The following is a 55,767-nucleotide window of genomic DNA, read 5'->3' on the forward strand; positions in this document are numbered from 1 at the left end:
CCTGGCTACATGAGCCAGAAGATTCAAGTAGTGCTGGCTACCGACCTCTACGAAGAGCGTCTGGAAGGCGACGAGCCAGAGCCGATGCGGGTGGACAAGGTCAATCTGCGTGAGCTCTCGGCGCTTGCACAAAACCCACAATTTACCGAAGGCCGTGCCTTGGCGGCGCTGTACCTGGCCCGAGACCTTTTGACTCAGCGCGGAGCGTTCCAGCAATGAATTTCCCACATCCGATGATGGCATCGGTGATTGAACTGGCCTTGCAGGCCGGTGATGCGATCCTGCCGTTCTGGCGCACAGGCACCGCCGTCACGGCAAAGGCTGATGATTCGCCGGTGACCGCTGCCGACCTGGCCGCTCACCACGTGATTCTGGCCGGGCTGACGGCGCTCGATCCGAGCATCCCGGTGCTCTCCGAGGAAGACGCCAACATTCCCCAGGACGTGCGTGCCGGATGGCAGCGCTGGTGGCTGGTCGATCCGCTGGATGGCACCAAGGAATTCATCAGCGGCAGCGAGGAGTTCACCGTCAACATCGCTCTGATCGAAAACGGTCAGGTGGTGTTCGGTGTGGTGTCGATGCCGACCAACGGGCGTTTTTACGTCGGTGGTACGGGGCTCGGCGCATGGCGTGGTGATAAAGGTGGCTCGCCCGTGGCGATCAAGGTGCGTGAGGCGTTAGCGCCCGGCGAGTCGTTCACCGTGGTGGCCAGTCGTCGCCATTCGAGCCCTGAGCAAGAGCGATTGCTGGCCGGGTTGAGCGCCAGCCTTGGCGAGCTGCAACTGACCAGTATTGGCAGTTCGTTGAAGTTTTGCCTGGTGGCCGAAGGGGCGGCGGATTGCTATCCGCGCCTGGCACTGACTTCCCAGTGGGACACGGCGGCAGCGCAAGGTGTGCTGGAAGGCGCGGGCGGTGAAGTGCTGGAGTTGAGCGGCGAGCCGTTCAGCTATCCGGCGCGGGAGTCGTTGTTGAATACGTTCTTCCTGGCGTTGCCGGCGAAGGCGGCCTGGCGGGAGAAGCTGTTGGAGCTGGCCCGCGCATAAGATCGTTCCCGCGCGCTGATGCAAATCCTTGTGGGAGCGAGCTTGCTCCCACAGGTTTTGCGGTCGTCCTGGTTCAGCGGTGCAACACGTACTGCCCGACAAACCTCACCGCATCCTCGTCACGGCCTTCATTGACGACCCGTGTATGCAGCGTCAACCGCGCTCGGCTATATCGCTGGAAGGTGGTCAGGAATTTCTTCCAGATCACCGGGTCCGGTGCCTGGCAAATGGCGTTGGCATCCCCCGTCACCGGTAGCGGATAGCTGATCTGCCCTTCCTGAATCACGATGTGCCCGTCGGTAATGCCTTCTTCCTTGAGGCGCAGATGCAGCCAGCCCCAACCGGCCAGGACTGCGCCGCAATACAGGCTGCCGCCGAACATGGTGCTCTTGTGGTTGACGTTGGCTTCCAGCGGCAAGTGCAGGCGCAGTTGCTGGTCATGCCAGTCGAGCACTTTGAGGCCCATGTCCCGGGTGAGGGGAATGTCGTGATGGAGAACGGATTCCAGTTGTCGACTGTCGCGGCTCATTCAGGGGCCTCTGGCGTGAAGTGGATGATTGGACGGTAACTCAGTCGAGATCGTCAGGGTGGGCCGGGGCACCACTGTCGGCGAAACTCAGACCGTGCTTGCGCAGTTTGTCGTGCAGGGTCTTGCGCGGAATGCCGAGGGCTTCGGCGACGCTGCGCACGGAGCTGTGCGAGCGTGCCAGTTCGGCGGCGATAAGTGTTTTTTCGAAGTTCTCCACTTGTTCACTCAAACCGCCGCTGACGACCTCGACCCTGTTGCCGGCGTCGCCTTCCGTTGTGCTGTTGTCGAGGGCCAGTTCGAGCCCGAGGGCAAAACGCTCGGCGGCATTTTGCAGCTCGCGCACGTTGCCGGGCCAGGCGTGGCGCAGCAGCAAGGCACGTTGCCCCGGTTGCAGTTCATGGGGCGGCAAGCCATGGCGAGCACTGGCTTCATCGGCAAAATGCTGGAACAGCATCAGCGCATCTTCGCCCCGTTCGCGCAGCGGTGGAATCCGCAGCGGCGCGACGTTCAGGCGGTAATACAGGTCGGCACGGAAGCGCCCTTGATCCGCCGCCTGGCGCAGGTCTTCCTTGGTGGCGGCGATGATGCGGATGTCGAGCGGGATCAGCTGATTGCCGCCCAGGCGTTCGACCACCCGCTCTTGCAGCAAACGCAGCAATTTGACCTGCACATCCAGGCTCATGCTTTCGATTTCATCGAGGAACAGCGTGCCGCCATTGGCGAATTCGAACTTGCCGATGCGGCGTTTCTGCGCGCCGGTGAAGGCGCCTGGCTCGTGGCCGAACAGCTCGCTTTCGACCACTGATTCGGCCAGGGCGCCAGCGTTGATGGCTACGAACGGTCCATTACGGCGACTCGATAAATCGTGCAGCGCCCGGGCCACGACTTCTTTGCCCGCGCCGGTTTCGCCGAGGATCAGCACATCGGCCTTGGTCGCCGCCAGGGCACCGATCTGCTCGCGCAGGCGCAGCATCGAAGGTGAGTGGCCAACCAGGCGGGTGCTTAATTCATTGCGGTCGCTCAAGGCCAGCCGCAGGCTGCGGTTGTCCAGTACCAGCCGACGCAGGGCCAGCGCTCGGCGCACACTGTCGAGCAGGGCGTCGCTGGCGAAGGGCTTTTCCAGAAAATCATAGGCCCCGGCGCGCATGGCCTGCACCGCCAGCGGCACATCTCCGTGGCCGGTGATCAGCAGCACCGGCAGCTCAGGGTCCTGGGCATGCAGTTCGCTCAACAGTTCGAGACCGTCCATGCCGGGCATGCGGATGTCGCTGACCACCACCCCCGGCCAATCACGTTCAAGTTGCGCGGCCAGGCCCTTGGCTTCAGCCAGCGGCAGGATTTTCAGGCCCGCCAGATCCAGCGTCTGGCTCAAGGCCTGGCGCAAGTGGGGATCGTCGTCGATCAACACGACCTGAATGCGGTTGTCGATGGTCATGCACTTCGGTCCTCGGACGGTTGCAGGCTCACGCCCGGTGCGCCTGCGCGCAGCTTCAGGGTAATCAGGGCGCCGCCCTCCTTGTGGTTGGCGAACGACAGTTCACCGCCGAAGGCGCGCATCAGGGTTTCGCAAATTGCCAGCCCCAAGCCAAGGCCCTGGGTACGGGTCTTGGTGGTGTAGAACGGCTCGCTGGCGCGCCCAAGGGCTTCCATGCAAAAGCCGGGACCGTTGTCGCGAATGTACAGGTTGACGCCATCGGCCGTGGATTGGGCACTGAGCCAGAGTTTACGTGGCGGGCCTTTTTCGGTCAGGGCATCCAGGGCGTTTGCCAGCAGATTGCCGAGAACCTGGCGCAGGCGGGTTTCCCCGGCCTCGACCCACAGGGTGGCGGCGGGCAAGTCGCGGATCAGCTCGACTTCCATGCTGCGTCGACGTTTGGCCAGCAAGGCCAGGGCATCGTCCAGCGCCGGTTGCAGGGCGACGCTTTCCGGGGCATGCCGGTCGCGGCGGGCAAAGGCGCGCAGGTGGGCGATGATCGAGGCCATGCGCCCGGTCAATTCGCTGATCAGCTTGAGGTTGCCGCGGGCATCGTCGGTGCGCTGGTGGTCGAGCAACACTTCGGCGTTTTCCGCGTAGCTGCGAATCGCTGCCAGCGGTTGATTGAGTTCGTGGCTGATGCTCGCCGACATGGTGCCCAGTGCCGACAATTTGCCGGCCTGCACCAGATCATCCTGGGCGCGGACCAGCTCTTGTTGGGCCTGTTCGCGTTCCAGCACTTCCTGTTTCAGGCGCCGGTTCAGGCCCTCGAGATCGCTGGTGCGCTCGGCGACCCGGCCTTCCAGCTCGCGACGGGCCTTGGCTTCGAAAGCGATGCGCTCGAGATAATGGCGGCGGCGCTGCATCATCAGGCCAAGCAGCAGCATCAACACCAGCAACGCTGCACCACCGATGGCCACCACCGTGCGCACCGGGCGGTCGATCAAGGTGCGCGGGGCGAGGATGCTGACGTCCCAGCCGGTTTCGGCGATCTGTTGGGTTTGGGTCAGCCAGGCATTGGGATTGAGCTTCAGCGGTTTTGGATCGCGGGTTGGATAGGGCTGGATCGCCGTGATGGCTTTGCTTTCGTCCTCGCTCAACGGGCGGGTCGAGCGGAATCGCCACTCCGGTCGCGAGGTGAGAATGACCACGCCGTTGTGGTCGGTCAGCAGCAGTTGTTCCGGGGTTTTGCCCCACAGGCTTTCGGTGTGGTCGAGGTCGACCTTGACCACCAGCACACCGACGATTTTTTCGCCGTTACGCACGCCGGCGGCGAAGAAGTAACCGCGCTTGGCGGAGGTCGTGCCCAGGCCGAAAAAGCGCCCGAGCCGCCCGGCCATGGCTTCGCTGAAATACGGCCGGAAGGAAAAATTGCGCCCGACGAAACTGTCGTGTTTGTCCCAGTTGGAGGCGGCCAGGGTCTTGCCCGTGGCGTCCATCAGGTACATGACTTCGGCACCGGTCTGGGTGGCGATGTTTTTCAGCAGGCGGTTGGCGTTGCCTTGGGTGACGCCATCGTCCGGTGCGCCGAGCACGGCGCGCAGGGCCGGCAGGTCGCCGAGGATCTGCGGCAACACTTCATAGCGGTGCAGGGTACCCAGCAGGTTGGCGACGTAGAGGTCGAGGGTCTGACGATTCTGACTGGCCAGCTCGCTGCGGTAGTAACGCTCGGCGAGATGCTCCAGCGGCCACAGCAACGGCGCCAGGCACAGTGCCAGCAGGGCCAGGCTGCGCCAACGGGGTCTGGGAGGGAGAGTCGGTTTCATGAGCAGCATGCGCCTGTGGGTACAGGCGCATTATGCCTAGGCTTGCGGGCGCAGTCTGCGGACTGTGGGCCAGGCGTGTTTTTGCGCTGAAACGTGCGCCGGGTTTTCAGGCGAAGACTTCGGCGTCCTTGAGGAATGCAGCGGCCTGGTCCTTTGCCGACAGCTGCGGCGGGCCTTCCAGTTGCCAATCGATAGCCAGGTCCGGGTCGTCCCAGCGAATGCTGCGCTCGGCGGACGGGGTGTAGTAATCGGTGGTTTTGTAGAGGAACTCGGCAAAATCGCTCAGCACCACGAAACCGTGGGCAAAGCCTTCCGGAATCCAGATCTGGCGGTGGTTCTCGGCGGACAGGACCACCGCCACCGATTTGCCGAAATGTGGCGAACTGCGGCGGATGTCCACGGCAACGTCGAGTACTTCACCGGCCGTGACGCGAACCAGTTTGCCTTGAGTGTTCGTCAGTTGGTAATGCAAGCCACGCAACACGCCTTTTTGCGAGCGGGAATGGTTGTCCTGAACGAACTGAGTGTCCAGGCCGGTGGCTTCTTCGAAAGCCCTGGCGTTGAAGCTCTCATAAAAGAAACCACGTTCGTCGCCAAAGACCTTGGGTTCAAGGATCAGAACACCGGGCAGGTCGGTGGTCACTACATTCATGGTGGCTCTCCAGAGTGTGCGTTTGATGGTCGCCATTCTTGCGCAAAGCGCTGGTCGGGGCGAGTACCAAAACAAAACCTGTGGGAGCAAGCCCGCCCCCACAAATGCCTTCATACCGGCCCGGGGGGTTGCGTATCGCCCGAACCAGTGGCGATATAGGCGCCTAATAAAATTTCAGGGGTCGTTGTATGCCGCTCGCCACGTTGATTCATCGCGCCAGTTTGCCCAGCCCGCAGGTGTCTGCGGAGCAAGCGCTAGAGCTGCTGGAAGAACATTACGGGTTCAGCGGCAAACTGCACGCCCTTGGCAGCCAGCAAGACCTGAACTACCGCGTCGACAGCGAACGCGGACGTTTCGTCCTGAAAATCTGCCGTGGCGACTACTCGGTACTGGAACTTCAGGCACAACATGCCGGGCTCAAGCATCTGGGAGAGCACCCGGATGTTCAGGTGCCGCGTGTTATCGCGGCGAAAAACGGTGCAGACCTGCTGTCTCTGGACCTGGGGGGCCAGGCAGTGCACGTTCGCCTGCTCGACTACATCGAAGGCCAGCCCCTGACGAGCCTCGGTCATTTCAACCCGACGGTGGTGTCCGGTTTCGGTCGCCTGTGCGGTGAAATGGACCTGGCCCTGGCGGATTTCGACCATCCGGGTCTGGTGCGAACCCTGCAGTGGGATGCCCGTCATGCTCACGCCCTGATCGCGCACTTGCTGCCGGTGATCAAGGATGAGGCCCGGCGCAAACTGATCATTGACGCGTCCGGGCAAGCCGAGCGGCATTTGCAGCCACTGCGGGACAAACTGCCGGTGCAGGCCATTCACATGGACATCACCGACGACAACGTGGTGTGGCAGCGCGACGCGCAGCGCCATTGGCAGCTGCAAGGCGTGATCGATTTCGGCGACCTGGTGCGCACCTGGCGCATTACCGATCTGTCGGTGACCTGCGCCGCGCTGCTGCATCATGGCGAGGGCGATCCGTTCTGCATTTTGCCGGCCATCCAGGCGTATCACGCAGTTAATCCGTTGCAGCACGAAGAACTGCTGGCGCTGTGGCCGCTGATCGTCGCCCGCGCGGCGGTGTTGGTGCTCAGCGGCGAACAGCAGGTCAGCATCGATCCGGGCAATGCCTACAGCCGCGACAACCTGGTCCATGAATGGGAAATCTTCCGTGTGGCCACGTCGGTGCCGTTGGCGCTGATGGAAGCGGCGATCCTCACCGCCGTCGGCCAGAATCTGCCCACCATCGGCAGTGAAGGGTTCGCGCCGCTGTTGCCGAGCCTGGTGGGGCGTGAGTTCGCGCTGATCGACCTGGGCGTGCTCAGTCCGCATTTCGAGGCCGGTAACTGGGAGCAAGAAGGCGTCGATCAACGCCTGCTGGATGAAGCGGCCGCGGCACATGGCCTGGCAGCCAGTCGTTACGGGCAATACCGGCTGTCCCACACCCGCCCGGACAGCGCCGCCGAACCGGACACTTGCCCGTTGCATGTCGAGTTGCGTGTGCCTCAGGGCACGGCGGTCGAAGCACCGTTTGCCGGAGTGGTGCATCACCCATCGGCGGACGTGCTGCAACTGGACGGCCCGCAACTGAGTGTGCGGCTTTGGGGCGTCACGCCGTCGCTGCACAGCGGCGCGGCACTGGTCAAAGGCCAGGTACTGGGTTCGGTCAGCGGGCCATTGATCGTGCAGTTGTGCCGTGGCGCGTCGATCAATGCGCCGTTGTTCTGCACGCCATCGCGCGCGGCGGCCTGGCAAGCGTTGTGCCCATCGCCGGCAGCGTTGCTGGGGCTGGCCTGTGACGCCGAAGCCGAGCTCGACGGACCGACCTTGCTGGCTCGGCGCGATGCCAGCTTCGCCCGCACGCAAAAACACTATTACGTTGATCCGCCGCGCATCGAGCGCGGCTGGCGCAACCATTTGATCGACATGCAGGGCCGCTCTTACCTCGACATGCTCAACAACGTCGCGGTGCTGGGTCACGGCCATCCGCGCATGGCGGCAGTTGCCAGCCGCCAGTGGTCGTTGCTCAACACCAACTCGCGTTTCAACTACGCGGCCGTGGCCGAGTTTTCCGAACGTTTGCTGAAGCTGTCACCGGATGGCATGGACCGGGTGTTCCTGGTCAACAGCGGCAGCGAGGCCAACGACCTGGCGATTCGCCTGGCGTGGGCCTACAGCGGCGGCCGCGACATGCTCAGTGTGCTGGAGGCCTATCACGGCTGGACGGTGGGCGCGGACTCGGTGTCGACCTCGATCGCCGACAACCCCAAGGCGCTGAGCAGCCGCCCGGACTGGGTGCACCCGGTGACCGCGCCAAACACCTATCGCGGTGAATTCCGTGGCCCCGACAGTGCGCCGGATTATGTGCGCAGCGTCGAGCACAACCTGGCGAAAATCGCCGAGCAGAAACGCCAACTGGCCGGTTTCATCTGCGAGCCGGTGTATGGCAATGCCGGTGGAATCTCGCTGCCCCCAGGTTATTTGAAACAAGTCTATGCCATGGTCCGGGCCAGAGGCGGCGTGTGCATCGCCGATGAAGTGCAGGTGGGCTACGGGCGCATGGGCGATTTCTTCTGGGGCTTCGAAGAGCAGGGCGTGGTGCCGGATATCATCACCATGGCCAAGGGCATGGGCAACGGCCAGCCACTGGGCGCGGTCATCACCCGTCGGGAAATCGCCGAGGCGCTGGAGGCCGAGGGCTACTTCTTCTCCTCCGCCGGCGGTAGCCCCGTCAGCTGCCAGGTCGGCATGGCCGTGCTGGATGTGATGCAAGAGGAAAAACTCTGGGAGAACGCCCAGATCGTAGGCGGGCACTTCAAGACGCGCCTCGAAGCGTTGATCGATATTCATCCGTTAGTGGGCGCGGTGCACGGTTCCGGTTTCTACCTGGGCGTCGAGTTGATTCGCAACCGCGAAACCCTGGAGCCGGCCACCGAAGAAACCACCGCTCTGTGCGATCGCTTGCGTGAGTTGGGGATTTTCATGCAGCCGACCGGCGATTACCTGAACATCCTCAAGATCAAGCCGCCGATGGTCACTTCGCGCCAGAGCGTGGATTTCTTCGTGGACATGCTGTCGAAGGTGCTCGCGGAAGGGTTGTAAACACATCCCCTGCAGGAGCGAGCCTGCTCGCGATAGCGGTCTTTCAGTCGAAAAAACTGTGACTGACATGGCCCCATCGCGAGCAGGCTCGCTCCCACATGGATCGCGGTATTAGTTCGATTGATATCGGCTTTTTATCGATTGTTTTTGTAACGCTGGATGTAAGGTGCTTTAAAAGCCGATATTTATCGGATATAAAGTGGCCAGTCCACGGCGTGTACCAATGCGCTTCCATTTCTGTCAGGCATCAATGCCACTCCGGAGTCCTGAGCCATGACCACGTTGAACAGCACCCCTCGCGCCGACGGCTTCTACATGCCAGCCGAATGGGCACCGCAAACCCAGACCTGGATGATCTGGCCCGAGCGCCCGGACAACTGGCGCCTGGGGGGCAAACCGGCACAAGCCGCCCACGTGGCAGTGGCCAAGGCCATCGCCCGTTTCGAGCCAGTGACCGTGGCGGTTTCCGCCGGCCAGTACGAAAACGCCCGTGCCCGTCTGGACGTGCCGAATATTCGCGTGGTTGAAATGTCCAGTGACGACGCCTGGGTTCGCGACACCGGCCCGACTTTCGTCATCAACAACAGTGGCGAAGTTCGTGGCGTGAACTGGGACTTCAACGCCTGGGGCGGTTTTGACGGCGGTTTATATTCGCCATGGAACCGCGACTCGCAGGTCGGCGGCAAGATCCTCGAGATCGAGCGCAGCCCACGCTACCGCACCGAAGGCTTTGTGCTGGAAGGCGGTTCGATCCACGTCGACGGCGAAGGCACCCTGATCACCACCGAAGAATGCCTGCTCAACCGCAATCGCAACCCGCACATGAACCGCGCAGAAATCGAAGCGCTGCTGAGCGCGAACCTGGCTGTGGATAAAATCATCTGGTTGCCGGATGGCTTGTTCAACGATGAAACCGATGGCCATGTGGATAACTTCTGCTGCTACGTGCGCCCGGGCGAAGTGCTGCTGGCCTGGACCGATGACCCCCAGGACCCGAACTACCCGCGCTGCCAGGCGGCGATGAAAGTGCTGCAAAGCAGCACCGATGCCAAGGGCCGCCCATTCACGGTGCACAAGATGCCGATCCCGGGTCCGCTGTTTGCGACCGAGGAAGAATGCGCCGGTGTCGATCCGGTGGATGGTACGCAGGAGCGTAATCCGACTGTTCGTCTGGCCGGTTCCTACGTGAACTTCCTGATCGTCAACGGCGGCATCATCGCACCGTGCTTTGACGACCCGCAGGATGGCCCGGCGAAAGAGATCTTGCAGAACCTGTTTCCACAGCATGAAGTGGTGATGGTGCCTGGTCGTGAACTGTTACTGGGGGGCGGCAATATTCACTGCCTTACCCAGCAACAACCCGCGCCGCACAAGGAGTGAGTTAGGTCGTAACAGCTTGAGTTGATTGCGAAATCCCTCAAGCTGTCAATCTGCCTCCAGGATTGCACGGAGCCCGCGGCCCTACAGGCCTGCGGGCTTTTTTGTAACTATAAGGACACACTTCAGACACCTTGGCACAGCTCTTGTATCTCTGCTGGTGTAACTCGGGGGAGGGAGGACTTCTATGTTCTGTCATAAACCTTGGATAAGTTAGCCGCTCACAAACCGGGAGAGAGCGCTGAAATGAACGCCGAAGTGAACGTAGTGAGCGACAAGGCGTTGCATCCCCTGGCAGTAAATAGCGAATCGCTCCAGATCCTGGCGCACTGGTTCAAGTCCAATGGAATGCGTCAGATCAGCGATACTGATCCGCGCCGGACGATGATCGAGCGTTACCCTGCTGGTTTATTCAGCGAAGCGGAACTGGATGCGTTGTGGGATGTAATGGAAGGATAAGAAGAACTACAACGGATTGAACAAAAAAGAGCGCTGCCGGGATGGCAGCGCTTTTTTTTGCGCAGATTCATGTAATCACCGCGATCCCTTGTGGGAGCGAGCCTGCTCGCGATGGCGTCCGACCAGTCAGCATCTATATCGACTGACCCACCCCTATTGCAGGGTTTTGTGGCACAACCATTCGACCGATTCAAGCAACAGACTGAAAGCCAATCCGGCGTTTTTCCGGGGCCGCCGCCGCACTAACCTGCCGACATCGAATTTTCCTGAATTTCTGTCGGAGCTTTCCCATGATCCTGCATTACATTTACGACCCCTTGTGCGGTTGGTGCTACGGCGCCAAACCGCTGGTGCAGGCCGCCCAGGCTGTGCTGCCGGTGATTGCCCACGGCGGCGGCATGATGACGGGGGCCAATCGGCAAAAGGTTTCACCACAATTGCGCAATTACGTCATGCCCCACGATCGGCGCATTGCGGAATACAGCGGGCAGCCGTTCGGCGAAGCCTATTTCGAAGGTTTGCTGCGTGATCACAGCGCCGTGTTCGACTCGGCGCCACCTATCGCTGCGGTGCTGGCTGGCGAGCAAATGGCCGGTCGCGGGCTGGAGTTGTTGGGGCGATTGCAAAGTGCTCACTACGTGGAGGGGCGCCGTATTGCCGATGAGTCGGTATTGTTTGAACTTGCCCACGGCATGGGGCTGGACCGCGAAGCCTTCGAAAGGGCCTTCAGGGCGGCCGACACCGAAGGCCATGTCAGGAACAGTCGGGCTCTTCTGGCCAAGGTCGGCGGGCAGGGCTTTCCGACCCTGGCGCTTGAGCACGATGACCAGTTCACCCTGATCGACATCGGGCCATGGCTGGGTAAACCCCAGGCATTTGCGCAGTGGCTGGGTCAGTCGCTGCCCGATCACGGATCATCCGAATCCGTTGCAGCCTGTGGCCTCGATGGTTGCGCAGATTGAATATTCCTGCCGCGTAAAGCAATTTCTTAGACGATTTTCGCCTGTTTTTAGACGATTCATGAAATTGACACATCGTTAAGGGCGCGGCTACGATTCGGCCCAACGCCTGTGGCCGACCGCCACGATCAAAAATTATAAAAAGGCCCGCCGCGAGAAATCGTGGGCGGGCCTTTTTGTTTTCGCATTGAAATAAGAGCGCGATAGCGCCGTTTCGGCCGTTCGACACAGCGCGTATCAACCGCAAATAAGGAAAAGAACAAAATGTTGAACAAGCGAATCAGCCTGATCGCTCTGGGGATGTTGAGTGCGACACAGGCCATGGCGAACGACCAGGCCGAATCCAAGGGTTTTGTTGAAGACAGCAGCCTCAAAGTGCTGCTGCGCAACGCCTACATCAATCGTGACTTCAAAGACGGCAACCCGGATAAATCCGAGTGGGGCCAGGCGGCCATCGGCACGTTCTCGTCCGGCTTCACCCAGGGTACCGTCGGTGTGGGTGTGGATGCTTTCGGGTTGTACGCACTGAACCTGGAGCGCAGCGAAGACCGCAGCGGCGCGCAAGGCATCGATTTCTTCAAGAAGGGCGACAGCGGCCAGCCGGCGGACGACCTGTCCAAGGGCGGCGCGGCGATCAAGTTCCGCCTGTCCAGCACCACCCTGACCTACGGCGACCAGATGCCGGCCCTGCCGGTGCTGAGCTACGACAACTCGCGCCTGCTGCCGGAAAGCTACACCGGCACCCTGATCACCTCCAAAGAGATCAAAGGCCTGCAACTGGACGCCGGCCGCTTCACCGCCGAATCGCGCAAAAGCGCCGAAGGCCGTGACAGCGGTGGCTTGAAGTCGATCAACGTATTGGGCGGTAGCTACCAGTTCACCGAGCAATTCAAGGCCGCGCTGTACGCTTCCGACGTCGAAGACGTGCTGAAGAAGCAATACGTGAACGCCAACTACGTGTTCCCGATCGACAAGGATCAGTCCCTGACCCTGGACTTCAACGGCTACCGCACCAAGCTGGACGATTCCTACGTCCGCGAAAACGGTATCACCGGCGACGACAACAAGATCTGGAGCCTGGCCGCCACCTTCATCACCGGCCCGCACTCGTTCACCCTCGCGCACCAGCGCAGCACCGGCGACAGCAACCTGGGCTATGCCTACGGCGGCTACCAGAAAGACCAGGGCCGCATCGGCGACGGCGGCAACACCATCTACCTGGCGAATTCCTACTGGTCCGACTTCAACGCCGAAGACGAACGCAGCTGGCAACTGGGCTACGGCCTGGACTTCAGCACCTTCGGTGTACCGGGCCTGAGCTACAACGTGGCCTACGTGCGCGGCGACAACATCACCACTTCCACCAGCGAAGGCGGCACCGAGCGCGAGATCTTCAACCAGATCAAATACGTCGTCCAAAGCGGCCCGGCCAAAGACCTCAGCGTGAAACTGCGCAGCTCGGTCCTGCGCGTGTCGCAGAAGTCGAGCGAGTACAACGTCAGCGGCAACGAAGTGCGTGTGTTTGTGGATTACCCGATCAATATTTTCTGATGATGGGGTGTGGTATCGAGGCCTGATCAAAGGCTGAGAATGAAGGAAGAAGCCCCGACTGGATCGGGGTTTTTTTTGAATAAAAACGCTGAAACGAAAGACTAATTGTCGCTTATCTATCCTGGCACCTAAAATTCATGCTATACGCCATTGACGCATAGCAGGGATTGCATGATCTTCATCGAGACGCCGATTTTTACCGCTGACCTACCAAGTCATCTGGGCGATCACGAATATGGAGAATTCCAGCAGTATCTCGCCGAACATCCCGAGGCTGACGCTTTGATCGAGGGTACTGGCGGGCTTAGAAAAATCCGCTGGGCCGCGCATGGCAGGGGCAAAAGCGGTGGCGTTAGGGTGATCTACTATCACGTAACCTCTGCTTTTCAGATACGTTTGCTACTGATTTACCGGAAAGGGATTCAAGACACCCTTTCGGATAGAGAAAAAGCAGTTCTTTGTGCCATCAATAAAGGATGGAAATAATGGAAAAAAATCTCTTCGATCGTCTTGTTGAAAGCATGACGCAGATGGATGAGATCGACCGTGGTGAGCGGCAGCCATCGCGTGAATTCCATGTCGATGCTGCACAGGTCAAAAAAATTCGTCTCGCCACCGGACTTTCACAGGCCGCGTTTGCCAAGCGAATTGATGTTCCCGTGGGAACGTTACGCAATTGGGAGCAAGGACGTCGTGATCCTGAGGGACCGGCCCGTGCACTGTTACGAGCGATTCATAACGACCCGAAGCATGTACTTGCAGCGTTGGGTTACTGATCAGTCGATTTCAGCTTAATGATTGCGGCGTTTTCAGCCCCCGTCACAAAAAAGCACAGCCTCCCGAGGCTGCGATTTTTTTGTTGGATGTCTCATGTCGTCAAAACTCGATTTTGGTAACACGTCTTTCGAACGTGTCGTCCGCGGCGACATGTTCGGAAGACGTGTCGCAAAAAGTGGAAAATTGCGACACGTCTTAGCGCTTCAGATTGACGCGACGACGTTATAGATTGCGATTGTTCATCGGTGAGTCCAACACCTTCACCACATCATCGATGATCGCCTTGCTCATATCCTGCAAAAAATGCGACGCCCAAGCATGCCGATCAGTATCGCGAACCATGGCCGCGTCTGTTGCGAGCAGCTTGGCAACATGGAGTAGATCGGAAGCGTGGTAGAGAGCCTGGATAACCGGGACGCCAGCGTTGACGCGAAACAGCGGTTCGTTGGCGTGGAAGGAGAAGTGGGTGAGGCCGATGGTTTTCAGGTCTTCGGGATTGGTCATTGGGCACCTCCGCTGGTTGGGAGGAATCGAGTATTTGCATGCCTTCGAAGAAAGGTCGGCATTGATACAAAGAACGTGAGAACACAGATTTTGGACGAATCAATTTTATACATGGTCTAGCTCCTATCGTTGAGGAGCTGCCACGAACCGTCGCCAAACGATTATGGGTGGCAGCTGTGCGCAGGTTGGCGAACCGGGACAATAGGAACCCGGCAGACCCAAAGGTCTCCCGCGCACAGCTACCATAACGGGAAAATACGAGCGAAAAAAAACGCCAGCAATCGTTATGGTGGCGCCTGTGCGCCTATTGTTTGGGTCGGGTCGCCAAACCCGGTCGCTGATTTTGCAGCGATGTGGGCAGCCTAGCGTGGGGCAGGGCGATTCGCAACCTACGGTCTTGGCCAACAGGGCTTATTCATTCATTACCCCACGTAACGAATGAAGTTCCCGCCCCCACCTTTATCCCCTCCTGCCAACCCCATACATTCATCTCCAACGCCTCTCCCATCATCCCGACGGGAAGGTCACTGGAGTTTCCCTCATGCCTTTCGTAACCGTACGCATCACCCGCGATGGCGTTACCACTGAGCAGAAAGCTCAGGTGATTGCCGAGATCACTGAAACACTGGAACGCGTCCTCAACAAACGCCCTGACCTGACCCACATCGTGATCGAGGAAGTCGACACCGACAACTGGGGCTACGCCGGGATCACCACCACCCAGTACCGCAAGCAACTGGCCGAGTCGGAAGGGCAGTCATGACGTCCTCCGTCACCATCGATTTCATCTCCGATGTGGTGTGCCCCTGGTGCGCGCTGGGGGCGACGGCGCTGGAGCAGGCGATCGAAAACGTGGCCGGGGAAGTCTCGGTCGAGCTGACCTACAAGCCGTTCGAGCTGAACCCGAACATGCCGGCCGAAGGTGAGCAAGCGGTCGAGCACTTGATGCGCAAGTACGGGAGAACGGCCGACGACGTCGCCGCCGGCAAGGCCATGCAGATCGCACGCGGCGAGGCCATCGGCTTCACGTTCGATCTGGAGAAGCGCACGCACTTCTACAACACCTTCGATGCGCACCGTTTGTTGCTGTGGGCGTTGCAGGAAGGGCGGCAAGTCGAGCTGAAGAGGGCGCTGCTACGGGGCTATTTCAGCGAAGGTCAGAACCCGAGTGATCACCAGGCGCTGGTGCGTCTGGCGACCGAAGCGGGGCTGGATGGCGCAAGTGCACAAGAGGTGCTGGCGTCCGGCGCGTTCGCCGATGAGGTGCGAGAGCTTGAAGCGTACTACCGGCGGCACGGCATCAATTCGGTCCCTGCCATGGTGCTGAACGGTCGCCACCTGGTGTCTGGCTCGCAATCGGTCGAGTACTACGAACAGATGTTGAGACAAATGGCGAACGCCCCGGCCGAAGCCTGATTACAGATTTCTACCCCATTCTTTATTGTCAGAGGTCTTCATCATGAGCAGTTCGAAAAAAGTCATCGTAATCACCGGCGCGTCCCAAGGTCTCGGCGACGGTATGGTCAAAGCCTTCCGTGAACTCGGTTACCGGATCGTCGCCACATCGCGCTCGATCAAACCGTCCACCGACCCGGACATTCACACCGTGGCCGGTGACATCGGCGAGCCGGAAACCGCCCAACGCGTCGTCCGTGAAGCGATTTCCCGTTTCGGTCGCATCGACACCCTGGTCAACAACGCCGGGATCTTCATCGCCAAACCGTTCACCGCGTACACCGCAGAAGACTACGCCAATGTGTTGTCGGTGAACGTCAACGGCTTCTTCTACATCACCCAACTCGCCATCGTCGAGATGGAAAAGCAGGGCAGTGGCCACGTCGTCAACATCACCACCAGCCTGGTAGACCACGCCATCGACGGCGTGCCATCGGTGCTGGCTTCGCTGACCAAGGGCGGCCTCAACGCGGCAACCAAATCCCTGGCCATCGAATACGCCAAGCGCGGGATTCGGGTGAACGCAGTCAGCCCGGGCATCATCAAGACCCCGATGCACGGCGAAGAAACCCACGCCGCACTGGGCAATCTGCACCCGGTCGGGCACATGGGCGAGATTGATGATATTGCACAAGCGGTCGTGTATCTGGATGGCGCGAAGTTCGTTACCGGCGAAATCCTGCATGTGGACGGTGGTCAGAGCGCGGGACACTGAAAGCGCTTTTTCAAAGCCTGGAAACAACAAAGCCTCTGCATTTCTGCAGGGGCTTTGTTTTGTACGGCACCAGGAGTCGAATTTTTATTTAAGGTGTTGAATATTAATATAAAAATAAGTAAATATTTTTTTCTACCTCTAAAACTATCTCGGTAACACTGGCTCACTGAACATACATAAAGTTATGTGCTAGAGATGGTTGCATCAGAAAAAAAGGATGGCACTTGAAACTTGGTACTGTGTGTCTGTTCTGGATTGCTATCCTATTGACGTTCGGTAAACACTGCTCTTGATTAAAGTTCTTACAAAACACAAATTATTTTGTTAAAATAATTTGCAGTTTTGGGCTTTGTTGTTGTATTTGTGGACTATGTCGGGGGAGCTTGTTTTATATGGAGAGTGAATACCGCTTCGGGGGGAATGGGGAATACACGTTGAGTCGGCGTGCGCTGAATCACATAATGTTAGGTGACTTTACGATAAGAGTAGAGGAAGATCCCAGTAAACCAAGAGCTACCAAAGTTTTATCCGGAGGGCTTCATGTTTTTTCTGCATGGAAAAGTTTACTTTTAGAACACCCTGAAATTGTATCGCTGGATGAGTTTGATACGGAGGTTGACGGAGACTGGTTCTACGCTAGAGAGTTGCAGAATGGCGTTATTACATTAAAAATCCCTAAAGTTTTGTTTAGTGGCAAGGCTGCCAATCTCACGTTAATGCCTGAAACTTATTACAAGTCAGGGTATTTATGGAAAACATTATTTCCCTCGAGTTTTACTGAGGCGGATGTGCTTGACTGTATCCGCCAGGCATTAATTAATGTGGAAAGGGAGAATTTGCTTGAGCCGATAGTCCAAGGAGTGGATCATCACATTATTGGTTACGCACGAATCGAACATCCCCTCACCGCAATGCGAATTCAAATACAACTTTGCGGGCACGAAATTAGATCTGCTTTTCCTTCCTGGACTCAACCCTGGAGTGGTAACAATGGTAAGCCATTCTCTCATTCTGATACGATTTCATTTGTAATGTCTGAATCAGTTTTGCGAGCTCCACCAATACATAATTTACAAAGCAGTCTGTTTGTTGGTAAGGGGAAGCCGAGTTACGAGGCCTTAAAAAGAATAACCCCCTTTTTCGTCCTGGCCAGGAAATTACCAAAACCTGAAGAAGCTCAAGACGAATGGAGGACAGCACGAGAGGCTGATCTAGAACAATTATCAAAAAAAATGAATAGACAAGACGCCATAGAAGTAAAAGCGTATTTGTTTGACCATATAATAAGTAAAGGGCCTTCCTTTCTACAGCAACAACTGTATAGCTCAAGAATTCCTCAGACCTCTAAGAATCCTCTTGACTTTAACGCCTGCCAGATTTCCCAGAACGTATTTGAGTGCTTCTATGTTCTTTTGCAATATGATATAAATAATGATGGATCATTTTTTCTTGATTGCATGAAAAGATATCTTTCAATGACGGTGATACATACCGGTGGGATTCATTTATTTGAGGTGAAGAGGCTATATAAACTATTCTTGCATGGTGTATTTTCTCATCCTAGAAAGGACTCCATTAGTATCTTCATTGAGTATCTTTCTGGATCCCCCTCGCGGTGTGCTCTTTATCACGAGTTTAATGTAAATACCTACACCAAGAAACACGATGAGAATAGTATGATTGTGATTGGTGTAAGTAATCCAAAACTTCCTATCAGGCCTGAAGTAGTTGTGGACTTCGTTGCGCTTAATTTAGGCGAAAACTACCTTGTCAGCTTTAATCAGTCTCAACGATTGGAAATCGCAGGCAGGCTTTTACGGCAGATACCGTTAGCCTATATACAAGATACTCTTCGGTATTTTACTGGAACTGACTTTCAGTTTTTCTGTGAACTTCTTCCTTCGCTACTAGAAGTCGAACATAAAAATCCAGTTAATGAGAAAGAATTGATTAGGGTAATAAAAGACTATCATCGGATGTTGGTGGTCTACCGTCAGCGTGTAGTTATGGATGACGTAATAAGTTATAGGACAGACCGTTGGGATCTAGAGTACATGTCGTCAGAGTTTTGTGAGGTGGTTATACAGCAGCACAAGCGTGACTTTGTAGGGGTCATGCATCAGAGGTTCCTCGAAAATATGGAAAAGCTCGCTGGCGTTAATGGTATGGAAAAAACAGCTAAGACTTGTGCAGTGCTTCTTAAATCTATAGATAAAGAAGCTGTACCCCACCCTTGCCGCATTCCTGATTATATAGACAGTTGGATGAAGGACCCAAAATACTATAGGGAGACAGATGACATAGATTTTTCTATATTTGAACGCTAAACTGTTCGTGCAGTTACTTGGCGACAATTTTTACTCAAGAGGTAGCGAGAGCAGCCACCAGATTATTTTCTCGCTCCTTAAATAGCAGGAAAGGGGACGGATCTATTTTCCTGATTAAAAATGGGGTGTCTGCGCGCAGTGGTGCTAGCTTTGAACACAACATCTACTTGCTTGCTAATGCTTCGGTATCGAGCTAGTACCCACCTCAAGGAAAACCCGTAATGGATCTACACCACGAGTTTGAGAGCAGCAAGTTCTTCAACCGCGCCCGAATCGATCGACGCGCCGCCGATGCCTTGGTCGGGTTGGCCGCTGGGATTACGGCCGACGGTGTTGTGAACATCACGGAAGCGGTTTTTCTAAAGCAATGGTTGGAAAACAATCTCGCGCATCTGAACGATCCAGTGATCAATCTGCTGTATTCGCGTTTGGCGTGCATGCTTCAGGACAATGCTCTAGACATAGATGAGTCTCTGGAGCTGCTTAACATTCTGCGTGGTTTTTCTGGAGTGGGCATTGAGAGACCGAAGGTTGGCGGTGTTGTTGCCGTTACTCCTACGGACCTTCCTTTCAACTCACCGATCCCTGATTTGGTGTGGGACGGCCGGATGTTTGTATTTACCGGTGTCATGGCCTTTGGGCCCCGTAAGGATTGTCAGGCGCTGGTCGAAGAACGAGGTGATTTGATTGTATGCGATCCATAAACCCCACCTACCGGATGGCCGTGGTATGAAGTCAGGTATCCGACTCGGATGCATGCTCCCCTTGGGTTCCTACCCCAAACAACCGGTCGGCTGTCTGCCGACCTCGCTCCAACCCTTCAGCCGTCAACCAAATCGATTTGTTCTTGTTCACCGGATTACTGATGAAACCCTGTTCATGTAATCGGCTCATGGTCTCGAAGTCGAACCCTTTCCAAGCATTGCCGTTATCAAAACTGAAGGTTGCCAACAGGGCAAGCACGGCTTCTTCAATCAGTTTATCGTCGTATTCCATGATCGTTGCTCCGCTCGTATTCTTTAAGCTCACCGTAAACCCTACCAGCCAGCAAGATGGATAGCGCGTTTAACTACGCGATACCGACGAGCAGTTCCAGGGCAGTAAAGCTTCGTAATCCTCAACCGAAGAAGCCGTCGGCAGGCGCTCAAGTGCGTGGCGCAGCCACGCATAGGGCTCTTGGCCGTTGGCTTTGGCAGTCTCGACCAAGCTATAAAGTTGAGCGCTGGCCGTCGCACCTTTGGGGGTGTCGCTAAACAGCCAGTTCTTTCTTCCGATCACGAAGGGCCTGATGGCGCGTTCGGCAGCGTTGTTGTCGATCGGCAAGTAACCTTCCTCGACGTACCGTTCAAGTTTGTTCCAGTTGCTCGCCAGGTAGCTGATGGCTTTGCCCAGGGCGTTTTGAGCGGTGACCTGGGGTTGGGTCTTTTCCATCCAGCTTTTCAACTGAGCCAGCACCGGCAGGCTGTGCGCGTGACGACCGGTTTTTCGTTCGCCGTCGTTGCCGGCCTGTAGGTCGCGTTCGATGCCATAAAGCTTGTTGATCAGGTTCAGCGCGATGTCGGCACGTCCCGTCTTGCCTTTGGGCTGCACTTTTTGCGCTTCGACGAATTTGCGCCGTGCATGCGCCCAGCAGCCTAAACGCTCCACTCCTTCCTGCGCGCCCAGCGCGTTGTAACCGGCGTAATCATCGGTCATCACGTAGCCGCGATAGCCATCAAGCAGGCGCGTCGGCACCTCCTGAGCCCGGCTGGTGGAGTAGTCGAAAAGGATCACTGGTTTGTCGGGTGGGCCGCCGGTTTGCACCCACATCCAGGACTGGCTGCTGGGCTCCCGATCCTGCTCTTTCAACACCTGCACGCGGGTTTCATCGCAGTGGATGACGCGGCTTTCCAATAACTGGTCGCGCATTAAATTCAGCAGTGGTTGCAAGTGTTCGCCGCACTGGATAACCCAGCGGGCCAAGGTCTGGCGCGGGATATCGATGCCATGGCGGCCCAGCACTTTTTCAAAACGGTGAAGCGGCAAACCGTCCACGTATTTGGTGGTCAGCAGCATCGCCAGCACGCTTGGGCTGGCCATACTTTTTTCAATCAACTGAGCGGGCTTGTCCGCAGTGACCGGAGCCGTTTCACAGGCGCGGCAACCGTAGACCTTACGGACGTGCTTGATCACGCGAATTTGCATCGGCACGATTTCAAGCTGCTCGCTAACTTCCTCGCCGATGGCGTGTTTGCGGCAGCCGCAGGCACAGGTCAGTTCATGTTCGGGCAGTTCGTGGATGACTTCGATGCGGGGGAGATCGGCCGGCAGCGGTTTGCGTTTGCCACGCCGCTGGGTCGGCGCAACAGCCTCTTCTTCTGCCGCTTCATCAATGGGCTCGACGACGCTTTCCGCCTCATTGAACAGGGCCAACTGCGGCGTTGCCGGATCAACCGTTTGCTCGGACTTGCGTCCGAACAGGCGCTGACGCAACAGCGCATTTTCTTCTTCGAGGAAACCGACTCTGGACTGCATCTTCGCAAGCATCTGCTTGAGCAATTCAGGATCATCGGGGAGGTTTTCGGGCATGGAAATCATGCCCTGGATTATACCGAATCAGGCCACGTATCGAGGCGTCAAAACCTGATGAGGACGGTTGCGCCAGAGATCAAAACCATCCAGTAGCCAGTTCAGTTCCTGGACGGTCAGGATGATCGCTTCATCGTTGGCATCGGGCGATGTTTTAAATCGTTCGGATTCGAGGCGCTTGAGCCAAAGGCAGAAGCCGTTGCGTTCCCAATACAAAATCTTCACGCGGTTGCGTGGTTTGTTGAGGAAGACGAAAAGCACAGGGTCGAATACCGCGACTTTGATATCCAGCTCGACAAGTGCGGCCAGGCCATCAATGGATTTTCGAAAGTCGACGGGCTTGGGGTAGAGATAGACTTTTTCGACTTTGGCATCGGGTCGCATCATGGCGGGCTGGCTCCTGAGGGAATCGGGAGCACAGCATCCGGGATCAGCTAAGCGCTTTGAATGTGGGGTTCATGGAGCGTTTACATTTGATTGGGGGCAGTGTGAGTAAGAAGGTGCATTACCTGGTGGTTGGTAGCGTGGGTAATGAGCAGTGGCGCCACAGTACTTATGGAACGAAGATCATGAAGGCAGTGGAGTTGCGTGAGGCGGGAGCTTCGATTGCCATTGTGGGTGAGGATCATTGGCAAAAGATGCTGTTTGGTTGAGGTTGCTTCGTTGTTGGTGTTTTGGGAAAGGCACCCCTTTGTCTTGGCCCGCAGATCGTCGGTGGGTTTGACGGCCTCATCGCGAGCAGGCTCGCTCCCACAGATTCCGGTGTGTGGACAAAAAAGTGGACGCTCCAGAAACAACAAAGCCCTCGTATTTCTACGAGGGCTTTGTTTTGTATGGTGCCGGCACCAGGAATCGACCCCGGGACCTACTGATTACAAGTCAGTTAATTTCTCTATGAAAAACAATCAGTTATGTAATTTTTTGTTACGTCGAGCATGCCTTTTTATCCAGTGTTTTCGAGGCGTTTTACCAGCTATTACGTCAAAATTCCGTGCCATGTTCTCTATACGCCTCATCGAGGTCAATTGCTCTGAGCCCGAGACGTAAGAGAACGGCTAGGAGTCCTTCAATAGAGATCGAAACGTAAAATTGCTTTCCAATCCGGTTCCCTCGAGCAATTTCAACAGGCTTTCATACTGCTCGTCGCGTAGCGGGGCATGGAGTCCCAAGCGGGATTTTAGCTCTGTTCTCACAAGATTTAACAAATATGTCGGCGCTGCGAGAGAACAGTGAGGCTCTAGAAACATAAAAGTTGGAGGTTGGTCGTTTAGATAAGTAATGATCCATCGCAATACACCTCCTTCATCTTTTGTTGTGCTTTCAAAAAAGTTAAAATTTGGCTCTGAAAATGTTGCATCTCTATAGTTGATTCGCTCTCTAGCACTCATCATCCAATCAAAAATATACTGCTCTGAAACTTTGTTGCTAAGTAATACGTCACCTCTTCCAAAATCGCTCTCAAATATTGCGATGGTGGTTTTATGGTCTCCACGAACATTCTCCCCTCTATGTTTTCCGCCATCTCTTTTGGTTGGGTTTGAGCCGATATCAGTTCGGATTGTATATATGCCGTTGCACTTCACTACACCTACACCACGTGCTGCTATTAAACAGCGTAGGAAGTAAAATATTGAATAATACAGCTTCACGATTGCCCATGACTGATGACCTCGTGAAATTGCTGATACAGCTTCTGCATATGTCCAAACCGCTTTATAGAATATGTCTGCGGCATCTTCCGTTATCGCATTCGTTACTCGCTCCTTGTTTTCTGTTGTTATGGTAAAGAGCTCAAACTTAGCTTTGTAACTTCCAAGTTTCTCTGGGTCGTTACATCCTATCTCACTCTCTATCAACTGCTGAAGTTTGAAGCGGTTAGAATTGGTATTCATCATGGTCTGGTAGAGAGTTGAGCAGGTTAGATTCCAAGAGATCCTTGATTACTTTTCTTGCTGTTTTCCCATCCTTTCCTTTCAGCTCATCCCAAGCTACTAGCCCTTCTCTGTCTAGACCAATGAATTCCTTCATGGTTTTTATCGAGAAAGACCCTTGCTCCGCGCATCGCTTAATAAGAGACTCAAGAAAAAAGTCCATTGCACCATTGAATCCGGCTGCTTTCAGGAACGGGTTTTTTGTGTATGACTCCCAGATTTTTGCTTCCGTGTAATAGTCGCGTATAGCTTGGAAGAAATTGGATATAGCCAGTTTTTGCTTTTCCATTTCTCTCAATTTATAAATGTAAAATGTCCCCTTCTTTGGGGTTAAGTGATCTTTAAGAGCAGTAACGAAGGTGGACAGTTCAATGTAGCCCTGTCCGCGAGGTGCACCAGGGAACTTTATTAGATTATACAGAGGCGAGCTCGGATCTTCATTGAGATCGCGTGCTAGATCGGTTGCCCTGTTCACCGCATGCTCTTCGTCATTAAAAACTTCCCCGAACAAGTCGTATACCAAACTTTTTGGGACTGGCTTTTGCTCAGTGTTTATATTGAGAAAAATCTGAGCCGCTTCAGGGGTCGATAGATTGATGCACATAGTTACGAGTAACTCTAGCTCGCCAATGGCTGGTTCAGCTTGGAAAGCTGCCGCTAAACCTGAAAGCCGATGCTGGCCGTCGATGACCTGCGCTGCGAAAGGAATAAGAGGGATATCAATTTCCCCGTCTTTGTAAGTCGGTGAGTAGTTGGCTTCGTTCCAGTTGATTATGAATGAGTTGAAGAAGGTGTTGCCGTCAAGAATGTAGTTCTTGATGCCGTTTATTCTTCTAACACTGAGAGGTCTTTGTACTGCTCCCTCTTCTATATCTTTTCCTCGAACTGCTACGTAATGAAGACCCAGCAGATCCTTAGCTTTCATCGCAAATGTATATGCAGGTATTTCACCGAATTTTGTATTTAGGCAAGCAGCTTTGTGAACTTTATATTTCTGTCTTTTTTTTACGGCCATCTTTTTGCCCCCGTCACTGAGATATTTCAGCAGATAATGGCATACCGGAGTGGCCTTTACATCAGTATCGACTGACGATGTATTACGTTGTTTGTGGCTGGGTCTATTCGGCGGCTGGTGCGACGACAGGTATGCTGAGATCATAGACATCCATCATTTTTTGATCTCGATGACCGCTGGCTTCCTGCTTTTCAGCTCGATTGCCAGTGGTATCGGTTATGCCCCTTCGTTTCAGATCATGCAAAGCAAAGCGTTCTTCCGGAGTAATGGTTCCGTCTGCTATCGCCAGCGTGATGAACCTTTGCCAGGCGGTGTCGAGGCTTGACTTGCGAAGCGGGCCACCATGGCTTACCACAATAATATGACGCCGTGACGGTGCGATCGGAATCGCTGTCTGGCGACGTTCCCAGGTCTTGGCCCGAATTGCTTTCGCACTATCCCACACCGAACGTAGTCGAGGAGTCCACCGGACTATATTGTCTAGACTGCCCTTGCGGCGATTGGTCAAAAGCCCCTCTTCCATTTCGTTGACGTCCGTGAGTGCCACGACCTCTATGCCGCGTAGACGACACAGGTAGGCCAATTCCATGACGATAGTCAGGTACTCCGGACAGCCACCTGGTTCATGACTTGCCAACCGACCGCGTGCAGTTGCGCGATCGATCAGGACCTCCATGACGTTGTGGCGTGGCAGCCGACGCTGTTTGCGCTTAATCGGCGCCTCAATGCCAAGCGCTGGGTTCACATCCAGAAACCCACGGTTACGCCCCCCACTGCAGCACGCGCCGCAGGTATCGCAGTACGTGCGCTGCTTTCGAGGGGGTGCCCTCATCCGCGAGCCGATCAACGATGCGTTGCACTAGGGCGGCCGTAAATTTCTTTACGGCTAGGTCGCCCAGCGGCTTGCCCAGTCTGGTGGGTATATTCAGCAGAACGTCGCGGGAGTAGCAGTAATCTTCATGAGTTTTTGGACTGAGCTTCTTATAGCGATCGCTCTCGTGGAACCGGTCGCAAACATAGCGAAGAGTGCCCCGATCAACATTGCACGTCTCGTCCATAATCCGGTGAAGCTCTGCCAGCGAAACGTCTGCAGGTGCCACATTCTTGCGGCGCTGCTTTCCTGTATCGTCGTAGTGAGGCGTCAGGGTTCTTGGCACTGAAGGCCAGCATTTCGGTGCCCAGGCTGGCCGGGGCATCGGTGACGGCCAGGCCATCCAGGTAAGCGCGACCGGTGTCGGCAAACTTCGGGTTGATCTCGATGCTGGTGTACAGCTTCTGACGGGCCTTGTTCCTGCTGATCAGGTCGTCGGTTGGTTCAATCTGTACGAATAGAGCCAGCTTTTTCACGCCGTTGATTTCGACTGCTTCGGTCTTCGCCGCCAGCACGTCGCCATAAGCCCGGAAAGGGCTGTCCGGCAGGACACTGCGGAAGTGCTCAATCCAGATCCGGGCGGCGTAGGTGTTCGGGTTGTAGGGAATAGGGGTCAGATTTACTTCCCCGGTTAGGGAGCTGGCGCAGCCTGCAGTCTTTTCCAAGGGCAACCGGACCTGCGTTGAAGATCAAAAGATCGCAGCCATCGGCAGCTCTACAGGGGCTGTTTGTAGCAGCCGAATTCCTGGATTCCAAAAACAACAAAGGCCCGCATTTCTGCGAGCCTTTGTTTTGTATGGTGCCGGCACCAGGAATCGAACCCGGGACCTACTGATTACAAGTCAGTTGCTCTACCATCTGAGCTATACCGGCGTGTCAGGGCGACGATTATAGCGATTGGCTGGCTTCTGTAAACCCCTGAATTCTGACTATTTTTGCACGGGCTTCAGGTCAGGCGCGCAGCAGGGTTTTCTTGAGTTTCTGAATGGCTTGCCAGGTTCGGCTGTTTTGCATCGCGCGCAGCTGTGCTTCGGCCTGTTCGGCGCGTTGCAGGGCGGCGGCGAGTTGGTTTTCGGCGTCGCTGAGGGGGTGGCTGAAGTTGTGGCCTTTGCAGAACTGGAACTCGTCCAGGTTGCACGGCGGGATGTCGAAGGCGGGTTTGAGGTTCAGGTGTTCTTCGGCGAGGTAGTAGGTGTTGATGCCATCGAACAGGATGGATTGGTAGCCGGCGTCGGTGACGAGGCTTTCCCAGGTCTGGTCGCGGGCCCAGGGGGTTTCGATGAGGATCACCCAGGGCCGCCATTGGCTGAAGTCCATGCCGCGCAGGACGGTTTCTTCGTGGCCTTCGACATCGATTTTCAGGAAGTGAATGGCGCGGCCCTGGGCGTGTTCTTCGCAGATGGAGGTCAGGGTGCGGGACTGGATCGTTTGGCTGCGCACGTCCATGCCGGCGTCTATGTGCATTTGGGCCATGGCCGGGTCGAGGGTCGAGAGGCCGGTGCCGGCGATGCCGTAGAAGGTCAGGTCGTCAGCGCTTTCCCCGGCCGCGCATTGCAGGTTGGTGTCTTTGGGGCGTTGCTGGCACAAGGCTTCATAGTAGTTGGGCATCGGTTCGACGTTGATGCCGGTCCAGCCGTTGTCGTAGAACGCCTTGGTGACCGAATCATGGGTGGGATGGTTTGCCCCGACGTCGATGTAGAAGCCGTTCTCGACGGTTTTGAGGGCGCGCCACAGGCGTATGTCTTCGAAATTCTGTGCGTAGGAAATGAACGTCACTGGCGCATCCTGTCGGAGAAATGTTCTTGTTTGTGGCCGCGCTGCCGGCGCCCTTGCGTGTGTGTATATCAAGAGTAATGAAAGGGTGCAATTTCCCCTGTCTGCGATCCGGGATTAGGCATTTATGTCGTTTTGATTAAATGCTTATGCACAATGCCGTTGGCAACGCACTGGGTTTAGGCCGAATTTGTGGATCTGTTCTCATTTGTCCGCAAATACCTGTTTTTTCGATTTTTTATGCGGGTGTATAAAAAATGAACAGTATGGATTTTGCCCTGAAACCGGTGTGGATATTGGATCCACGATAATTCCATCAACAGAGTTATCCACAGGTCGGGTGTGTTTAAGCGCGTTCGGCCAGGAGCAGGAAATTGCGCGGCGTGAGCGGGGTTTCGCAGAAGGTGCCGACGCGGACGCTGTAGCCCTGCTCGGCGAGGAAAAGTGCCCGGTCAAGAACTAGCCAAAGTTCTAGCGGGCGTCGGAAAAGTCCACGTAGTAGTTCAAGGTTGCGCACTTCGGCCAGTCGCTGCCAGCCGGCGGCTTCGAGGGCTTGCCAATCTTGCGGGCCGACTGTGGATAACTCTTTGAGTGCGGCCAGGTGTTGGCAGTAATCGGCGAAGGGTTTGTCCAGCCAGGCGCTGGGCAGGGAAGGGGTTGGCAGGTACTCGTTGATGCCGCGCAGTTGCCGTTGCAGCAAGTCGAAGCCCAGGCGCCGGGCCATGGAGGTGTCGCGTTGACGTCGCACGCGGGCGCCGGCAGTAACGGTTTCACTCATGGGCAATGCGAGGTCGTCGAGGGAAAGCTGTAAGTCGGAGCCTTTGGCCGCCGAGGAAATCGGCGAGTATTGGGCAAGACTGATCCGGTTGTAGCAGCACGGCGCAATGGCGAGTTGCTTACAGCCTGTGGCGCTGGCGAGTTGAATCAGCCGCACATGCAGATCACCGCAGGCGTGAAGCGCGACAGGTGTGTGATGCGCGCTCAATGAACTAGCTGCGCCTGCCGCGAGCACATCCTGTTCGATATGCAGCGCATGCAGGTGATGGCGCTGGCTGAGCGCCTGGCCGCTGGATACCAGTGCCGGGTCGTATTCCAGGCATGTCAGTTGTTGGCCTGGTTGCAACAGGCGGCGGCCCAAATGCCCTTTGCCTGAGCACCAGTCCAGCCAATGCTGCGGTGCCTCGGAAAACTGCAATCGGCTGGCGAACGCTTCGATCTGCTGCCATTTACGCCCCGGTACATCGACGTTCAGTCGATGGCCGGCCGCTTCGAGCGTGTGTGCGGGCAATTCATCCACGGCACTCAAGGCAACGGACATCCTTGCCAAGGAAGCAAAGGGTTCCGGTGCATTCAGGAGGGCGGGTTGGTTGTGAGTGTTTTCCGCGTCTTCCAGCGTTCGCTCACGTAGCCATGCGGCCAGCTCCGGGTAGGACGCTTCCCAGGGTAGCTGTAGGTGAGTGAACGGCCGGGGTTTCCACAGTGCTTGATGCGCTGTCAGAAAAGCATCCAGCGCGGTAAAACGGGCGAGCAGGGCCTCGCCCGTCAACACGCAATCCTCAACGCCCTTGGCAGGCATCGACGCGCAACCAGCGCTCCAGCAGCTTGAAACCGCGCACCAGCACGTAAGCCATTACCAGGTAGAACATGCCCGCGGCGAAGAAGATCTCCACTGGCAGGTAGGTCCGGGCAATGATGGTGCGGGCCATGCCGGTCAGTTCCAGCAGGGTCACGGTGCTGGCCAGGGCGCTGGCCTTGAGCATCAGGATCACTTCGTTGCTGTAGGCCGGCAGGCCGATGCGCGCGGCGCGCGGCAGGATGATGTAGAACAGGGCTTTGGGTCTGGACATGCCCAGCGCCCGTGCCGCCTCGATCTCGCCCGGTGGAATCGCCTGAATGGCGCCCCGCAGGATTTCCGCAATGTAGGCCGCGGTGTGCAGGGTCATGGTCGCCGTGGCGCACCAGAACGGATCGCGCAGGTACGGCCACATCGAACTGTTACGAACCGCGTCGAACTGCGCCAGGCCGTAGTAGACCAGGAACAGTTGAACCAGCAACGGCGTACCACGGAAAAAGAAGATGTAGCCGTAGGGAAATGCCCGTACCCACCACAGGCGCGACGAGCGGGCGATGCCCAGTGGAATGGCCAGCAGCAAACCGGCGATCACGGCGATGGCCACCAGTTCCAGGGTCAGGGTTGCGCCCTGGGCCAGTTTCGGCAGCCACTTGATGATGACTTCCCAGTTCATTGGGTGCTCCTCGCGAAGCCGCGAGCGGCGCGTTTTTCCAGGAAATGCATGCCGGTCATCGCCAGTACCGTCAGGCTCAGGTACATGAACGCGGCCACCATATAGAAGGTGAACGGTTGCTTGGAGACGGTCACGCCGATTTGCGCATGACGCATGATTTCTTCCAGGCCGATCACCGACACCAGCGCGGTGTCTTTCATCAGGATCATGAACAGGTTGCCAAGGCCGGGCAGGGCGATGCGCCACATCTGCGGCATGATCAGCTTGGTGAAAATCCGCCATTTCGACAGGCCCAGGGCCACGCCGGCTTCGCGATGGCCTTTGGGAATGGCGAGGATCGCGCCGCGAAACACTTCCGTGGCGTAGGCGCCGAAACACAGGCCCAGCGCAATCACACCGGCGGCGAAGGCGTTGAGTTCAAGGTCGGGGTTGCCGAAGAACTCGCCCAGGGCGCGCATCAGGTTGACCGTGCCGAAGTAGATCAACAACACCCAGAGCAATTCCGGGATGCCGCGAACCAGGGTCGAATAAGTACCGCCAAGCCATTGCAGCGGCTTGTACGGGGAAGTCTTGGCCAAGGCGCCGAGCAGACCGAGCACCAGCCCCAGGCACAGGGCCGAGAGTGCCAGTTTCACAGTCATCAGCGCGCCAGCGGCGAGCGCCGGGCCGAATCCGTAGAGGTCGATAATCATGGATTTCTTTTCAAATCGCGGCAGGCAAGGCCGAGAACCGGCGCCATCAGGCGCCGGTCAGGCAGGTCAGTATCAATAGATGCTGAACGGGAAGTACTTGTCGTTGATCTTTTTATAGGTGCCGTCAGCGACGATTTCTTTCAGGGCGGTGTTCAGCTTCACGCGGATCGGGTCGTTCTTGCGAACGGCGATACCGATCTTGTCGCTTTCTTCCACCGGGTCGCCCTTAAAGTCGTACGCACGGCCGGCGTCGCTTTTCAGCCACTCGTAGTTGACGTACTTGTCGGCCAGGATGCCATCCAGGCGACCCGAAATCAGGTCCAGGTAAGCGTTTTCCTGGGTGTCATAGAGTTTGACTTCGACGCCGTCCATGTTGTCTTCCAGCCATGTGCCGGCCAGGGTCGCGCGTTGGGCGCCGATCACCTTGCCTTGCAACGAAGCCTTGTCGGTTTTGAAGTCGACGTTTTTCGGCGCGATGAACTGCAGCTTGTTGGAGTAGTACGGGTCGGTGAAGTCCACCGCTTGTTTGCGCTCGTCGGTGATCGACATCGAGGAGATCAGGAAGTCGAACTTCTTGGCGTTCAGGGCCGGGATGATGCCGTCCCAGTCGGAGGTCACGACGGTGCACTCGACTTTCATCTTGGCGCACAGGGCGTCGCCGATCTCTTTGTCGAAGCCGACGACATTGCCACTGGCATCTTTATTGTTGAACGGTGGGTAAGCCGCTTCGATGCCCATCTTCAGGGTTTCGGCCATGGCACCGGCGCTGAACGCCAGGGTGACGGCGGCAGCCAGGAAGACCTTTTTGTAATTCTGCATGTGGATAGCTCCGTTAGCGGTTGCTGGACATGAATTGTTTGCAGCGCGCCGAAAGCGGGTTTTCGAACACCTGCTGTGGCGATCCTTGCTCTTCTACCAGGCCCTGGTGGAGGAACACCACTTCGCTGGAGACCTGACGGGCGAAGCCCATTTCGTGGGTCACGAGCAGCATGGTGCGGCCTTCTTCGGCCAGCGCGCGGATGACATTAAGTACTTCCTGGACCATTTCCGGGTCAAGCGCCGAGGTGGGCTCGTCGAACAGGATGACCTTGGGCTGCATGGCCAGGGTGCGGGCAATGGCCGCGCGTTGTTGCTGGCCGCCGGACAACTGTGCCGGGTAGGCATGGCGCTTGTCGGCGATGCCGACCTTGGCCAGCAGGGCTTCGGCCACTTCGATGGCTTCGGCCTTGCTCTGGCCGAGCACGCGGCGCGGGGCTTCGATGATGTTGTCGAGCACGCTCATGTGCGGCCACAGATTAAAGTTTTGAAACACAAAACCGATTTCGCTGCGCAGGCGGTTGATCTGTTTGCCGTCGGCGGCCACCAGTTCACCGTTCTTCGCGGCCTTGAGCTTGAGTTCTTCGCCGGCGACCAGGATCTGGCCCTGGTGCGGGTTTTCCAGCAGGTTGATGCACCGCAGGAACGTGGACTTGCCGGAGCCGGAGGAACCCAGGATCGAGATCACATCGCCGTCGCGGGCGGTCAGCGAGATGCCTTTGAGCACCTCCAGCGAACCGTAGCGTTTGTGCAAGTTGCGGATTTCAAGCGCGGGCGTGGCCTCAGCCATGTGCGTTCCTCATAAATGTTGCGCTCCTGCTGTTGGCGGCCTTCCTGGCGAGGCGGCCAACCTAGCATAGCGTTTCAATGGCAGCCAACAGCGCTACGGACAGTAAACGGCTGGTGTGTGGCAGGTTGTCGCATCGGCGCAGCAGACTGTCGCCCCATCAACAACCGAACAGCCGTTTGAACCTTGCCTGTCGATGAAAAGCGCGGTGGCTGCCGCAAAAAAAGGCGCGATGTTGCCAGCTTTGACAGGGTGTTGGAAGCGCTATCCGGCCAAATGCACCGCTTGTGCACTTTTAATGTGCGCGGAGCCATTTTCAGGTGTGTTTCCAGTGCGCGGATTCACCCCGAAAAGTGGGTGGCAGGGTAACGTTCTGGCGAAGTGCCATTAAATTCAATGGGTTGCGATGACTGTCCGGTCTGTTGGAATCGCCGGGATAGAAGGATTTGAAATATTTTGGCGCAATTATTGCGTGCAGAATCCAGAACGCCCTGTTGGCTTCTTTTTACGAGAAGGTTCGCCGAACGGGATGCACGCATTCGCTTCTCCTTACAAAGGTAGTTTTAATGAGCAGTACCCAAAGCTCTAATGGCCTCGAACAGGGGCTCAAACCGCGCCACGTGACCATGCTGTCGATTGCCGGGGTTATCGGCGCCGGCTTGTTCGTTGGCTCGGGTCACGCCATCGCCGCTGCAGGTCCGGCTGTTCTGTTGGCTTACGCCGCCGCCGGCATGTTGGTGGTGCTGGTGATGCGCATGCTCGGCGAAATGGCCGTTGCCTCGCCGGACACCGGTTCATTTTCGACTTACGCCGACCGCGCAATCGGTCACTGGGCCGGTTTCACCATCGGCTGGCTCTACTGGTGGTTCTGGGTGCTGGTGATTCCGCTGGAAGCCAACGCCGCTGCGACCATCCTGCATGCCTGGTTCCCTGGCGTGGACATCTGGGCTTTCGCCCTGGTCATCACGATGCTGTTGACCGTAACCAACCTGTTCAGCGTAAAGAACTACGGTGAGTTCGAGTTCTGGTTCGCCCTGATCAAAGTGCTGGCCATCATCGGTTTCATCGTGCTGGGTCTCATGGCGATCTTCGGCTTCCTGCCGGGCAGCCAGGTCAGCGGCGTTTCCCATCTGTTCGACACCCAGGGCTTCCTGCCAAACGGTATGGGCGCGGTGTTGGGCGCGATTCTGACCACCATGTTCTCCTTCATGGGCACCGAGATCGTGACCATCGCGGCCGCGGAATCGAAGAACCCTGGCAAGCAAATCTCCAAGGCCACCAATTCGGTCATCTGGCGGATCGGCTTGTTCTACCTCGTGTCGATCTTCATCGTTGTGGCCCTGGTGCCCTGGAACGATCCGGTACTGGCCAGCCTCGGTTCCTACCAGACTGTGCTTGAGCGCATGGGCATCCCGAATGCCAAGATGATCGTCGACATCGTGGTATTGGTCGCCGTGACCAGCTGCCTGAACTCGGCGCTCTACACGTCGTCGCGGATGTTGTTCTCCCTGGGCAAGCGCGGTGATGCGCCGGCGATGTCCACGCGCACCAACAAAAGTGGCACGCCTTACTGGGCTGTGATGTTGTCCACTGGCGCCGCGTTCCTGGCAACCTTCGCCAACTACGTAGCCCCGGCTGCGGTGTTCGAATTCCTGCTGGCCAGCTCCGGCGCGATCGCGCTGCTGGTGTACCTGGTGATTGCGATTTCGCAACTGCGCATGCGTAAGCAGCGTATAGCGCGCGGCGAGAAAATCGCCTTCAGCATGTGGCTGTTCCCGGGCCTGACCTACGCGGTGATCGTCTTCATCGTCGCGGCCCTGACCATCATGCTGTTCCAGGAAGCCCATCGCGTGGAAATCCTCGCGACCGGCTTGCTCAGTGCTCTGGTGGTAGCGGCCGGTTTGCTGGTGGCTCGCCGCCGCAAACTGGAAAAGAGTGGCGCGGTGGTGCTGAACTGATTCACACCGCGTAATGCAAAACGGTCGCTGTCAGTGATGACAAGCGGCCGTTTTTGTTTCTGTCGATTGCTCGGTGTTCATTCGACATGAACCCAGTCTTCTACGCGTAACCCCGGAACGCGCTCGAATTCCCGCAGGTTGTTGGTGACCACGATAAACCCGCGTGAGCGTGCGTGCCCGGCAATCATCTGGTCGTACGGGCCTATGGGTTTGCCTGCCTTTGCCAGTTCGGATCGGATCATTCCGGTGTGTGCTGCTGCTTCGTTGTCGAAGGGCAGGACTTCAAGTCGGGCGGAGAAACCCTCGATGACTGCCAGGTTTTTTTCGGGCGCTGCTGATTTTTCCGCGCCGTAAATCAGCTCCATCAGCGTGACCGCACTGATGCACAGTTGGCTGTGATGACGGTTGAACGCCTCCCGTACCACCTGTGGTTTGTTCTTGATGGTGAAGATGCAGATGTTGGTATCGAGCATGTACTTGATCATCAGAACGACTCACGCTCCTGATCGGCAGGTTGCTCGCGATCGGTCATGAAGTCTGCCGTGATGCTTGCGCCATCGAACCAGCTGTCCCAGGTTTCACCGGCGGGCGTGATGATTCGGCTTCGACCGACGGCGACGACGTCGACTCGTTTCACGTCGCTTGGCATGGCTACAGCTTTCGGCAGGCGAACGGCCTGGCTTCGATTGCTCATGAAAAGGGTTGTCTGTTCCATTTGGACCTCCTGCGCTTTTACTGGCGCGATGAGTCCAAAGGATAGGTTTTGTGTTGGATATGTCAATGGGATATACGTGGTGCCTGACGGAAGGAAAGTGCTCGATTCAGATCCAAAAAAAGGCCGCTGTCAGTGATAACAAGCGACCGTTTTTGTTTGCGTCGTAACCCTTACTCGGCTTTTTCTTCCGATACTTCCAGCGACTCGCGGTAGACATCCAGCGCAGCGCTGAAATCGGCAATGAACTGCGGCTCGCTCAGCCATGCCTGGGCGGCGTCGCGGTCCATGCCGTCGGCCCACATGCGGTAGTCGATCAGCATGTCCGCGGCCAGGTGGGTGGCGGCCATGCCTTCGTCGTCGGCGTTTTCCATGTCCAGCAGTTCTGGATGGTCGATGATGATAAAGGCCAGGTTCGTCAGCAGTACCGAGAGCATTTCGCTGCGGCTGACAGCTTCCGCATCGCGCATTTTGCTGAACATCGCCAGGGTGTATTCCGGGATCGGCTCGTCGAGGTGGCCAAGGTCATCGTCCAGCGCGGCGGGTTTGCGGCCGTGGATATTGATCTGCTTGGCTTTGGCTTTTGCGCGCTTGGCGCGTTTCTGTTGCTTGTTCAGGGAGGCCATGGGAGCTCAGTTCGGTTTCTGTTGGGTTTGCGCGGCAATGGCGTCGGACGCCGCCACGTAGTCGGCCTGAAAGGCCGGTGATTCGATCCACGCCAGAGCGCCGGCTTCGTCGGTTTCGGTCGACCATTGGCGATATTCGATCAGGGCAGCGATGATGAAGTCTGTCGCTGTTTCCTCACCTTCCTGCTCCAGTACCAGTGCGATAAGCGGATGTTCCAGAAAGGCCGCGCACATGGCCTGCTGGCTGATCTTTTGTGCGTCGATCATCTCTTTGAACATGTCGGTCAGGTCCACCGACTCGAAGTCGATGCGATCGTCGTTCGGGTCCAGTTCCACCGGCGCGGCAGCCCGCTGGGTGCGGTTCTGCTTGGCCTTGGCCTTGGCACGGGAGGCGCGTTTTTGCTGCTTGTTGGCGGAGGCCATGGGCGTCGTTCCGTATTCGTTGAAAGGGCAAAGGGCTTAGCTGCGTGGCACTCGCCGCCCGGGGGTATCAGGGGGCAGTTCGCCGTTTTGCAGCCAGGCCAATGCAATGGGCCATAGTGTGGCTTGGTATGCGCTGCGAAAAAAGGCGAAATGTCCGACTTCTTCTTCGCCGATGTCTTCGGGATGGATGCGCAGGTGTGAATTTGTGCTGCCGGTGAAGTAGCCGAGCAGGCGTTCGATGGCCGGAATTGTGCCGTAGGGATCGTCGCTGATGCTGATGGCCAGGGTTTGCGCGGTGACACCGGCAAAGGGCAGCTGCCCGGCGGTTTTGCTGATTGTGCGGCTGCTGGAGCGCTTCTCGAAGCGGGCAGTGGAGAAGCTCCAGTCACGGACCACGCCGGCGGGTGTGTCTTCCAGCCAGCCAAGGCGTTTGCCCGGGAAGTAGCCGTAGATCATCGTCACCAGTGGCATCAGCACATGCCACTTGGCGAACATGCGCCAGCGATGGGCCGGCGCATAGTCGCGCCAGTAGGCGAATTGCGCACCGACCGTCACCAGGCGCCGGATCAGGTGCCCGGACGCTCCCAGGCCCGCGGCACAGCCGCCAAAGCTATGGCCGACCACATCGACAGGCTGCCCGGGGAACTCACGCTGCGCGCGCTTGAGCATCGCCTCGAAATCCAGCGCTCCCCAATCGGTCCACGAGGCTCGAAGCCCCTTGAGCGATGCCGGCCGCGATTCGCCGATGCCGCGGTAGTCATAGGTGATGACGTCGAAGCCGTGGGCGAACAGGTAGTCGGCGAAGCGCGAGTAATGGCGGCAACGGACCGAGGTGGCGGCATTGATGATCACCACCGGACGAGTGGCGTCCTGAGAGGCGTGTCGCCAGGTGAAGCCACCGAGGATGAAACCGTCCGAGGCGGTTTCCTTGAACGATTTGCCGGGGGTGGTATCCGGCAGCGGCGACTCGATGCGAGTGGGGGCCAGTGGAGGCGTGTCCTGCAAATTCATCAGCGTCAGTCCTTTGCGGGTAGCTGCCAACGATAGTCCTGATGCCGTTGATGAACAATCCGTCCGCCTCAACGCGGTTGTTGATCGAGCAGTCGTTCTTCAAGTGCCGCACGCTCCCGATCCAGCTCATTGCGGAGTTCCTCCTCACTCGGCAGGACAAGCCTGTACTTGCTGGCGAACAGTTGCTCGTTTCCTTCGAGCACCGAGTAACGCACCACGGATTCATCCTTTTGCGCACAGAGTATGATGCCGACAGTGGGGCCGTCTTCCGTGCCGCGTTTCAGGTCGTCGTACATGCGCACGTACATGTCCATCTGCCCCACATCCTGATGGGTCAGTTCACCGCGCTTGATATCGAAGATGACGAAGCACTTGAGCAAGTAGTTGTAGAACACCAGGTCGATGTAGAAGTCTTTGCTGTCGGTACTGATGCGTTGCTGGCGGGCAATGAATGCGAAGCCCTTTCCCAGCTCCAGCAAGAAGCCCTGCAATTGTTCGATCAGCGCTTGTTCGATCTCGCTTTCCTGAAGCTTGCCGGCATTGGGTAAGCCAAGAAACTCCAGTACCACCGGATCACGGATGAAATCCCGAGGGCTGGCCTTGATGTTCTGAATGTGGGTGGCAGCCTCCTGTTTGACGGCGCCACGATCGCGGCTCGCCAGCAGGCGTTCGTAGTACAGCGTATTGATCTGGCGTTCCAGGGCGCGGCTTGACCAGTTTTGGGTGGCTGATTCGTTCATGTACCAGAGACGAGCGCTGTCGTTGTCGACCCGAAGCAGGCGGCGGTAGTGTGTCCAGCTCAATTCGTGACGCAGTGCGTCACGAATTGGAAAGGCTTGATAGAACAGACGCATATACCGAAGGTTGGAAGCGTCAAATCCCTTTCCGAACTCCGCAGTTAGCACTTTGGCCAAGGTCGACAGTAACTCTTTGCCATACCTGGCCCGCCGAGCCCCTTCCTGCTCGAACTCGACAATATGTCGTCCGATCTGCCAACAGGTCTGCACTTGAACGGTATCGACCGCCCGAAGCACCTTCTGACGTGCCTGATGGATCAATTTGCCAAGGTTGCCAAGCAGTGATGCCAGATGTGGGTCGTGAGTGTCGTTGGGGGTGAGGGTTGTCATGAAGTCTTCCGCAGCAGGTTGAACAGCGAAAGAGAATGACAAGTGAGCCCCCTTCGAAGATGCCGGGTGTTACTGAGAAACAGGCAGGAAATACCGGGTTCTCAGGCAGGACGGGTCTAAATCCGGGCGAGGGCTGAGGAACAAATGGCGTAGTACGTTTCGTACTCAGGCCAAATCAATCTAAACCCCTCCCTCCGGCTGGAAATCCAAAGAGTGTAACGATTGGGTTCTGCAGAACCCGGGAGTCGTCATCATGAAATACCTCCATACACTCCTGTTGCCCCTCACCGCTGTAGGCGTGCTGATGTTTTCTGCGATGTCACCTGCCGCCAGCCTTGAGCCCATCGACGGCCAGGGGGTGCAGGTGCAAAGCCAGGAACAAAACGGCATCACCTACCTGTCGGGCGGTATCGGCGAGGATGAGTCCAAGGCCATCCAGCAGACCACCGGCTATAACCTGCACATGACGTTCTCTGTCGGGACGGGAAATGAATACACCTCTGACGTGAATGTAGTTATTCAGAAGGCCCCGGGGCAGACCGTGCTGACGCTCGATGACGCCGGTCCGCTGGTTTACGTGAAACTGCCTGCCGGTAAATACACGGTCATTGCGACACGCGACGGCGAAACACGGAAGGATGTTGCCGATATTGGCAGCGGTGCAGCCCGTAACCTGGTATTCCACTGGGATGATGCGAGCTAGTGAAAGACTGAAAATCAAGGCGGGGCATCAATCCCTGAATCTTGCATTCGGATACTTGGGGGGGATGTCTGGGTGTCTTCGTTTTCCCGCTGGCATAAAAAACCCTGAATCCTGCGATTCAGGGTTTCTTGGAGCTTTGGTGCCAGAGACGACCCTTTATCAGGCAAACAGGTCGACAGCTTGCAGGTTGCTCACCCCCACCAACTGAATTTCGAATTCAGCGGCGGTGTCGGCGTCGGTGCTGCCGTAGAGAACGCCACCGGCGAAGCGTACTTGCCCTGTGGCATTACTGCTGAATGCAGTGGAACCGATGAAACTGAACGCATCGTTGGCCGCTGTCGCCAGGTTGGCGTCCAGGGTCGACAGGTCGATTTTGTCGCCTTCGCTGGTCTTGAAGTCGCCAATGACATCGCGCAGAGCGCCCAGGCCCATTTCATTCAAGGCATTGAAATCGAATGTGTCGGCCCCGGTACCGCCATAAAGCATGTCCAGGCCCGTGCCACCGATCAGCAGGTCGTTGCCGGCGCCACCGGTGAGTGTGTCGTTGCCGGCGCCACCGGTGAGTGTGTCATTGCCGGCACCACCGTTGAGGGTGTTGGCAAGCGCGTTACCGGTCAGCTTGTCGTGATAGTTGCTGCCCGTGAGGTTTTCGAAGTTCAACAGGGTGTCTGAACCGGAACCACCAGTGGCTTGCGCGGTAGTCAGCCCCAGGTTGGCGGTCACCGCCGCGGTGGCAAAGGCATAGGATACGGTATCGATACCGGCGGCGCCATTGAGGATGTTGTTGCCGGCCGCTGCATAAATGACGTTATTGAGGCTGTTACCGGTGCCGTTGGCAGCGCCGTTCGACAGCAGGAGCAGGTTCTCGACATTGTCAGTCAGGGTGTAGGCACCGATGTAGCTATACACGGTATCGATGCCACCGGTGCTGGCGACAGCATTGGTTTCACTGACGATATCGCCGGCATTGTCGACGAAGTAGAAGTCGGAACCATCGCCGCCGATCAGGCGGTCGGCACCGGCAGCGCCGTTGAGCTGGTCGCTGCCCAGGCCGCCGCTGAGGGTGTTGCCAAGCGCGTTGCCGGTCAGCTTGTCGTGATAGTTGCTGCCCGTGAGATTTTCGAAGTTCAACAGGGTGTCTGAACCGGAACCACCGGTGGCTTGCGCAGTGGTCAGCCCCAGGTTGGCCGTCACCGCCGCCGTGGCAAAGGCATAGGACACGGTATCGATACCGGCGGCGCCATTGAGGATGTTGTTGCCGGCCGCCGCATTGATGACGTTATTGAGGCTATTACCGGTGCCGTTGGCAGCGCCGTTCGACAGCAGGAGCAGGTTCTCGACATTGTCAGTCAGGGTGTAGGCACTGATGTAGCTATACACGATATCGGTGCCACCGGTGCTGGCGACAGCATTGGTTTCACTGACGACATCGCCGGCATTGTCGACGAAGTAGAGGTCGGAACCATCGCCGCCGATCAGGCGGTCGGCACCGGCAGCGCCGTTGAGCTGGTCGCTGCCCAGGCCGCCGTTGAGGGTGTTGGCAAGCGCGTTGCCGGTCAGCTTGTCGTGATAGTTGCTGCCCGTGAGGTTTTCGACGTTCAACAGGGTGTCTGAACCAGAGCCACCGGTGGCTTGCGCAGTGGTCAGCCCCAGGTTGGCCGTCACCGCCGCCGTGGCAAAGGCATAGGACACGGTATCGATACCGGCGGCGCCATTGAGGATGTTGTTGCCGGCCGCCGCACTGATGACGTTATTGAGGCTGTTACCGGTGCCGTTGGCAGCGCCGTTCGCCAGCAGGCGCAGGTTCTCGACATTGTCAGTCAGGGTGTAGGTGTCGAGGTAGCTATAAACGGTATCGGTGCCACCGGTGTTGGCGACAGCATTGGTTTCGCTGACGATATCGCCGACATTGTCGACGTAGTAGAGGTCGGAACCATCGCCGCCAGTCATCCGGTCCACGCCACTGCCGCCATCAAGGGTATCGTCGCCGGCGCCACCATTGAGGATGTCGCTGTCTGCGCCGCCGATAAGGATATTGGCGAAGGCATTACCGGTTAGTGTATCGGAGTCATCAGTACCGATGACGCCCTCGATAGACACGAAAGTATCGTAGCCTTGGTACGTATATTGCGAGCCGGTGTTGGACAGGTCGACTCTGACGCCGTAGTTGGAATACGCATACGAAACAAAGTCGGTGCCCGCCGCGCCATTGAATATATTGTTTGATGAGTTGCCGACAATGGTGTTGTTCAGTGCGTTACCTGTGCCGTTGATACTGCTATTACCGGTCAGAATCAGGTTCTCTAGATTGTCACCGAGTGTATAGCTGATGTTTGCCTGAACGACGTCGGTACCCTGGTTGGCAAGTTCAACAAGCGTATCCAGCGCATCCACGATATAGGTGTCGTCTCCCAGGCCGCCCAAGAGCCTGTCGCTGCCCGCTGCGCCGTAGAGTACGTCATTTCCGGCAAAGCCATTGATGACGTCATTGCCCGAAGAGCCATAGAGCGAGTCATTCCCGACAGTACCTTGCATGTTGTCATTGCCGGACGTACCGCTGACGATGCTGAATTTGTAGTAACCGGCTACGCCTGTGTTACCTGGAGTGGTTTCCAGCCCGAGAATGGCGGACTCATTGCCCGATTGCGGCAGTTCATACCAGGAGGAGCCATCACCAGTCGAGTAACCGGCACGGGCAACGGTTCCTCCCAGTCCACCGGTGCCGCCACTGGCGCTACCGGTTGTCCAGTTGACGGTTTCATACCTGAAGATGACATCGAAGTTGCCGCCGCCCTTCCCGACCAGCTGGAGTTGAAAGGCATTTAGTTTATCTGTCTTGCTGTTGTAATAACCGACATCATCCCAAGTAACGGTCAGCGTGCCATTGCCTGTAGCGTTGAAGTCGTAATAGACCAGGTTGCTACCCGTCGACGTACCGCCCGGCGTTGCGCTGACTGTTCCACCACGGGTATCGACGTCGGCAAAAAAGGGAGCAATCATCGGCCTGCTGGAGTCTTGCATGCCGTAGGGGGTATAGGTGGAAAGGCCGCCACCAAAAGTGATGTTTCCGTTGTTATTGACGGAAATATTGGTGTAGCTGGTGCCGAAGAAGTTGAGTCCGGCAGCCCCGAAAACAGAGCTGATATTAATGTTGGAGGTGTAGCTATCATCGTTTCGAGTCAGCTGGTTCTCCCCGAAACCGGCTGCACCACCAAGACCGTTTATCAAGCTAGCCATATCAACACTCCTGTCGTTCATTTAAACGTTCTTGTCAGTTTTTTCGGGACAACCATGAAACATCAGATACGCAACGTCTGGCCGATCAGGCAAACAGGTCGGCAGTTTGCAGGTTGCTCACCCCCACCAACTGTATTTCGAACTCGGCGGCGGTGTCGGCGTCGGTGCTGCCGTAGAGAACGCCTCCAGCGAAGCGTACTTGCCCTGTGGCATTGCTGCTGAATGCAGTGGAACCGATGAAACTGAACGCATCGTTGGCCGCTGTCGCCAGGTTGGCGTCCAGGGTCGACAGGTCGATTTTGTCGCCTTCGCTGGTCTTGAAGTCGCCAATGACATCGCGCAGAGCGCCCAGGCCCGTTTCATTCAAGGCATTGAAATCGAATGTGTCGGCCCCGGTACCGCCATAAAGCATGTCCAGGCCCGTGCCACCGATCAGCAGGTCGTTGCCGGCGCCACCGGTGAGTGTGTCATTGCCGGCACCACCGTTGAGGGTGTTGGCAAGCGCGTTGCCGGTCAGCTTGTCGTGATAGTTGCTGCCCGTGAGGTTTTCGAAGTTCAACAGGGTGTCTGAACCGGAACCACCAGTGGCTTGCGCGGTGGTCAGCCCCAGGTTGGCCGTCACCGCCGTCGTGGCAAAGGCATAGGACACGGTATCGATACCGGCGGCGCCATTGAGGATGTTGTTGCCGGCCGCTGCATAAATGACGTTATTGAGGCTGTTACCGGTGCCGTTGGCAGCGCCGTTCGACAGCAGGAGCAGGTTCTCGACATTGTCAGTCAGGGTGTAGGCACCGATGTAGCTATACACGGTATCGATGCCACCGGTGCTGGCGACAGCATTGGTTTCACTGACGATATCGCCGGCATTGTCGACGAAGTAGAAGTCGGAACCATCGCCGCCGATCAGGCGGTCGGCACCGGCAGCGCCGTTGAGCGAGTCATTGCCGACGCCACCGTTCAGATGATCATTGGCGCGGCCACCTGTCAGTGTGTCGTTACCCGCGCCGCCGTCAATGATCACGCTGCCGGCGCTGGTCCAGGTCAGGGTGTTGGCCAGGGCATCGCCTGTCAGGCTGGAAACCTTGTTGCCGCTCGCGTCAAAGCGCTGGGTATAGATGTCAACCTGCCCATTCACCCCATGGGACTCCCAGGCAATCACATAGCCGCCATCGGTCAATGCAGTAACCTGGCCGAACGATTGGTTGCCGGTAGTGGTGGTGTTGATGCGGGTTTCGGTACCAACCTTGACGCCGCTGGCATTGAAGAGTTGAGCGAAAATGCCATTTACATCACCGATGCCTTGGCCTGCCCAGGTCACCAGATAACCGCCATCTGTCATGGCGGTGACATTGGGCTCTTCCTGATTGCCAGCGGTGGTGGTGTTTACCCGGGTTTCTGCACCCACTTTTACGCCAGCGGCGTTGAAAAGCTGCGCGTAGACGTCGCCAGGGGCATCGGTTTCGTCATTGCCATCGCCATCGTCGGGAGCTGATTGCCAGGTGACGACATAGTTACCGCTACTGAGCACCTTGATCATGGGGTCAGTCTGATCGTCGGTAACCCTGGTATTGATGCGAATTTCTCCGCCCGATTTACTGCCGTCGGCCTTGAACCGTTGACCGAAGATGCCGGACGTATCGTCTTTTCCGTTACCCTCCCAAACCACCATCATGCCGCCATCGGCGAGGCCGGTGACGGTAGGGCCATCCTGATCGTATTGAGTGGTGGTGGAAACGCGTGTTTCTACACCTACCTTTGCCCCGTTGGCGTTATAGCGCTGCAGGTAACCGCCCCAGCCGCTGCCGTCCTGACCGTACGAAGCCCAGGACACCACAAAGCCGCCGTCTTTAAGCGCGGTGATCTCTGCGCTGTCCTGGATGCCGTTTCTGGTTGTGTTGACGAGTAGCTCACCTCCAACCTTGACGCCATTGGCGTTGTAGACCTGGGCGGCGATGTCCGACATGTCGTCGAAGCTATCCGATTGCCAGGTGACTACGTAGCCACCGTTGGCCAATGCGGTAATGGTGGGATCTTCCTGTGCGCTGTTCGTAACGTTGTTGACGAGGGCTGGCCCGCCTACCTTCACGCCACTGGCGTTATAGCGCTGGGTGTAGATGTAATCGGTGGTGCTTGTTCCCTGATCGCTCCACGCCACGATGTAACCACCATCTTTCAGGGCCGTGAGGGAGGGCTCGGAATGATAGCCAGTCGTAGGGTTGACGCGGATTTCGCCCAGGATTGGCATTGCAAATTCCTTTTGCGCAAAGAGAAAACTGAAGTGACCTGCAGTTTACAGTGCAAAACGGTGGCGTCAAACTGCCATCATTCAGGTATTCAAATCGGTGGCTTCAGGCTGCTTGCCTCTTCCAGTTGTATTTCGAATTCGGCGGCCGAGACGGTATCGGTGCTGCCATGAGCCATGCCGCTGGCGAACGGTAGTTGCCCGGTCGTATTGCTGGCGAAAGCGCTCATCCCGATGAAGCTGAAGGCACCGTCGATACGGCCTTGGGTGTTTGTTTTCGGAGGTGCTTGGTTGGGGGGGAGTTGGAGTTAGGGCCGGGTGGATAGGGGCTTGGTCCGGCGACCATTAAATCGCAGGCATAAAAAAACCCTGAATCTTGCGATTCAGGGTTTTCGGTATTTGGTGCCCAGAGACGGAATCGAACCGCCGACACGGGGATTTTCAATCCCCTGCTCTACCGACTGAGCTATCTGGGCAACGGGGCGCATTAAACGGGTTTTTCAGGGGGTCGTCAAGCAAGTTTTCAAAAAAAATTTAATTATTACCGTCGCTTACGTTCCGACCCCCGATAAATCGGGGTTATTCCGACGGCGGCACGTAGCCTTCGGCCTTGGCGTAATCCTCGCCGGAGAAGTACTTGTCCATCTCGCCCTGAAGATATTTGCGATCTTCGGCGTTCATCATGTTCAGGCGTTTTTCGTTGATCAGCAGGGTCTGGTGCTTCTGCCAGTCGGCCCAGGCCTTTTGCGAGACGTGGTCAAAAATGTCCTGGCCTTTGGCGCCCGGGAAGGGAGCGCGCTCCAGGCCTGGCAATTCTTCTTTGTACTTGCGGCACATGATGGTGCGGGTCATGACGACTCTCCTGCGTTCAATACGGCGGCCGCGCGTTCGAGCAAGGTTTTGACCGGGGCGGCAAGGCCCAGGCGCGGCGGGGTGGCGAGGTTATACCAGAGCCAGTCGGCCTCGGCCACGTGATGGCCGGACTCCTGGACCTGAACCAGCCAGGGTTCGATGGATAACTGAAAATGGCTGAAGGTGTGCACCAGGCTTGGCAATGCCTGTTGAGTGCCCAGTTCCAGCGAGTGCTGCGATGCCAGATGTTCCAGGTCGTCGAGGTCGTCGAGTTCCGGCAGGCTCCACAAACCGCCCCACAGGCCCGTGGACGGGCGACGGTAAAGCAGGATCGCGCCGTCGTTGTTGGCGAGCATCGGCATCAACGTGCGTTTCTGCGGGATGGCCTTGCGTGGCTTGGGGATCGGATAGCGGGTTTCCAGGCCGAGCATGTGCGCTTCACAGCCCTTTTCCAGCGGGCACAGCAGGCAGCTCGGCTTGCTGCGGGTGCAGAGCGTGGCACCCAGGTCCATCATTGCCTGGGTGTAGGCGTTGACCCGATCGTGCGGCGTAAAACGCTCAGCGTTCGCCCAGAGCTGTTTGGCGACCTTGGGCTCGCCGGGGTAGCCCTCTTGTGCGGTAAATCGCGCCAGCACCCGTTTGACGTTGCCGTCGAGGATCGGCGCGCGCAGGCCCATGCTGATGCTGGCAATGGCGCCGGCGGTGGACAGGCCGATCCCCGGCAGATCAGTGAGCTTTTCCACGTCTCGGGGGAATTGGCCGCCGTACTGCTCGACGACGATCTTCGCGGTCTTCTGCAAATTGCGTGCGCGGGTGTAGTAGCCCAGGCCCGTCCACAGGTGCAGCACTTCGTCTTCCGGTGCCGCCGCCAGGGCCTCGACCGTCGGCAACGAGGCCATGAAACGGTCGAAGTAATTCAGCACGGTGCTGACCTGGGTCTGCTGCAGCATGATTTCCGAGACCCACACCCGATACGGGTTGATGTCTTGCTGCCAGGGTAAATCGTGTCGGCCGTGGCGGTCGAACCAGTCCAGCACCGCCATTGAAAACTGCTCGGCTCTCATCGCTTGAACAGCTCCTTGAGCGCGTCTTTCAGTTTCGGGTCGACCTTGTCGCCCCATTTCTCGTCGATTTTTTCGCTGATCCTGTCGCCAGCCAGTTTGGACGCGACCTGGCTCATGCGGTCGTTATCCAAACGGCAAGCCTTGGCGCCCAGCTCCAGAGGGCCGCGGCAGCGCAGTGGCCACTCGATGCCGACAAACTTGTCGCCGACCTGACAGGCCGGGTCCGGCATGGCGCTGGTATCGCCTTCGACGATGATGCCGACGCGGTAGTCCATGCCCAGCACTCGCAGATCGATGTCACCGTCACCGTTGACGGTCATGCCCGGGATGCGCGCTTTCAGGTCCGGATTGCTGGCCACGCCGTTACGCAAGGTCAGGTTGCCCTTGAGCTCCTGGAACGGTGTGTCCTTGCCCCGCGGCTCACCGTTGAGGGTTTTTCGGTTGAGCGTGGCGATGCCTTTGCACAGCTGTTGCTCGAGGTTGGCGTTGAGCAGCACGCCATTGTTGATGACGAAGCTGGCGTTGCCGTTGAGGGTTTCGATCAACGCTTTCTGGCTGTTGCCGCTGCCGGTCAGGCTGCTGTTGAGCGTGACCAGGCCTTTGACCGGCGGGTTCTTGCCCTGGCTTTCGAGGATTTTTTCAGCCGGTACCCGGCTGATCTTCGTCTGCAGGTTCAGCGCCGGCACGGGTTGGCGCACATCGAGCGTGCCGGTAGTCTCGAAGTTGCCCTCGTACAGGTCGCCACGCAGGTTGGCCAGCGTCAGCAGGCCGCCCTGGCCGGTGGCCTTGAGCGCCGCGTTATGGATCGGCAATTTTTTCAGGGTCAACTGGCCGAAGGTCAGGTCGGCGTCCACATCGAGCCTGTTCAAGCGTTCCACGGGCAACAGGCGCTCGCTGCTCCAGGCGTCCTTGGTCGGCGCGGGTGGCAACGGAGTGCTGCCGGCGCCAGCCATGGCATCGGCTTCGGTGCTGGCGACTTCGGCCTGACGCACTTGTGTTGCGCTATTGGCTTCGGCGGACTTCGGCGGCAGGTAACGGTCGACGTTGAAGGTGTCGGCCTTGAGCGCTGCACGTAGCGATTGTTTTGCGAAGTCTTCGACGGCAATGCGGCCGCTGAAGGTGCTGTCGTCGACTTTCAGGTTGATGTCGTCGAGCGTCAGGCTGGTGGGTGTTGCCGCCAGACGGCTGACAAGCTCGACCTTGCTCAGGCTGCCTTCGGCCATGGCCGGGAGTTTCTGGCCGATACTGTCGACGAATTTCGCCAGGTCGAACTGGGCGATCGAGATGCCGCCGCTGACTTGCGGGGTCTTGTGGAGGTCGTTGACCTTCAGTTCACCCAGTGCCCGCAACTGGTTGGCGGAGATCTTGATGCCGGTCCACTCGGCGACATTGGCGGCCTTGTCCAGCACCAACTGGCCCTGGGCGGAGAAGGTCATGGTCTTGCCTTGCAACGGGTCGCCGGTCACTTCACCGGACAGCTTCATGTCTTCTAGCTGATAGCGCTGCAGTGCGCGTGCGATGCGCACCTCACCGTTGAGCTCGGTACGCACTCGCAGTGCCGGCTGGTTGGCTGACAGGAATGCCGTGAGCTTGAGTGGAATGTTGACGGAGTCGTGAACCGCACCGGTGCTCAACTGGATGCTTTCGGCGCTGAAGCTCTTGCCGGTTTTTTCGTCGCTGTATTCGACCCGTGCGTTGTTCACGGTCAGGCTGTCGATGTCCAGGCGGATCGGCTGCGGCGGTTTTTCGGCCGCGACGCTGGTCGCGGGTGCAGGTTCACTCTCCGCGGGCGCAGTACTGGTCGTGTCGGTGTTGGCCGCTGCCGGCACCTTGCCGACGTCTTGCCAATTGCCGTGGCCGTCCTTGTCACGGTTCAGGCGCAGGTTCAGGCCTTCGACGCGCACATCGCTCATTTGCACTTCACGGCGCAGCAGCGGCAGTACGCGCACCGACAGACCCAGCATTTGCAGGTCGGCGAACGGTTCGGCCGGCTTGACCAGGGTCGCCACACTGGCGTCGTGCAGCTCCAGGCCCAGCCACGGGAACAGGCTCCAGCCGATATCGCCATTGAGCGTCAGCTCGATGTGGGCCTTGTCGCGGGCAATCTGGCGAATCTCGTCTTTGTAGTCGTTGGGATCGAAGAGGTGGGTCAGGGCAAAGCCCAGCGCCACAATGATCAGCAACAGCCCGAGAAGTACCAGACCCAGGATTTTGCCGAACGCTTTCATGGGCGAGTCCTTGTAGTTAATCGAATTCAAAATTTAGCCGAGGAGTATAGCGCCCCCGAACAGACGACCGGTCAGTGATCACGCCGGCAATACGTCCAGCGGCAGTTTCAGCTTCGCGGCCAGCGCCTGAGCCTCCAGATGCCCGGCAGGCGCCAGCAGGCGCAGGGGCATGCCCGATTGCGCGGCCATTTTCCGGGCTTCGGCGACCAGTCGCTCGGCAACACCACGGCGGCGGGTAATTTTTCGCACACATATTTGGGACAAGTGCCAGGCGTCTTGGTGCCTTTGCAAGCGGGCCGCGCCCAGCAGGCGATCATTGAAGCGTCCGGCGATCAGTGTGCCGTCGCGCAAACAGTCTTCGATCAACTGCGCGGCCCCGGAAAAAGGGGCGAACAGCCAGTCCGGGGCGTCGCAGTAGATCTTCTGCAGATCCTGCCGATCCTGGGCAGTGGCTTGGTTCAACGGCTCGACAATGATCGGCATGGTGATTCCTGTGGGGTCATGAAGCGATAGAGATCAGTTGACGTACAAAAGGTGATGTCAGTTTGGTTTTTCTGTCACTTGCAAATGGTAACCTTTGCCCGTTCGTCCGTCCTTCTGCGACCTGTTGTCGCACAACAAGGTGCTCCACCGATAAAACGGTCATGTCTGCGTGCATAGAGGCCGGGAGTGGGCTGTGGCTGGCGAACCATACTGACAATTGGGGGATACACAATGACCACGAGCATCACGGCGGACGGCTTCAGCGCCGACCAGCCTGCGTTCCTGTCCAAGGAGCGGATCATCGCCAAGCCCGGTTTCAACCGTTGGCTGGTGCCACCGGCCGCGCTGGCCATCCACCTGTGCATCGGCATGGCCTATGGCTTTTCGGTGTTCTGGTTGCCGCTGTCCAAGGCGCTGGGCATCACCGCTCCAGTGGCCTGCGCACCGGACATGGGTTTTATCGCACAAGTCTTTTCGTCCCAGTGTGACTGGCCGATCTCGATGCTCGGCTGGATCTACACCCTGTTCTTCATCTTCCTCGGTTGCTCGGCCGCCATCTGGGGTGGCTGGCTGGAACATGCCGGACCGCGCAAGGCCGGGGTCGTATCGGCGCTGTGCTGGTGCGGCGGCCTGCTGATTTCGGCGCTGGGGGTGTATACCCACCAGATCTGGCTGATGTGGATCGGCTCCGGGGTCATTGGCGGTATCGGCCTGGGCCTGGGCTACATTTCGCCGGTGTCGACCCTGATCAAATGGTTCCCGGACAAGCGCGGCATGGCGACCGGCATGGCAATCATGGGCTTCGGCGGCGGCGCAATGGTCGGCGCTCCGCTGGCGGCGGCGTTGATGGGGCATTTCGCTTCGCCAACCAGCGTCGGCGTGTGGCAGAGCTTCCTGGTGATGGCCGCGATCTACTTCGTGTTCATGATCGGTGGCGCGCTGTCCTACCGCGTTCCGCCAACCGGCTGGAAGCCTGAAGGCTGGACGGCCCCGGCGAAAAAAGCCTCGAACGCAATGATCACTCATCGCCATGTTCACGTGAATGTGGCCTGGAAGACGCCGCAGTTCCGTCTGGTATGGCTGGTGCTGTGCCTGAACGTATCGGCCGGTATCGGCATCCTCGGCATGGCATCGCCGCTGTTGCAGGAAGTGTTCGCTGGCAAGTTGCTGGGCAATGACCTGTCCTTCGGTCAACTGGACGCCTCGCAACTGGCTTCGATCGCCGCCATTGCTGCCGGTTTCACCGGTTTGCTCAGTCTGTTCAACATCGGCGGGCGCTTCTTCTGGGCTTCGTTCTCGGACTACCTGGGCCGTAAAAACACTTACTTCGTGTTCTTCGCCCTGGGCTTTGCCCTGTACGGACTGATTCCGAACCTGGGTCACCTGGGCAGCATCGCGCTGTTCGTGGCGGCGTTCTGCATCATCCTGTCGATGTATGGCGGTGGTTTCGCGACTGTTCCGGCGTATCTGGCGGACCTGTTCGGTACGCAAATGGTCGGTGCGATTCACGGTCGTCTGCTGACGGCGTGGGCTGCTGCCGGTGTGCTCGGTCCGGTGCTGGTGAACTACCTGCGTGAGTATCAGCTGAGCATCGGCGTCGAGCGTGCGGCGGCTTACGACATCACCCTGTACATCCTCGCCGGCCTGCTGGTGCTGGGCTTCCTGTGCAACCTGCTGGTGCGTCCGGTGGCGGACAAGTACTTCATGACCGACGCCGAACTGGCCGCCGAGCAGGCGCTGGGCCATGACAAAGGCGCTGACAGCAGCACCGTGCTGGAGTGGAAAGCCGCGCCGGGCACCAAGCCGCTGGCGATTGCGGCATGGCTGGTGGTGGGTATTCCGCTGGCGTGGGGTGTGTGGGTGACCCTGCAGAAGACGGCGGTGCTGTTTCACTAAGTAAAACGCACTATCCCTGTAGGAGCGAGCCTGCTCGCGATAGGGGTCTGACAGTCGACAGAAATGTTGAATGAACGACCCTCATCGCGAGCAGGCTCGCTCCTACAGTTGTTTTGGGGTGTCTGAAATGGCTTGTATGGACATGTCTATCGCCGACGCCCCCGAATTCACTCCGTCAGGGATATCACCTCGCGTGTTTCTGTTTGGCGCCCGCACGCCTATAATGGCTGCCTTTTTCGCCCAATGATTTTGCGGAGCTGGTGATGGCCGAACGTAAGGCGTCTGTCGAGCGCGACACTCTGGAAACCCAGATCAAAGCCTCGATCAACCTCGATGGCACCGGAAAGGCCCGATTCGATATCGGTGTTCCTTTTCTTGAGCACATGCTGGACCAGATCGCCCGTCACGGGTTGATCGACCTGGATATTGTCAGCAAGGGCGACCTGCATATCGATGACCACCACACGGTGGAAGACGTCGGTATCACCCTCGGCCAGGCGTTTGCCAAAGCCATCGGCGACAAGAAAGGCATCCGTCGCTACGGCCACGCCTACGTGCCGCTCGATGAAGCGCTGTCGCGCGTGGTGATCGACTTCTCCGGCCGTCCAGGCCTGCAGATGCACGTGCCGTACACCCGCGCCACCGTCGGCGGCTTCGACGTTGACCTGTTCCAGGAATTCTTCCAGGGCTTCGTCAACCATGCATTGGTAAGCCTGCACATCGACAATCTGCGTGGCACCAACACCCACCACCAGATCGAAACCGTGTTCAAGGCTTTCGGCCGCGCCCTGCGCATGGCCGTGGAGCTCGATGACCGCATGGCCGGGCAAATGCCATCGACCAAAGGCGTCCTGTAATGCAGACAGTCGCGGTTATCGATTACGGCATGGGCAACCTGCACTCGGTGGCCAAAGCCCTCGAACACGTGGGTGCAGGCAAGGTGCTGATCACCAGCGATGCCAACGTGATTCGCGAAGCCGACCGGGTGGTTTTCCCAGGTGTCGGCGCGATTCGCGATTGCATGGCGGAGATCCGTCGCCTCGGTTTCGATTCGCTGGTGCGTGAAGTCAGCCAGGACCGTCCGTTCCTTGGCATCTGCGTGGGCATGCAAGCCTTGCTCGATACCAGCGAAGAGAACGACGGTGTCGACTGCATCGGCCTGTTCCCGGGCGCGGTGAAGTTCTTCGGCAAGGATCTGGTCGAAGACGGCGAACACCTGAAAGTCCCGCACATGGGCTGGAACGAAGTGAAGCAGAAGGTCAGTCACCCGCTGTGGCACGACATTCCGGACATGGCGCGGTTCTACTTCGTGCACAGCTACTACATCGCTGCCGCCAACGCGCGGCAAGTGGTGGGTGGCGGTCACTACGGTGTCGATTTCGCCGCTGCGCTGGCCGAAGGCTCGCGTTTCGCCGTGCAGTTCCACCCGGAGAAAAGCCATACCCATGGCCTGCAATTGCTGCAGAACTTCGCTGCGTGGGACGGTCGCTGGTAAATGGCAACCAAGAAATCCAAGCCGCCGATTCTGACCCTCACTCCCGAGCAGGAGAGCGAGGCCAATCGCAAGATCAAGCGTTTCATGGAAGACCGCTTCGAGCTCGACCTCGGCTCGTTCGAGGCGGCGGAGATTCTTGAGCTGTTTACCCGTGAAATTGCTCCGCACTATTACAACAGGGCGATTTTCGATGTGCAGGCGCATCTCAAAGAGAGGTTCGAAAGCATCGAAAGCGACCTGTGGGCGCTCGAGAAAAACTGATTTCCGAGCCAAGCTGATCATTCAAATTTGAAGGTTTGCCAGATGCTGATTATTCCCGCTATCGATCTTAAAGACGGTGCCTGTGTTCGTCTGCGCCAGGGCCGTATGGAAGATTCCACGGTGTTCTCCGATGACCCGGTGAGCATGGCTGCCAAGTGGGTGGAGGGCGGTTGCCGCCGTCTGCATCTGGTCGACCTGAACGGCGCCTTCGAAGGCCAGCCAGTCAACGGCGAGGTGGTCACCGCCATCGCCAAGCGTTATCCGAACCTGCCGATCCAGATCGGCGGCGGTATCCGCTCCCTGGAAACCATCGAGCACTACGTGAAAGCGGGCGTGAGCTACGTGATCATCGGCACCAAGGCTGTGAAAGATCCGGCCTTCGTCGCCGAGGCCTGCCGCGCGTTCCCGGGCAAAATCATCGTGGGTCTGGATGCCAAGGACGGTTTTGTCGCCACTGACGGCTGGGCTGAAATCAGCACCATCCAGGTGATCGACCTGGCCAAGCAGTTTGAAGCCGACGGCGTGTCTTCGATCGTTTATACCGACATCGCCAAAGACGGCATGATGCAGGGCTGCAACGTACCGTTCACCGCCGCACTGGCTGCTGCCACGAAGATCCCGGTGATCGCTTCCGGCGGTATCCACAACCTGGGTGACATCAAGACCCTGCTCGACGCCAAGGCGCCAGGCATCATCGGTGCGATCACGGGCCGAGCGATCTACGAAGGCACCCTCGACGTCGCTCAAGCGCAAGCTTTCTGCGATTCGTACAAAGGCTGAGGACTGATCATGGCGCTGGCCAAACGCATCATCCCTTGCCTGGACGTGGACAACGGCCGGGTGGTCAAGGGTGTGAAATTCGAAAACATCCGCGACGCCGGTGACCCGGTGGAAATCGCCCGTCGCTACGACGAGCAGGGTGCCGACGAGATTACCTTTCTCGACATCACCGCCAGCGTCGACGGCCGCGACACCACGTTGCACACCGTCGAGCGCATGGCCAGCCAGGTGTTCATCCCGCTGACCGTGGGCGGTGGCGTGCGTACCGTGCAGGACATCCGCAACCTGCTCAATGCCGGTGCGGACAAGGTTTCGATCAACACCGCAGCAGTGTTCAACCCGGAGTTTGTCGGTGAAGCCGCGCAGCATTTCGGTTCGCAATGCATCGTGGTGGCCATCGACGCGAAGAAGGTTTCCGGGCCGGGCGAAACCCCGCGCTGGGAAATTTTCACCCATGGCGGTCGCAAGCCAACCGGCCTCGACGCCGTTGAGTGGGCGAAGAAAATGGAAGGCCTGGGTGCCGGCGAAATCCTGCTGACCAGCATGGACCAGGACGGCATGAAAAACGGTTTCGACCTGGGTGTCACCCGCGCGATCAGTGATGCGCTGGGCATTCCGGTGATCGCCTCCGGCGGTGTCGGCAACCTGCAACACCTGGCCGACGGCATTATCGAAGGCCACGCCAGCGCGGTACTGGCGGCGAGTATTTTCCACTTCGGCGAATACACGGTGCAGGAAGCCAAGGCCTATATGGCCCATCGCGCAATCGTGATGCGTTAAACAACAGGCCAGTGGACACCATGGCGTACCCAAGGCACTCTTGGGTACGCCATGGATTTCGGTAGCCAGACATGCTTAAACGCTTTCTTCTCGTCCTCGCCAGCGCATCTCTGTTGTTGATCAACGGAGCAAACGCTAAAGACAGCCCCGATACCGACCTGGTGTTGCTGACGGAGAACTTCCCGCCGTACAACATGGCGAAGAACGGCAAGAACTTCGCTCAGGACGAGAACATCAATGGCATTGCCGTGGACATCGTCCGCGAGATGTTCAAGCGCGCCGACATTACCTACAGCCTGACGCTGCGTTTCCCTTGGGAGCGGGTGTACAAACTTGCTCTGGAAAACCCCGGTTACGGTGCCTTTGTGATGGCGCGTCTGCCCGATCGTGAAAAACTCTTCAAATGGGTCGGCCCGATTGGCCCGGACGACTGGATCATGTTGGCCAGGGCCGATAGCAAGATCACTCTCGAAACTCTCAATGACGCGCGCAAATACAAGATCGGCGCCTACAAGGGCGATGCGATTGCCGAGACGCTGGCCAAGCAGGGGCTCAATCCTATTGTTGTGCTGCGTGATCAAGACAACGCGAAAAAACTGGTCAACGGCCAGATCGACCTGTGGGCCACCGGTGACCCGGCCGGGCGCTATCTGGCGCGCCAGGACGGGGTCAGCGGGTTGAAAACCGTATTGCGTTTCAACAGTGCTGAACTGTACCTGGCGCTGAACAAGGATGTGCCGGACGAGACGGTGGCCAAGCTCCAGGCGGCGCTGGACCAGATGCGCAAGGAAGGCCGGGTGGACGAGATCATGGCGCAGTATCTGTAGAGCCCTGCACATATCAATGTGGGAGCGAGCCTGCTCGCGAAAGCGGTTTTACAGTCGACATTTGCAGTGACTGTCATGACCCCATCGCGAGCAGGCTCGCACACAGTTGTTTGGTGGTGCCCGCGGATTAGCGGTACACCCCATCCTTCCCATGCGCAGCCGTCGCCCGGTTACCGCGCACACTGATCATTTGCTTGATATCGATCCACTCGATTCCCTGGGCTTTCAGCTTGGGCAGTTCGCGCTCCAGCACCGCAAGTGTCTGCGGATACGGGTGCCCGATCATCACCGCCGAGCCCTGTCTGTGCGCGAGGCTGATCGCGGTCTGCAACTGGGTCAGGATCGCCGCTTCAGTACGCTCATCGTCGAGAAACACATCCCGCGAAACGCTCGCCAAACCGATCTTCTGCGCTTGGGCAGCGGCCACGGTCTGGGCGCTGGTGCGGCTGTCGACGAAGAGTTTATGCCGGCGCTGCAAATCCGCCATCAACCACGCCATGGCGGCTGGCTGTGCGGTCATGCGGCTGCCCATGTGGTTGTTGATGCCGCTGGTGTACGGGACCCTTTTGAACGCGGCATCCAGGCGTTTTTCCAGCTCTTCGATGGGCAGCTCGGGGTGCCAGGCAAACGGTCCGGTGGCCGGGTCCATGGGCATGTGCAGGATGACGATCTTACCGGCGCGATGGGCTTCGCGGGCGAATTCGGTGGCGTGGGGCGTGTCGGGCATGATCGCTGTGGCCACAGGGCCAGGCAGGGCGAGCACGCGGCGATCCCGGGGCAGGTTCTGCCCCAGGTCATCGATGATCAGGCTCAGGTAGGCTTTGTGGGGCGTCGATCCGACGGGTTCTGCGTGAGCAACACCCGCCAGACAAAACAATAGACCGATCAGTAACCGTAGAAGCATCTCAACGGCCGGACGTGATGCTCAGCCCTTTGAGCAGGCTCAGGGCCTGGGCCAATTGGTAATCATCGTCCTGCGGCATCGGCTTGGCTTTGCCGCTGGAACCGGTCGGTTTGTCGGCGCCGCCATTGCCATTGCCCAGGTGACCCTGCAAGTCAGCTTCCTTGAAGTAATCGCTGTCTTGCTCGCTGGTGATCTTGGCCTTGCGTACTTCGATGTCCGGCACGATGCCCTGGGCCTGGATGGAGCGACCGTTCGGCGTGTAATACAGCGCCGTGGTGATCTTCAATGCGCGCTCGTTGTTCAGCGGCAGCACGGTTTGTACCGAACCTTTGCCGAAGCTGGTGGTGCCCATGACGACTGCGCGTTTCTGGTCCTGCAGGGCGCCGGCGACGATTTCCGAAGCCGAGGCACTGCCACCGTTGATCAATACGACCATCGGCACGGCTTCGCTTTCGTCCTTGCCGGTGGCAGAGAAACGCAGCTCGGAGTTGGCGATGCGGCCCTTGGTGTAAACGATCAGGCCCTTGGTGATGAAGTGGTCGACCACTTCCACCGCCGCCTGCAATACGCCGCCCGGGTTGTTGCGCAAGTCGAGAATGATGCCCTTGAGCTTCTTGCCGTTTTCCTTGCGCATTTTGGCCAGGGCCTTGGAGACTTCTTCGCCGGTCTTGACCTGGAACTGGGTGATGCGGATGTAGCCGTAGCCCGATTCCAGCAACTGGCTCTTCACGCTCTTCACTTGAATGACGGCGCGGGTCAGGGTCACGTCG

General features: G+C 57.8%; 53 protein-coding genes, 3 tRNA genes and 4 pseudogenes (2 of these 60 running past the window's edge). 24 read left to right on the forward strand and 36 right to left on the reverse strand.

Going from position 1 to position 55,767, the window contains the following annotated elements; genetic code table 11:
• Window positions 1-219, forward strand: partial view of an ADP compounds hydrolase NudE gene (gene nudE, locus AC3ITA_RS01235; RefSeq protein ID WP_095942265.1) — the 3' portion only. Its footprint begins 348 nt before the window's first position; the window shows 219 of its 567 coding nt (coding positions 349-567); its start codon lies beyond the left edge, outside the window; its stop codon occupies window positions 217-219.
• A complete protein-coding gene (gene cysQ / locus AC3ITA_RS01240; protein WP_095942266.1) occupies window positions 216-1,043 on the forward strand; it encodes a 3'(2'),5'-bisphosphate nucleotidase CysQ in 828 nt (275 codons plus the stop codon). Before nudE ends, cysQ begins: the two co-directional genes overlap by 4 nt.
• Window positions 1,044-1,116: 73 nt before the next feature.
• On the opposite strand, the gene AC3ITA_RS01245 is transcribed toward cysQ, so the two are convergent.
• The 4 genes from AC3ITA_RS01245 to rfbC form a co-directional block, all read right to left on the reverse strand.
• Entirely contained in the window at window positions 1,117-1,572 is a 456-nt protein-coding gene (locus AC3ITA_RS01245; RefSeq protein WP_008003181.1) for a YiiD C-terminal domain-containing protein, read from the reverse strand.
• 40 nt (window positions 1,573-1,612) lie between these two features.
• Entirely contained in the window at window positions 1,613-3,007 is a 1,395-nt protein-coding gene (locus AC3ITA_RS01250) for a sigma-54-dependent transcriptional regulator (RefSeq protein WP_095942267.1), read from the reverse strand.
• On the reverse strand, window positions 3,004-4,812 hold the full coding sequence (locus AC3ITA_RS01255; RefSeq protein WP_095942365.1) for a sensor histidine kinase: 1,809 nt from the start codon (window positions 4,810-4,812) through the stop codon (window positions 3,004-3,006). The genes AC3ITA_RS01250 and AC3ITA_RS01255 overlap by 4 nt, the downstream gene beginning before the upstream one ends.
• Before the next feature lie 106 nt (window positions 4,813-4,918).
• On the reverse strand, window positions 4,919-5,464 hold the full coding sequence (gene rfbC, locus AC3ITA_RS01260; protein ID WP_095942268.1) for a dTDP-4-dehydrorhamnose 3,5-epimerase: 546 nt from the start codon (window positions 5,462-5,464) through the stop codon (window positions 4,919-4,921).
• A gap of 188 nt (window positions 5,465-5,652) precedes the next feature.
• Here rfbC and AC3ITA_RS01265 point away from each other — a divergent pair, with 188 nt between their 5' ends.
• The 7 genes from AC3ITA_RS01265 to AC3ITA_RS01295 all read left to right on the forward strand — a co-directional run bounded on the left by AC3ITA_RS01265 (window position 5,653) and on the right by AC3ITA_RS01295 (window position 13,687).
• A complete protein-coding gene (locus AC3ITA_RS01265; RefSeq protein WP_095942269.1) occupies window positions 5,653-8,565 on the forward strand; it encodes an aminotransferase in 2,913 nt (970 codons plus the stop codon).
• A 273-nt stretch (window positions 8,566-8,838) separates the two neighbouring features.
• A complete protein-coding gene (gene aguA / locus AC3ITA_RS01270; protein WP_095942270.1) occupies window positions 8,839-9,945 on the forward strand; it encodes an agmatine deiminase in 1,107 nt (368 codons plus the stop codon).
• A gap of 243 nt (window positions 9,946-10,188) precedes the next feature.
• Window positions 10,189-10,401 carry a hypothetical protein gene (locus AC3ITA_RS01275; RefSeq protein ID WP_057712441.1) on the forward strand — a complete coding sequence of 71 codons (213 nt, stop codon included), beginning with the start codon at window positions 10,189-10,191 and terminating at the stop codon, window positions 10,399-10,401.
• A gap of 290 nt (window positions 10,402-10,691) precedes the next feature.
• The gene (locus AC3ITA_RS01280; RefSeq protein WP_150672289.1) at window positions 10,692-11,363 is read left to right on the forward strand and encodes a DsbA family protein; all 672 of its coding nucleotides are present in this window, start codon (window positions 10,692-10,694) and stop codon (window positions 11,361-11,363) included.
• A gap of 261 nt (window positions 11,364-11,624) precedes the next feature.
• On the forward strand, window positions 11,625-12,911 hold the full coding sequence (locus AC3ITA_RS01285; RefSeq protein WP_414928074.1) for an OprD family porin: 1,287 nt from the start codon (window positions 11,625-11,627) through the stop codon (window positions 12,909-12,911).
• Window positions 12,912-13,082: 171 nt separating this feature from the next.
• Window positions 13,083-13,397 carry a hypothetical protein gene (locus AC3ITA_RS01290; protein WP_489279197.1) on the forward strand — a complete coding sequence of 105 codons (315 nt, stop codon included), beginning with the start codon at window positions 13,083-13,085 and terminating at the stop codon, window positions 13,395-13,397.
• Entirely contained in the window at window positions 13,397-13,687 is a 291-nt protein-coding gene (locus AC3ITA_RS01295; protein ID WP_095942274.1) for a helix-turn-helix domain-containing protein, read from the forward strand. Before AC3ITA_RS01290 ends, AC3ITA_RS01295 begins: the two co-directional genes overlap by 1 nt.
• Before the next feature lie 223 nt (window positions 13,688-13,910).
• Here the strand turns inward: AC3ITA_RS01295 and AC3ITA_RS01300 are convergent, their stop codons facing one another.
• Window positions 13,911-14,192: a DUF3077 domain-containing protein gene (locus tag AC3ITA_RS01300; RefSeq protein WP_489279199.1), complete on the reverse strand. Its 282-nt coding sequence runs from the start codon at window positions 14,190-14,192 to the stop codon at window positions 13,911-13,913.
• A gap of 541 nt (window positions 14,193-14,733) precedes the next feature.
• Between AC3ITA_RS01300 and AC3ITA_RS01305 the strand changes: the two genes are divergently transcribed.
• The 5 genes and pseudogenes from AC3ITA_RS01305 to AC3ITA_RS01325 all read left to right on the forward strand — a co-directional run.
• A complete protein-coding gene (locus AC3ITA_RS01305) occupies window positions 14,734-14,955 on the forward strand; it encodes a tautomerase family protein (RefSeq protein ID WP_489279200.1) in 222 nt (73 codons plus the stop codon).
• A complete protein-coding gene (locus tag AC3ITA_RS01310; RefSeq protein ID WP_489279202.1) occupies window positions 14,952-15,608 on the forward strand; it encodes a DsbA family oxidoreductase in 657 nt (218 codons plus the stop codon). Before AC3ITA_RS01305 ends, AC3ITA_RS01310 begins: the two co-directional genes overlap by 4 nt.
• A 43-nt stretch (window positions 15,609-15,651) precedes the next feature.
• Window positions 15,652-16,362 carry an SDR family NAD(P)-dependent oxidoreductase gene (locus AC3ITA_RS01315; protein ID WP_489279204.1) on the forward strand — a complete coding sequence of 237 codons (711 nt, stop codon included), beginning with the start codon at window positions 15,652-15,654 and terminating at the stop codon, window positions 16,360-16,362.
• A 461-nt stretch (window positions 16,363-16,823) separates the two neighbouring features.
• Window positions 16,824-18,689 carry a hypothetical protein gene (locus AC3ITA_RS01320; protein WP_489279205.1) on the forward strand — a complete coding sequence of 622 codons (1,866 nt, stop codon included), beginning with the start codon at window positions 16,824-16,826 and terminating at the stop codon, window positions 18,687-18,689.
• A gap of 221 nt (window positions 18,690-18,910) precedes the next feature.
• A pseudogene (locus AC3ITA_RS01325) lies at window positions 18,911-19,378 on the forward strand (BRCT domain-containing protein); the annotation flags it as partial.
• A gap of 46 nt (window positions 19,379-19,424) precedes the next feature.
• Here the strand turns inward: AC3ITA_RS01325 and AC3ITA_RS01330 are convergent.
• The 3 genes from AC3ITA_RS01330 to tnpB form a co-directional block, all read right to left on the reverse strand.
• Complete coding sequence (locus AC3ITA_RS01330; RefSeq protein ID WP_258696284.1) at window positions 19,425-19,685, reverse strand: DUF6429 family protein; 261 nt, start codon at window positions 19,683-19,685, stop codon at window positions 19,425-19,427.
• 69 nt (window positions 19,686-19,754) lie between these two features.
• Window positions 19,755-21,266: an IS66 family transposase gene (tnpC, locus tag AC3ITA_RS01335; protein WP_489278309.1), complete on the reverse strand. Its 1,512-nt coding sequence runs from the start codon at window positions 21,264-21,266 to the stop codon at window positions 19,755-19,757.
• 18 nt (window positions 21,267-21,284) lie between these two features.
• On the reverse strand, window positions 21,285-21,644 hold the full coding sequence (gene tnpB / locus AC3ITA_RS01340) for an IS66 family insertion sequence element accessory protein TnpB (RefSeq protein WP_052966798.1): 360 nt from the start codon (window positions 21,642-21,644) through the stop codon (window positions 21,285-21,287).
• A 74-nt stretch (window positions 21,645-21,718) separates the two neighbouring features.
• Here tnpB and AC3ITA_RS01345 point away from each other — a divergent pair.
• Window positions 21,719-21,910 (forward strand): annotated as a pseudogene (locus AC3ITA_RS01345) (BRCT domain-containing protein); the annotation flags it as partial.
• 181 nt (window positions 21,911-22,091) lie between these two features.
• On the opposite strand, the gene AC3ITA_RS01350 reads toward AC3ITA_RS01345, so the two are convergent.
• The 12 genes and pseudogenes from AC3ITA_RS01350 to AC3ITA_RS01405 all read right to left on the reverse strand — a co-directional run bounded on the left by AC3ITA_RS01350 (window position 22,092) and on the right by AC3ITA_RS01405 (window position 31,391).
• Window positions 22,092-22,192, reverse strand: a tRNA-Ser gene (locus tag AC3ITA_RS01350).
• 120 nt (window positions 22,193-22,312) lie between these two features.
• Window positions 22,313-23,149, reverse strand: a complete 837-nt coding sequence (locus AC3ITA_RS01355; protein WP_489279207.1) for a hypothetical protein — start codon at window positions 23,147-23,149, stop codon at window positions 22,313-22,315.
• Window positions 23,133-24,203: a DGQHR domain-containing protein gene (locus AC3ITA_RS01360; protein WP_489279208.1), complete on the reverse strand. Its 1,071-nt coding sequence runs from the start codon at window positions 24,201-24,203 to the stop codon at window positions 23,133-23,135. The genes AC3ITA_RS01355 and AC3ITA_RS01360 overlap by 17 nt, the downstream gene beginning before the upstream one ends.
• Window positions 24,204-24,306: 103 nt before the next feature.
• A pseudogene (locus AC3ITA_RS01365) lies at window positions 24,307-25,399 on the reverse strand (site-specific integrase).
• Window positions 25,320-25,676, reverse strand: a pseudogene (locus AC3ITA_RS01370) (GPO family capsid scaffolding protein); the annotation flags it as partial. The pseudogenes AC3ITA_RS01370 and AC3ITA_RS01365, both read right to left, overlap by 80 nt.
• 195 nt (window positions 25,677-25,871) lie before the next feature.
• A tRNA-Thr gene (locus AC3ITA_RS01375) sits at window positions 25,872-25,947 on the reverse strand.
• A 78-nt stretch (window positions 25,948-26,025) separates the two neighbouring features.
• Window positions 26,026-26,850, reverse strand: coding sequence for an FkbM family methyltransferase (locus tag AC3ITA_RS01380; RefSeq protein ID WP_150672301.1), 825 nt, complete (start codon window positions 26,848-26,850; stop codon window positions 26,026-26,028).
• 343 nt (window positions 26,851-27,193) lie between these two features.
• The gene (locus AC3ITA_RS01385) at window positions 27,194-28,423 is read right to left on the reverse strand and encodes a methyltransferase (protein ID WP_489279209.1); all 1,230 of its coding nucleotides are present in this window, start codon (window positions 28,421-28,423) and stop codon (window positions 27,194-27,196) included.
• Window positions 28,404-29,093: an ABC transporter permease gene (locus AC3ITA_RS01390; protein WP_056725836.1), complete on the reverse strand. Its 690-nt coding sequence runs from the start codon at window positions 29,091-29,093 to the stop codon at window positions 28,404-28,406. The genes AC3ITA_RS01385 and AC3ITA_RS01390 overlap by 20 nt, the downstream gene beginning before the upstream one ends.
• A complete protein-coding gene (locus AC3ITA_RS01395) occupies window positions 29,090-29,785 on the reverse strand; it encodes an ABC transporter permease (RefSeq protein WP_057712425.1) in 696 nt (231 codons plus the stop codon). Before AC3ITA_RS01395 ends, AC3ITA_RS01390 begins: the two co-directional genes overlap by 4 nt.
• Before the next feature lie 72 nt (window positions 29,786-29,857).
• Window positions 29,858-30,604 (reverse strand): ABC transporter substrate-binding protein, encoded by a 747-nt coding sequence (locus tag AC3ITA_RS01400; RefSeq protein ID WP_095942288.1) that lies wholly within the window; start codon window positions 30,602-30,604, stop codon window positions 29,858-29,860.
• Window positions 30,605-30,617: 13 nt separating this feature from the next.
• Window positions 30,618-31,391, reverse strand: a complete 774-nt coding sequence (locus AC3ITA_RS01405) for an ABC transporter ATP-binding protein (RefSeq protein WP_007972784.1) — start codon at window positions 31,389-31,391, stop codon at window positions 30,618-30,620.
• A gap of 563 nt (window positions 31,392-31,954) precedes the next feature.
• Here AC3ITA_RS01405 and gabP point away from each other — a divergent pair.
• Entirely contained in the window at window positions 31,955-33,346 is a 1,392-nt protein-coding gene (gabP, locus tag AC3ITA_RS01410) for a GABA permease (RefSeq protein ID WP_489279211.1), read from the forward strand.
• Between the two features lie 77 nt (window positions 33,347-33,423).
• Here gabP and vapC read toward each other — a convergent pair whose 3' ends face one another.
• The 6 genes from vapC to AC3ITA_RS01440 all read right to left on the reverse strand — a co-directional run bounded on the left by vapC (window position 33,424) and on the right by AC3ITA_RS01440 (window position 37,245).
• A complete protein-coding gene (gene vapC / locus AC3ITA_RS01415; protein ID WP_414928955.1) occupies window positions 33,424-33,831 on the reverse strand; it encodes a type II toxin-antitoxin system tRNA(fMet)-specific endonuclease VapC in 408 nt (135 codons plus the stop codon).
• The gene (gene vapB / locus AC3ITA_RS01420) at window positions 33,831-34,061 is read right to left on the reverse strand and encodes a type II toxin-antitoxin system VapB family antitoxin (RefSeq protein ID WP_095942290.1); all 231 of its coding nucleotides are present in this window, start codon (window positions 34,059-34,061) and stop codon (window positions 33,831-33,833) included. The genes vapC and vapB overlap by 1 nt, the downstream gene beginning before the upstream one ends.
• 170 nt (window positions 34,062-34,231) lie before the next feature.
• Window positions 34,232-34,684 carry a hypothetical protein gene (locus AC3ITA_RS01425; RefSeq protein WP_095942291.1) on the reverse strand — a complete coding sequence of 151 codons (453 nt, stop codon included), beginning with the start codon at window positions 34,682-34,684 and terminating at the stop codon, window positions 34,232-34,234.
• Between the two features lie 6 nt (window positions 34,685-34,690).
• Window positions 34,691-35,107 (reverse strand): hypothetical protein, encoded by a 417-nt coding sequence (locus tag AC3ITA_RS01430; RefSeq protein ID WP_095942292.1) that lies wholly within the window; start codon window positions 35,105-35,107, stop codon window positions 34,691-34,693.
• A 36-nt stretch (window positions 35,108-35,143) separates the two neighbouring features.
• Window positions 35,144-36,118, reverse strand: coding sequence for an alpha/beta hydrolase family protein (locus tag AC3ITA_RS01435; protein ID WP_489279212.1), 975 nt, complete (start codon window positions 36,116-36,118; stop codon window positions 35,144-35,146).
• Between the two features lie 68 nt (window positions 36,119-36,186).
• Complete coding sequence (locus tag AC3ITA_RS01440) at window positions 36,187-37,245, reverse strand: PDDEXK nuclease domain-containing protein (protein WP_489279214.1); 1,059 nt, start codon at window positions 37,243-37,245, stop codon at window positions 36,187-36,189.
• Between the two features lie 253 nt (window positions 37,246-37,498).
• Between AC3ITA_RS01440 and AC3ITA_RS01445 the strand changes: the two genes are divergently transcribed.
• Window positions 37,499-37,948: a carboxypeptidase regulatory-like domain-containing protein gene (locus AC3ITA_RS01445; RefSeq protein ID WP_489279216.1), complete on the forward strand. Its 450-nt coding sequence runs from the start codon at window positions 37,499-37,501 to the stop codon at window positions 37,946-37,948.
• Window positions 37,949-38,107: 159 nt separating this feature from the next.
• Here the strand turns inward: AC3ITA_RS01445 and AC3ITA_RS01450 are convergent, their stop codons facing one another.
• The 8 genes from AC3ITA_RS01450 to AC3ITA_RS01485 form a co-directional block, all read right to left on the reverse strand.
• A complete protein-coding gene (locus tag AC3ITA_RS01450) occupies window positions 38,108-41,185 on the reverse strand; it encodes a beta strand repeat-containing protein (RefSeq protein WP_489279218.1) in 3,078 nt (1,025 codons plus the stop codon).
• Between the two features lie 85 nt (window positions 41,186-41,270).
• On the reverse strand, window positions 41,271-43,430 hold the full coding sequence (locus tag AC3ITA_RS01455; protein ID WP_489279219.1) for a type I secretion C-terminal target domain-containing protein: 2,160 nt from the start codon (window positions 43,428-43,430) through the stop codon (window positions 41,271-41,273).
• 89 nt (window positions 43,431-43,519) lie between these two features.
• On the reverse strand, window positions 43,520-43,657 hold the full coding sequence (locus tag AC3ITA_RS01460) for a hypothetical protein (protein WP_414927851.1): 138 nt from the start codon (window positions 43,655-43,657) through the stop codon (window positions 43,520-43,522).
• A gap of 170 nt (window positions 43,658-43,827) precedes the next feature.
• Window positions 43,828-43,903 (reverse strand) — tRNA-Phe (locus AC3ITA_RS01465).
• A gap of 103 nt (window positions 43,904-44,006) precedes the next feature.
• Window positions 44,007-44,279 carry an oxidative damage protection protein gene (locus tag AC3ITA_RS01470; RefSeq protein WP_007989188.1) on the reverse strand — a complete coding sequence of 91 codons (273 nt, stop codon included), beginning with the start codon at window positions 44,277-44,279 and terminating at the stop codon, window positions 44,007-44,009.
• Complete coding sequence (mutY, locus tag AC3ITA_RS01475) at window positions 44,276-45,343, reverse strand: A/G-specific adenine glycosylase (RefSeq protein ID WP_150672308.1); 1,068 nt, start codon at window positions 45,341-45,343, stop codon at window positions 44,276-44,278. The genes AC3ITA_RS01470 and mutY overlap by 4 nt, the downstream gene beginning before the upstream one ends.
• Window positions 45,340-47,571 (reverse strand): AsmA family protein, encoded by a 2,232-nt coding sequence (locus AC3ITA_RS01480; RefSeq protein ID WP_489279221.1) that lies wholly within the window; start codon window positions 47,569-47,571, stop codon window positions 45,340-45,342. Before AC3ITA_RS01480 ends, mutY begins: the two co-directional genes overlap by 4 nt.
• 78 nt (window positions 47,572-47,649) lie before the next feature.
• Entirely contained in the window at window positions 47,650-48,054 is a 405-nt protein-coding gene (locus AC3ITA_RS01485) for an acetyl-CoA sensor PanZ family protein (RefSeq protein WP_095942299.1), read from the reverse strand.
• A 231-nt stretch (window positions 48,055-48,285) separates the two neighbouring features.
• On the opposite strand from AC3ITA_RS01485, the gene AC3ITA_RS01490 reads away from it, so the two are divergent.
• From AC3ITA_RS01490 to AC3ITA_RS01520, 7 genes are all read left to right on the forward strand, one after another.
• Window positions 48,286-49,950: an OFA family MFS transporter gene (locus AC3ITA_RS01490; protein ID WP_150672310.1), complete on the forward strand. Its 1,665-nt coding sequence runs from the start codon at window positions 48,286-48,288 to the stop codon at window positions 49,948-49,950.
• A gap of 263 nt (window positions 49,951-50,213) precedes the next feature.
• Window positions 50,214-50,807, forward strand: a complete 594-nt coding sequence (gene hisB / locus AC3ITA_RS01495) for an imidazoleglycerol-phosphate dehydratase HisB (protein ID WP_003218037.1) — start codon at window positions 50,214-50,216, stop codon at window positions 50,805-50,807.
• Window positions 50,807-51,445: an imidazole glycerol phosphate synthase subunit HisH gene (hisH, locus tag AC3ITA_RS01500; protein ID WP_008047713.1), complete on the forward strand. Its 639-nt coding sequence runs from the start codon at window positions 50,807-50,809 to the stop codon at window positions 51,443-51,445. Before hisB ends, hisH begins: the two co-directional genes overlap by 1 nt.
• A complete protein-coding gene (locus tag AC3ITA_RS01505; protein WP_095942301.1) occupies window positions 51,446-51,706 on the forward strand; it encodes a DUF2164 domain-containing protein in 261 nt (86 codons plus the stop codon).
• 42 nt (window positions 51,707-51,748) lie between these two features.
• Window positions 51,749-52,486, forward strand: coding sequence for a 1-(5-phosphoribosyl)-5-[(5-phosphoribosylamino)methylideneamino]imidazole-4-carboxamide isomerase (gene hisA, locus AC3ITA_RS01510; protein WP_095942302.1), 738 nt, complete (start codon window positions 51,749-51,751; stop codon window positions 52,484-52,486).
• Between the two features lie 9 nt (window positions 52,487-52,495).
• Complete coding sequence (gene hisF / locus AC3ITA_RS01515) at window positions 52,496-53,266, forward strand: imidazole glycerol phosphate synthase subunit HisF (protein WP_095058287.1); 771 nt, start codon at window positions 52,496-52,498, stop codon at window positions 53,264-53,266.
• 71 nt (window positions 53,267-53,337) lie between these two features.
• Window positions 53,338-54,093 carry a substrate-binding periplasmic protein gene (locus AC3ITA_RS01520; protein WP_095942303.1) on the forward strand — a complete coding sequence of 252 codons (756 nt, stop codon included), beginning with the start codon at window positions 53,338-53,340 and terminating at the stop codon, window positions 54,091-54,093.
• 127 nt (window positions 54,094-54,220) lie between these two features.
• On the opposite strand, the gene AC3ITA_RS01525 is transcribed toward AC3ITA_RS01520, so the two are convergent.
• A complete protein-coding gene (locus AC3ITA_RS01525) occupies window positions 54,221-54,997 on the reverse strand; it encodes a divergent polysaccharide deacetylase family protein (protein WP_489279224.1) in 777 nt (258 codons plus the stop codon).
• Between the two features lies 1 nt (window position 54,998).
• Window positions 54,999-55,767: the 3' portion of a S41 family peptidase gene (locus AC3ITA_RS01530; protein ID WP_095942305.1), read on the reverse strand. The gene runs 551 nt beyond the window's last position; the window shows 769 of its 1,320 coding nt (coding positions 552-1,320); the start codon falls outside the window, past its right edge; its stop codon occupies window positions 54,999-55,001.

It is taken from the genome of Pseudomonas sp. GL_090, assembly GCF_057837765.1.

Excerpts from the sequence above, each read along its gene's own strand:
- cysQ (WP_095942266.1), top strand. The coding sequence starts at position 216 with ATGAATTTCCCACATCCGATGATGGCATCGGTGATTGAACTGGCCTTG.
- AC3ITA_RS01245 (WP_008003181.1), bottom strand. The coding sequence starts at position 1,572 with ATGAGCCGCGACAGTCGACAACTGGAATCCGTTCTCCATCACGACATT.
- AC3ITA_RS01250 (WP_095942267.1), bottom strand. The coding sequence starts at position 3,007 with ATGACCATCGACAACCGCATTCAGGTCGTGTTGATCGACGACGATCCC.
- AC3ITA_RS01255 (WP_095942365.1), bottom strand. The coding sequence starts at position 4,812 with ATGAAACCGACTCTCCCTCCCAGACCCCGTTGGCGCAGCCTGGCCCTG.
- rfbC (WP_095942268.1), bottom strand. The coding sequence starts at position 5,464 with ATGAATGTAGTGACCACCGACCTGCCCGGTGTTCTGATCCTTGAACCC.
- AC3ITA_RS01265 (WP_095942269.1), top strand. The coding sequence starts at position 5,653 with ATGCCGCTCGCCACGTTGATTCATCGCGCCAGTTTGCCCAGCCCGCAG.
- aguA (WP_095942270.1), top strand. The coding sequence starts at position 8,839 with ATGACCACGTTGAACAGCACCCCTCGCGCCGACGGCTTCTACATGCCA.
- AC3ITA_RS01275 (WP_057712441.1), top strand. The coding sequence starts at position 10,189 with ATGAACGCCGAAGTGAACGTAGTGAGCGACAAGGCGTTGCATCCCCTG.
- AC3ITA_RS01280 (WP_150672289.1), top strand. The coding sequence starts at position 10,692 with ATGATCCTGCATTACATTTACGACCCCTTGTGCGGTTGGTGCTACGGC.
- AC3ITA_RS01285 (WP_414928074.1), top strand. The coding sequence starts at position 11,625 with ATGTTGAACAAGCGAATCAGCCTGATCGCTCTGGGGATGTTGAGTGCG.
- AC3ITA_RS01290 (WP_489279197.1), top strand. The coding sequence starts at position 13,083 with ATGATCTTCATCGAGACGCCGATTTTTACCGCTGACCTACCAAGTCAT.
- AC3ITA_RS01295 (WP_095942274.1), top strand. The coding sequence starts at position 13,397 with ATGGAAAAAAATCTCTTCGATCGTCTTGTTGAAAGCATGACGCAGATG.
- AC3ITA_RS01300 (WP_489279199.1), bottom strand. The coding sequence starts at position 14,192 with ATGACCAATCCCGAAGACCTGAAAACCATCGGCCTCACCCACTTCTCC.
- AC3ITA_RS01305 (WP_489279200.1), top strand. The coding sequence starts at position 14,734 with ATGCCTTTCGTAACCGTACGCATCACCCGCGATGGCGTTACCACTGAG.
- AC3ITA_RS01310 (WP_489279202.1), top strand. The coding sequence starts at position 14,952 with ATGACGTCCTCCGTCACCATCGATTTCATCTCCGATGTGGTGTGCCCC.
- AC3ITA_RS01315 (WP_489279204.1), top strand. The coding sequence starts at position 15,652 with ATGAGCAGTTCGAAAAAAGTCATCGTAATCACCGGCGCGTCCCAAGGT.
- AC3ITA_RS01320 (WP_489279205.1), top strand. The coding sequence starts at position 16,824 with ATGTTAGGTGACTTTACGATAAGAGTAGAGGAAGATCCCAGTAAACCA.
- AC3ITA_RS01330 (WP_258696284.1), bottom strand. The coding sequence starts at position 19,685 with ATGGAATACGACGATAAACTGATTGAAGAAGCCGTGCTTGCCCTGTTG.
- tnpC (WP_489278309.1), bottom strand. The coding sequence starts at position 21,266 with ATGATTTCCATGCCCGAAAACCTCCCCGATGATCCTGAATTGCTCAAG.
- tnpB (WP_052966798.1), bottom strand. The coding sequence starts at position 21,644 with ATGATGCGACCCGATGCCAAAGTCGAAAAAGTCTATCTCTACCCCAAG.
- AC3ITA_RS01355 (WP_489279207.1), bottom strand. The coding sequence starts at position 23,149 with ATGAATACCAATTCTAACCGCTTCAAACTTCAGCAGTTGATAGAGAGT.
- AC3ITA_RS01360 (WP_489279208.1), bottom strand. The coding sequence starts at position 24,203 with ATGGCCGTAAAAAAAAGACAGAAATATAAAGTTCACAAAGCTGCTTGC.
- AC3ITA_RS01385 (WP_489279209.1), bottom strand. The coding sequence starts at position 28,423 with ATGCCTGCCAAGGGCGTTGAGGATTGCGTGTTGACGGGCGAGGCCCTG.
- AC3ITA_RS01390 (WP_056725836.1), bottom strand. The coding sequence starts at position 29,093 with ATGAACTGGGAAGTCATCATCAAGTGGCTGCCGAAACTGGCCCAGGGC.
- AC3ITA_RS01395 (WP_057712425.1), bottom strand. The coding sequence starts at position 29,785 with ATGATTATCGACCTCTACGGATTCGGCCCGGCGCTCGCCGCTGGCGCG.
- AC3ITA_RS01400 (WP_095942288.1), bottom strand. The coding sequence starts at position 30,604 with ATGCAGAATTACAAAAAGGTCTTCCTGGCTGCCGCCGTCACCCTGGCG.
- AC3ITA_RS01405 (WP_007972784.1), bottom strand. The coding sequence starts at position 31,391 with ATGGCTGAGGCCACGCCCGCGCTTGAAATCCGCAACTTGCACAAACGC.
- gabP (WP_489279211.1), top strand. The coding sequence starts at position 31,955 with ATGAGCAGTACCCAAAGCTCTAATGGCCTCGAACAGGGGCTCAAACCG.
- vapC (WP_414928955.1), bottom strand. The coding sequence starts at position 33,831 with ATGATCAAGTACATGCTCGATACCAACATCTGCATCTTCACCATCAAG.
- vapB (WP_095942290.1), bottom strand. The coding sequence starts at position 34,061 with ATGGAACAGACAACCCTTTTCATGAGCAATCGAAGCCAGGCCGTTCGC.
- AC3ITA_RS01425 (WP_095942291.1), bottom strand. The coding sequence starts at position 34,684 with ATGGCCTCCCTGAACAAGCAACAGAAACGCGCCAAGCGCGCAAAAGCC.
- AC3ITA_RS01430 (WP_095942292.1), bottom strand. The coding sequence starts at position 35,107 with ATGGCCTCCGCCAACAAGCAGCAAAAACGCGCCTCCCGTGCCAAGGCC.
- AC3ITA_RS01435 (WP_489279212.1), bottom strand. The coding sequence starts at position 36,118 with ATGAATTTGCAGGACACGCCTCCACTGGCCCCCACTCGCATCGAGTCG.
- AC3ITA_RS01440 (WP_489279214.1), bottom strand. The coding sequence starts at position 37,245 with ATGACAACCCTCACCCCCAACGACACTCACGACCCACATCTGGCATCA.
- AC3ITA_RS01445 (WP_489279216.1), top strand. The coding sequence starts at position 37,499 with ATGAAATACCTCCATACACTCCTGTTGCCCCTCACCGCTGTAGGCGTG.
- AC3ITA_RS01450 (WP_489279218.1), bottom strand. The coding sequence starts at position 41,185 with ATGGCTAGCTTGATAAACGGTCTTGGTGGTGCAGCCGGTTTCGGGGAG.
- AC3ITA_RS01455 (WP_489279219.1), bottom strand. The coding sequence starts at position 43,430 with ATGCCAATCCTGGGCGAAATCCGCGTCAACCCTACGACTGGCTATCAT.
- AC3ITA_RS01460 (WP_414927851.1), bottom strand. The coding sequence starts at position 43,657 with ATGAGCGCTTTCGCCAGCAATACGACCGGGCAACTACCGTTCGCCAGC.
- AC3ITA_RS01470 (WP_007989188.1), bottom strand. The coding sequence starts at position 44,279 with ATGACCCGCACCATCATGTGCCGCAAGTACAAAGAAGAATTGCCAGGC.
- mutY (WP_150672308.1), bottom strand. The coding sequence starts at position 45,343 with ATGAGAGCCGAGCAGTTTTCAATGGCGGTGCTGGACTGGTTCGACCGC.
- AC3ITA_RS01480 (WP_489279221.1), bottom strand. The coding sequence starts at position 47,571 with ATGAAAGCGTTCGGCAAAATCCTGGGTCTGGTACTTCTCGGGCTGTTG.
- AC3ITA_RS01485 (WP_095942299.1), bottom strand. The coding sequence starts at position 48,054 with ATGCCGATCATTGTCGAGCCGTTGAACCAAGCCACTGCCCAGGATCGG.
- AC3ITA_RS01490 (WP_150672310.1), top strand. The coding sequence starts at position 48,286 with ATGACCACGAGCATCACGGCGGACGGCTTCAGCGCCGACCAGCCTGCG.
- hisB (WP_003218037.1), top strand. The coding sequence starts at position 50,214 with ATGGCCGAACGTAAGGCGTCTGTCGAGCGCGACACTCTGGAAACCCAG.
- hisH (WP_008047713.1), top strand. The coding sequence starts at position 50,807 with ATGCAGACAGTCGCGGTTATCGATTACGGCATGGGCAACCTGCACTCG.
- AC3ITA_RS01505 (WP_095942301.1), top strand. The coding sequence starts at position 51,446 with ATGGCAACCAAGAAATCCAAGCCGCCGATTCTGACCCTCACTCCCGAG.
- hisA (WP_095942302.1), top strand. The coding sequence starts at position 51,749 with ATGCTGATTATTCCCGCTATCGATCTTAAAGACGGTGCCTGTGTTCGT.
- hisF (WP_095058287.1), top strand. The coding sequence starts at position 52,496 with ATGGCGCTGGCCAAACGCATCATCCCTTGCCTGGACGTGGACAACGGC.
- AC3ITA_RS01520 (WP_095942303.1), top strand. The coding sequence starts at position 53,338 with ATGCTTAAACGCTTTCTTCTCGTCCTCGCCAGCGCATCTCTGTTGTTG.
- AC3ITA_RS01525 (WP_489279224.1), bottom strand. The coding sequence starts at position 54,997 with ATGCTTCTACGGTTACTGATCGGTCTATTGTTTTGTCTGGCGGGTGTT.